55 protein-coding genes (1 of these 55 only partly in view) are annotated in these 55,344 nt (G+C 66.3%); 33 read left to right on the top strand and 22 right to left on the bottom strand.

The genetic code is table 11. The annotated features are described in order from the left end of the window. From ACN5KJ_RS07330 to ACN5KJ_RS07310, 5 genes are all read right to left on the bottom strand, one after another. On the bottom strand, nt 1-757 hold the start of the coding sequence (locus ACN5KJ_RS07330) for an ABC transporter ATP-binding protein (protein WP_418593001.1). Its footprint begins 836 nt before the window's first position; 757 of the gene's 1,593 nt are visible here — the first part of the coding sequence; the start codon lies at nt 755-757; the stop codon falls past the left edge of the window. Beyond that, on the bottom strand, nt 754-2,022 hold the full coding sequence (locus ACN5KJ_RS07325; protein WP_418593000.1) for an ABC transporter permease: 1,269 nt from the start codon (nt 2,020-2,022) through the stop codon (nt 754-756). The genes ACN5KJ_RS07330 and ACN5KJ_RS07325 overlap by 4 nt, the downstream gene beginning before the upstream one ends. 1 nt (nt 2,023) lies before the next feature. Then, nucleotides 2,024-3,106, bottom strand: a complete 1,083-nt coding sequence (locus ACN5KJ_RS07320) for a microcin C ABC transporter permease YejB (RefSeq protein ID WP_418592998.1) — start codon at nt 3,104-3,106, stop codon at nt 2,024-2,026. A gap of 1 nt (nt 3,107) precedes the next feature. After that, the gene (locus ACN5KJ_RS07315) at nt 3,108-5,054 is read right to left on the bottom strand and encodes an extracellular solute-binding protein (RefSeq protein WP_418592996.1); all 1,947 of its coding nucleotides are present in this window, start codon (nt 5,052-5,054) and stop codon (nt 3,108-3,110) included. 207 nt (nt 5,055-5,261) lie between these two features. After that, entirely contained in the window at nt 5,262-5,774 is a 513-nt protein-coding gene (locus ACN5KJ_RS07310) for a c-type cytochrome (RefSeq protein WP_418592995.1), read from the bottom strand. A gap of 123 nt (nt 5,775-5,897) precedes the next feature. Between ACN5KJ_RS07310 and ACN5KJ_RS07305 the strand changes: the two genes are divergently transcribed. Further along, the gene (locus ACN5KJ_RS07305; RefSeq protein WP_418592994.1) at nt 5,898-6,731 is read left to right on the top strand and encodes a prephenate dehydratase; all 834 of its coding nucleotides are present in this window, start codon (nt 5,898-5,900) and stop codon (nt 6,729-6,731) included. A gap of 168 nt (nt 6,732-6,899) precedes the next feature. Here the strand turns inward: ACN5KJ_RS07305 and ACN5KJ_RS07300 are convergent, their stop codons facing one another. Further along, entirely contained in the window at nt 6,900-7,355 is a 456-nt protein-coding gene (locus ACN5KJ_RS07300; RefSeq protein WP_418592993.1) for a methylated-DNA--[protein]-cysteine S-methyltransferase, read from the bottom strand. Between the two features lie 306 nt (nt 7,356-7,661). Between ACN5KJ_RS07300 and ACN5KJ_RS07295 the strand changes: the two genes are divergently transcribed. Continuing rightward, nucleotides 7,662-8,150 (top strand): hypothetical protein, encoded by a 489-nt coding sequence (locus ACN5KJ_RS07295; protein ID WP_418592991.1) that lies wholly within the window; start codon nt 7,662-7,664, stop codon nt 8,148-8,150. A 116-nt stretch (nt 8,151-8,266) separates the two neighbouring features. On the opposite strand, the gene ACN5KJ_RS07290 is transcribed toward ACN5KJ_RS07295, so the two are convergent. The 3 genes from ACN5KJ_RS07290 to ACN5KJ_RS07280 are packed head-to-tail and all read right to left on the bottom strand — an operon-like array spanning nt 8,267 to nt 11,201. Beyond that, nucleotides 8,267-8,851 (bottom strand): TadE/TadG family type IV pilus assembly protein, encoded by a 585-nt coding sequence (locus ACN5KJ_RS07290; RefSeq protein WP_418592989.1) that lies wholly within the window; start codon nt 8,849-8,851, stop codon nt 8,267-8,269. An 11-nt stretch (nt 8,852-8,862) separates the two neighbouring features. Then, nucleotides 8,863-9,396, bottom strand: a complete 534-nt coding sequence (locus ACN5KJ_RS07285) for a TadE family protein (RefSeq protein WP_347165557.1) — start codon at nt 9,394-9,396, stop codon at nt 8,863-8,865. After that, on the bottom strand, nt 9,393-11,201 hold the full coding sequence (locus tag ACN5KJ_RS07280) for a pilus assembly protein TadG-related protein (RefSeq protein ID WP_418592987.1): 1,809 nt from the start codon (nt 11,199-11,201) through the stop codon (nt 9,393-9,395). The genes ACN5KJ_RS07285 and ACN5KJ_RS07280 overlap by 4 nt, the downstream gene beginning before the upstream one ends. 340 nt (nt 11,202-11,541) lie before the next feature. Here ACN5KJ_RS07280 and ACN5KJ_RS07275 point away from each other — a divergent pair, with 340 nt between their 5' ends. From ACN5KJ_RS07275 to ribD, 12 genes are all read left to right on the top strand, one after another. Beyond that, nucleotides 11,542-12,978 (top strand): Glu/Leu/Phe/Val family dehydrogenase, encoded by a 1,437-nt coding sequence (locus ACN5KJ_RS07275; RefSeq protein ID WP_418592985.1) that lies wholly within the window; start codon nt 11,542-11,544, stop codon nt 12,976-12,978. Nucleotides 12,979-13,456: 478 nt separating this feature from the next. Continuing rightward, the gene (locus ACN5KJ_RS07270) at nt 13,457-14,029 is read left to right on the top strand and encodes a Tad domain-containing protein (protein ID WP_418592983.1); all 573 of its coding nucleotides are present in this window, start codon (nt 13,457-13,459) and stop codon (nt 14,027-14,029) included. A 1-nt stretch (nt 14,030) separates the two neighbouring features. Further along, nucleotides 14,031-15,986, top strand: a complete 1,956-nt coding sequence (locus ACN5KJ_RS07265; protein WP_418592981.1) for a pilus assembly protein TadG-related protein — start codon at nt 14,031-14,033, stop codon at nt 15,984-15,986. Next, nucleotides 15,983-16,516 (top strand): TadE/TadG family type IV pilus assembly protein, encoded by a 534-nt coding sequence (locus ACN5KJ_RS07260; RefSeq protein ID WP_418592979.1) that lies wholly within the window; start codon nt 15,983-15,985, stop codon nt 16,514-16,516. Before ACN5KJ_RS07265 ends, ACN5KJ_RS07260 begins: the two co-directional genes overlap by 4 nt. 6 nt (nt 16,517-16,522) lie before the next feature. After that, complete coding sequence (locus ACN5KJ_RS07255; RefSeq protein WP_418592978.1) at nt 16,523-17,077, top strand: TadE/TadG family type IV pilus assembly protein; 555 nt, start codon at nt 16,523-16,525, stop codon at nt 17,075-17,077. A 199-nt stretch (nt 17,078-17,276) separates the two neighbouring features. After that, nucleotides 17,277-17,546 (top strand): hypothetical protein, encoded by a 270-nt coding sequence (locus ACN5KJ_RS07250; RefSeq protein ID WP_418592976.1) that lies wholly within the window; start codon nt 17,277-17,279, stop codon nt 17,544-17,546. A gap of 52 nt (nt 17,547-17,598) precedes the next feature. Then, nucleotides 17,599-19,569, top strand: a complete 1,971-nt coding sequence (gene dnaG / locus ACN5KJ_RS07245; protein ID WP_418592974.1) for a DNA primase — start codon at nt 17,599-17,601, stop codon at nt 19,567-19,569. A gap of 119 nt (nt 19,570-19,688) precedes the next feature. Beyond that, nucleotides 19,689-21,689 (top strand): RNA polymerase sigma factor RpoD, encoded by a 2,001-nt coding sequence (rpoD, locus tag ACN5KJ_RS07240; RefSeq protein WP_418592973.1) that lies wholly within the window; start codon nt 19,689-19,691, stop codon nt 21,687-21,689. A 109-nt stretch (nt 21,690-21,798) separates the two neighbouring features. After that, a complete protein-coding gene (locus ACN5KJ_RS07235; protein ID WP_418592971.1) occupies nt 21,799-22,206 on the top strand; it encodes a secondary thiamine-phosphate synthase enzyme YjbQ in 408 nt (135 codons plus the stop codon). A gap of 122 nt (nt 22,207-22,328) precedes the next feature. Beyond that, a complete protein-coding gene (locus ACN5KJ_RS07230) occupies nt 22,329-23,084 on the top strand; it encodes a DUF1353 domain-containing protein (RefSeq protein WP_418592969.1) in 756 nt (251 codons plus the stop codon). 165 nt (nt 23,085-23,249) lie between these two features. After that, complete coding sequence (gene nrdR / locus ACN5KJ_RS07225) at nt 23,250-23,717, top strand: transcriptional regulator NrdR (protein WP_023851813.1); 468 nt, start codon at nt 23,250-23,252, stop codon at nt 23,715-23,717. 20 nt (nt 23,718-23,737) lie between these two features. Continuing rightward, nucleotides 23,738-24,817 (top strand): bifunctional diaminohydroxyphosphoribosylaminopyrimidine deaminase/5-amino-6-(5-phosphoribosylamino)uracil reductase RibD, encoded by a 1,080-nt coding sequence (gene ribD / locus ACN5KJ_RS07220; RefSeq protein ID WP_418593561.1) that lies wholly within the window; start codon nt 23,738-23,740, stop codon nt 24,815-24,817. Between the two features lie 126 nt (nt 24,818-24,943). Here the strand turns inward: ribD and ACN5KJ_RS07215 are convergent, their stop codons facing one another. From ACN5KJ_RS07215 to ACN5KJ_RS07205, 3 genes are all read right to left on the bottom strand, one after another. Continuing rightward, the gene (locus ACN5KJ_RS07215; RefSeq protein WP_418592967.1) at nt 24,944-26,977 is read right to left on the bottom strand and encodes a capsular polysaccharide biosynthesis protein; all 2,034 of its coding nucleotides are present in this window, start codon (nt 26,975-26,977) and stop codon (nt 24,944-24,946) included. 5 nt (nt 26,978-26,982) lie between these two features. Continuing rightward, complete coding sequence (locus tag ACN5KJ_RS07210) at nt 26,983-28,137, bottom strand: polysaccharide biosynthesis/export family protein (protein WP_418592965.1); 1,155 nt, start codon at nt 28,135-28,137, stop codon at nt 26,983-26,985. 96 nt (nt 28,138-28,233) lie between these two features. Continuing rightward, nucleotides 28,234-29,526 (bottom strand): capsule biosynthesis protein, encoded by a 1,293-nt coding sequence (locus tag ACN5KJ_RS07205; protein WP_418592964.1) that lies wholly within the window; start codon nt 29,524-29,526, stop codon nt 28,234-28,236. Nucleotides 29,527-29,617: 91 nt separating this feature from the next. Between ACN5KJ_RS07205 and ACN5KJ_RS07200 the strand changes: the two genes are divergently transcribed. Beyond that, the gene (locus ACN5KJ_RS07200) at nt 29,618-30,205 is read left to right on the top strand and encodes a riboflavin synthase (RefSeq protein ID WP_418592962.1); all 588 of its coding nucleotides are present in this window, start codon (nt 29,618-29,620) and stop codon (nt 30,203-30,205) included. A gap of 64 nt (nt 30,206-30,269) precedes the next feature. Here the strand turns inward: ACN5KJ_RS07200 and ACN5KJ_RS07195 are convergent, their stop codons facing one another. The 4 genes from ACN5KJ_RS07195 to ACN5KJ_RS07180 all read right to left on the bottom strand — a co-directional run bounded on the left by ACN5KJ_RS07195 (nt 30,270) and on the right by ACN5KJ_RS07180 (nt 33,417). Then, nucleotides 30,270-31,439: an MFS transporter gene (locus tag ACN5KJ_RS07195; RefSeq protein WP_418592960.1), complete on the bottom strand. Its 1,170-nt coding sequence runs from the start codon at nt 31,437-31,439 to the stop codon at nt 30,270-30,272. Nucleotides 31,440-31,553: 114 nt separating this feature from the next. Next, nucleotides 31,554-32,582 (bottom strand): YeeE/YedE family protein, encoded by a 1,029-nt coding sequence (locus tag ACN5KJ_RS07190; RefSeq protein WP_418593559.1) that lies wholly within the window; start codon nt 32,580-32,582, stop codon nt 31,554-31,556. Nucleotides 32,583-32,684: 102 nt separating this feature from the next. Beyond that, nucleotides 32,685-33,056, bottom strand: coding sequence for an ArsR/SmtB family transcription factor (locus ACN5KJ_RS07185; RefSeq protein ID WP_023851821.1), 372 nt, complete (start codon nt 33,054-33,056; stop codon nt 32,685-32,687). Next, nucleotides 33,037-33,417, bottom strand: coding sequence for a thioredoxin family protein (locus ACN5KJ_RS07180; protein ID WP_347165542.1), 381 nt, complete (start codon nt 33,415-33,417; stop codon nt 33,037-33,039). The genes ACN5KJ_RS07185 and ACN5KJ_RS07180 overlap by 20 nt, the downstream gene beginning before the upstream one ends. Nucleotides 33,418-33,492: 75 nt before the next feature. Here ACN5KJ_RS07180 and ACN5KJ_RS07175 point away from each other — a divergent pair, with 75 nt between their 5' ends. From ACN5KJ_RS07175 to ACN5KJ_RS07105, 15 genes are all read left to right on the top strand, one after another. Next, nucleotides 33,493-34,230, top strand: coding sequence for a cytochrome c biogenesis CcdA family protein (locus ACN5KJ_RS07175; protein ID WP_206564623.1), 738 nt, complete (start codon nt 33,493-33,495; stop codon nt 34,228-34,230). A gap of 13 nt (nt 34,231-34,243) precedes the next feature. Next, nucleotides 34,244-34,822 (top strand): thioredoxin family protein, encoded by a 579-nt coding sequence (locus ACN5KJ_RS07170; RefSeq protein WP_347165541.1) that lies wholly within the window; start codon nt 34,244-34,246, stop codon nt 34,820-34,822. A gap of 134 nt (nt 34,823-34,956) precedes the next feature. Further along, nucleotides 34,957-35,433 carry a sulfur oxidation c-type cytochrome SoxX gene (soxX, locus tag ACN5KJ_RS07165; RefSeq protein WP_206564621.1) on the top strand — a complete coding sequence of 159 codons (477 nt, stop codon included), beginning with the start codon at nt 34,957-34,959 and terminating at the stop codon, nt 35,431-35,433. 24 nt (nt 35,434-35,457) lie between these two features. Next, complete coding sequence (gene soxY / locus ACN5KJ_RS07160; protein ID WP_418592956.1) at nt 35,458-35,892, top strand: thiosulfate oxidation carrier protein SoxY; 435 nt, start codon at nt 35,458-35,460, stop codon at nt 35,890-35,892. 18 nt (nt 35,893-35,910) lie between these two features. Continuing rightward, nucleotides 35,911-36,237 (top strand): thiosulfate oxidation carrier complex protein SoxZ, encoded by a 327-nt coding sequence (gene soxZ, locus ACN5KJ_RS07155; protein ID WP_206564619.1) that lies wholly within the window; start codon nt 35,911-35,913, stop codon nt 36,235-36,237. A 60-nt stretch (nt 36,238-36,297) separates the two neighbouring features. Then, the gene (gene soxA / locus ACN5KJ_RS07150) at nt 36,298-37,143 is read left to right on the top strand and encodes a sulfur oxidation c-type cytochrome SoxA (protein ID WP_418592955.1); all 846 of its coding nucleotides are present in this window, start codon (nt 36,298-36,300) and stop codon (nt 37,141-37,143) included. 97 nt (nt 37,144-37,240) lie between these two features. Next, nucleotides 37,241-38,938, top strand: coding sequence for a thiosulfohydrolase SoxB (soxB, locus tag ACN5KJ_RS07145; RefSeq protein WP_206564617.1), 1,698 nt, complete (start codon nt 37,241-37,243; stop codon nt 38,936-38,938). Nucleotides 38,939-39,010: 72 nt separating this feature from the next. Then, nucleotides 39,011-40,288 (top strand): sulfite dehydrogenase, encoded by a 1,278-nt coding sequence (gene soxC / locus ACN5KJ_RS07140; RefSeq protein ID WP_418592953.1) that lies wholly within the window; start codon nt 39,011-39,013, stop codon nt 40,286-40,288. Continuing rightward, nucleotides 40,272-41,564 carry a c-type cytochrome gene (locus ACN5KJ_RS07135; protein ID WP_418592952.1) on the top strand — a complete coding sequence of 431 codons (1,293 nt, stop codon included), beginning with the start codon at nt 40,272-40,274 and terminating at the stop codon, nt 41,562-41,564. The genes soxC and ACN5KJ_RS07135 overlap by 17 nt, the downstream gene beginning before the upstream one ends. 37 nt (nt 41,565-41,601) lie before the next feature. Next, nucleotides 41,602-42,291, top strand: a complete 690-nt coding sequence (locus ACN5KJ_RS07130; protein ID WP_418593557.1) for a c-type cytochrome — start codon at nt 41,602-41,604, stop codon at nt 42,289-42,291. A gap of 343 nt (nt 42,292-42,634) precedes the next feature. Further along, nucleotides 42,635-43,894, top strand: a complete 1,260-nt coding sequence (locus ACN5KJ_RS07125; protein WP_418592951.1) for an FCSD flavin-binding domain-containing protein — start codon at nt 42,635-42,637, stop codon at nt 43,892-43,894. A 183-nt stretch (nt 43,895-44,077) separates the two neighbouring features. Next, the gene (locus tag ACN5KJ_RS07120) at nt 44,078-45,019 is read left to right on the top strand and encodes a cation diffusion facilitator family transporter (protein WP_347165533.1); all 942 of its coding nucleotides are present in this window, start codon (nt 44,078-44,080) and stop codon (nt 45,017-45,019) included. Between the two features lie 576 nt (nt 45,020-45,595). Continuing rightward, nucleotides 45,596-46,222, top strand: coding sequence for an ATP-dependent Clp protease proteolytic subunit (locus ACN5KJ_RS07115; RefSeq protein ID WP_418592949.1), 627 nt, complete (start codon nt 45,596-45,598; stop codon nt 46,220-46,222). A gap of 197 nt (nt 46,223-46,419) precedes the next feature. After that, nucleotides 46,420-47,682 carry an ATP-dependent Clp protease ATP-binding subunit ClpX gene (clpX, locus tag ACN5KJ_RS07110; RefSeq protein ID WP_418592948.1) on the top strand — a complete coding sequence of 421 codons (1,263 nt, stop codon included), beginning with the start codon at nt 46,420-46,422 and terminating at the stop codon, nt 47,680-47,682. Nucleotides 47,683-47,853: 171 nt separating this feature from the next. Continuing rightward, nucleotides 47,854-48,210 carry a RidA family protein gene (locus ACN5KJ_RS07105; RefSeq protein ID WP_347165530.1) on the top strand — a complete coding sequence of 119 codons (357 nt, stop codon included), beginning with the start codon at nt 47,854-47,856 and terminating at the stop codon, nt 48,208-48,210. A gap of 40 nt (nt 48,211-48,250) precedes the next feature. Here ACN5KJ_RS07105 and ACN5KJ_RS07100 read toward each other — a convergent pair whose 3' ends face one another. Beyond that, on the bottom strand, nt 48,251-50,026 hold the full coding sequence (locus ACN5KJ_RS07100) for an FkbM family methyltransferase (protein WP_418592946.1): 1,776 nt from the start codon (nt 50,024-50,026) through the stop codon (nt 48,251-48,253). Between the two features lie 181 nt (nt 50,027-50,207). Here ACN5KJ_RS07100 and ACN5KJ_RS07095 point away from each other — a divergent pair, with 181 nt between their 5' ends. The 3 genes from ACN5KJ_RS07095 to ACN5KJ_RS07085 are packed head-to-tail and all read left to right on the top strand — an operon-like array spanning nt 50,208 to nt 51,387. Beyond that, nucleotides 50,208-50,591 (top strand): NADH:ubiquinone oxidoreductase subunit NDUFA12, encoded by a 384-nt coding sequence (locus tag ACN5KJ_RS07095; RefSeq protein ID WP_347165528.1) that lies wholly within the window; start codon nt 50,208-50,210, stop codon nt 50,589-50,591. Further along, the gene (gene mlaD / locus ACN5KJ_RS07090) at nt 50,588-51,037 is read left to right on the top strand and encodes an outer membrane lipid asymmetry maintenance protein MlaD (protein ID WP_418592943.1); all 450 of its coding nucleotides are present in this window, start codon (nt 50,588-50,590) and stop codon (nt 51,035-51,037) included. Before ACN5KJ_RS07095 ends, mlaD begins: the two co-directional genes overlap by 4 nt. Next, on the top strand, nt 51,034-51,387 hold the full coding sequence (locus ACN5KJ_RS07085) for a DUF2155 domain-containing protein (protein WP_206564607.1): 354 nt from the start codon (nt 51,034-51,036) through the stop codon (nt 51,385-51,387). Before mlaD ends, ACN5KJ_RS07085 begins: the two co-directional genes overlap by 4 nt. Here ACN5KJ_RS07085 and aat read toward each other — a convergent pair. The 5 genes from aat to ACN5KJ_RS07060 form a co-directional block, all read right to left on the bottom strand. Continuing rightward, nucleotides 51,351-52,019, bottom strand: a complete 669-nt coding sequence (gene aat / locus ACN5KJ_RS07080; RefSeq protein ID WP_418592941.1) for a leucyl/phenylalanyl-tRNA--protein transferase — start codon at nt 52,017-52,019, stop codon at nt 51,351-51,353. The genes ACN5KJ_RS07085 and aat overlap by 37 nt on opposite strands. A 186-nt stretch (nt 52,020-52,205) precedes the next feature. Then, complete coding sequence (locus tag ACN5KJ_RS07075) at nt 52,206-52,385, bottom strand: hypothetical protein (protein ID WP_347165525.1); 180 nt, start codon at nt 52,383-52,385, stop codon at nt 52,206-52,208. 129 nt (nt 52,386-52,514) lie between these two features. After that, on the bottom strand, nt 52,515-53,867 hold the full coding sequence (gene accC, locus ACN5KJ_RS07070; protein WP_347165524.1) for an acetyl-CoA carboxylase biotin carboxylase subunit: 1,353 nt from the start codon (nt 53,865-53,867) through the stop codon (nt 52,515-52,517). An 18-nt stretch (nt 53,868-53,885) separates the two neighbouring features. Continuing rightward, complete coding sequence (accB, locus tag ACN5KJ_RS07065; RefSeq protein WP_418592939.1) at nt 53,886-54,371, bottom strand: acetyl-CoA carboxylase biotin carboxyl carrier protein; 486 nt, start codon at nt 54,369-54,371, stop codon at nt 53,886-53,888. Between the two features lie 127 nt (nt 54,372-54,498). Further along, nucleotides 54,499-54,984, bottom strand: a complete 486-nt coding sequence (locus tag ACN5KJ_RS07060) for a hypothetical protein (protein ID WP_418592937.1) — start codon at nt 54,982-54,984, stop codon at nt 54,499-54,501. Nucleotides 54,985-55,344: the final 360 nt, after the last annotated feature.

Raw genomic sequence — 55,344 nt, 5'->3', positions numbered from 1 at the left:
GCTTGATGGTGTAGGGGTGCTGCGGGTTGTCGAAGATCTCTTTCGTCGGGCCCTGCTCGACGATCTCGCCATCCTTCATCACGCAGACCCGGTCGGCGATCCGCCGGACGATGCCAAGGTCGTGGGTGATGAACAGCAGGGAAAGGTTCTCGGACTGTTTCAGTTCCGCCAGCAGTTCGAGGATCTGCGCCTGGATCGTCACGTCCAAGGCCGTCGTGGGTTCGTCCGCGATCAGCAGGTCCGGGCCATTGGCCAGCGCCATGGCGATCATCACCCGCTGCCGCTGCCCGCCCGACAACTGGTGCGGATAGGCCGACAGGCGGCTTTCCGGGTCGCGGATGCCGACGCGGGTCAGCAGTTCGACGATCCGCTTGCGCGCTTCGTCGCCCTTCAGCCCCCGGTGCAGTTCGAGGCTTTCGGCGATCTGCTTTTCCAGCGTGTGCAGCGGGTTCAGCGAGGTCATCGGTTCCTGGAAGATGAAGCTGATGTCGTTGCCGCGCACGGCGCGCAGGCGCGCGTCATCGGCGCCGATCATCTCTTGCCCCTCGTAGAGCACCGAGCCCTCGACATGCGCCGACTCGCCCAGCAGCGATACCGTCGACAGCGCCGTGACCGACTTGCCAGAACCGCTTTCGCCGACAAGCGCCACGGTCTCGCCCCGGCCCACGTCAAAGCTGACGCCCTTGACCGCCTGCGTGGTTGCGCCGTCCTGCGTGAAGCTGACACGCAGGTTGTTCACCTGAAGGACGGCGCTCATGAGAAGGTCTTTCTGGGGTCGAAGGCATCCCGAACACCTTCGAAGATGAAGACGAGCAGGGACAGCATCACGGCGAAGACCGTGAAAGAGGTGAAGGCCAGCCAGGGCGCCTGCAGGTTCTGTTTCGCCTGAAGCGTCAGTTCCCCCAGCGAGGGCGCGTCGGAGGGCAGGCCGTAGCCGAGGTAGTCCAGCGTCGCCAGCCCGCCGATGGTGCCGGTGATGATGAAGGGCAGGAAGGTCAGCGTGGCCACCATGGCGTTGGGCAGCATGTGGCGGAACATGATTGTCCAGTTCGACACGCCAAGCGCTTTTGCCGCGCGGACGTATTCAAGGTTGCGTGCGCGCAGGAATTCCGCGCGGACCACGCCGACAAGGCCGGTCCAGCCGAAGACCACGGCCAATATGACCAGAAGCCAGAAACTTCGCCCGAAGATCGCGAACATGATGATGATGATGTAAAGGCCGGGCGTCGCGCTCCAGATCTCGATGAAGCGCTGGAAGATCAGGTCCAGCCAGCCGCCGAAATAGCCCTGCAGCGCGCCCGCGATGATGCCCAGTACCGAGGCGGCGGTGGTCACGATCAGCGTGTAGAGGATCGACAGGCGGAAGCCGTAGATGATCCGCGCCATCACGTCGCGCTTGGTGTCGTCGGTGCCCAGCAGGTTGTCGCCGCGCTGTGCCGCGGGCAGCAGGCCGTAGTGAAAGCCGCCCTCATGCGCGCCGAAGGATACCACGTTGGGCGGCAGCGGCGCCGCGCCGGGGCGTTCGACCGGCGTCTTGTAGCTGTAGGGGATCAGCGGCCAGAGCATCCAGCCCTTCTGGAAATCGTCGCTGACGACGGTGCCCTGATCGGCCTGCACGATCAGCCCCTCGGGGTCGTCGAAACAGTCCTCTAGTCCGCCGGTGACGATCAGGCACTGCACCTCTGGGTCGCGGTACTGCGCCTCGGTGCGGAAGTCGCCGCCGAAGGTCGTCTCGGGGTAGAAGTTGAAGATCGGCATGTAGGTTTCGCCGCGATAGCTGACGACGATGGGTTTGTCGTTGGCAATGAACTCGGCGAAGAGCGACAGCCCGAAGAGGAACGAGAAGATCCACAGCGACCACAGCGCGCGGCGGTTCTTCTTGAAGTTCCGCCAGCGCCGCTGGTTCAGCGGCGACAGGCCAAAGCGCCCGCGCGGCGGCTTGGGCGCCACGGTGGTGCCGGGCAGGGGCTCCGCCGCTGTGGGGTGGTCCTCGGGGGTCGGCAGGTTGGGATCGGTGCTCATGTCATCCCTCCCGCTTTTCGAAGTCGATCCGGGGGTCGACCAGCACGTACATCAGGTCCGAGATGATCCCCATCAGCAGGCCGATCAGGCCGAAGGCGAAGAGCGTGCCGAAGATCACCGGATAATCCCGCGCCACCGCCGCCTCGAACCCGAGCCGGCCCAGCCCGTCGAGCGAGAAGATCGTCTCGATGATGATCGAGCCGCCGAAGAAGACGCCGATGAAGACGCCCGGCAGGCCCGCGATCACGATCAGCATGGCGTTGCGGAAGACGTGGCCATACAGCACGCCGCGCTCCGACAGGCCCTTGGCGCGGGCGGTCATCACGTATTGCTTCTTGATCTCGTCGAGGAAGCTGTTCTTGGTCAGCAGCGTCAGCGTGGCAAAGGCCGCGATGGTCGAGGCCAGGACCGGCAGCGCGATGTGCCAGAAGTAGTCGGCGATCTTGGCGAAGAAGCCCAGTTGATGCCAGTTGTCCGAGGTCAGCCCCCGAAGCGGGAAGATCTGCCAGTAGCTGCCGCCCGCGAAGAGCACCAGCAGCAGGATGGCAAAGAGGAAGCCGGGGATCGAATAGGCGGCGATGATCAGTCCCGAGGTCCACGAGTCGAAGGCCGAACCGTCCTTGACCGCCTTGCGGATGCCCAGCGGGATCGAGACCATGTAGGCGATCAGCGTCGACCACAGCCCAAGCGAGATCGAGACCGGCATCTTCTCCAGCACCAGATCGACCACCGAGATCGAGCGGAAGTAGCTCTCGCCGAAGTCGAAGCGCATGTATTTCCACATCATGTTCAGAAAGCGTTCGAGCGGCGGCTTGTCGAAGCCGAATTCTTTCTCGAGCTCTTCGATGAACTCCGGCGGCAGGCCGCGCGCCCCGGCATAGCCGGAGTCGCTGTCGCCGGGCAGCTCGGCCCCGCCGCCACCGCCGGTGAACCCGCCGGTGACATCGCCCTGGCCTTCGACCTGGGCGATGATCTGTTCGATGGGGCCGCCGGGCACGAATTGCACCAGCGTGAAGTTGACGATCATGATCCCCAGCAGCGTGGGGATGATCAGCAGCAGTCTGCGAAGGATGTAGGCGCCCATGTCAGTCGATCTGACCCGCGTCCCGCAGTGCCTGTTCCTTCTCGGGGTTGACCCACCAGAACGACAGGTAGCCAAGGTCGTAGGGCGGCAGGGTCTCGGGGTATTCGTACATGTCGTAATAGGCCACCCAGTAGTCCGCGATATAGCCGGTGGGGATCACGAAGAACTCGTGCCGCATGGCCCGGTCCAGCGCCTTGAGGGCCACATCCGTCTCGTCCTGGCTTTGCGCCTCGAAAGAGGCGGCGATGATCGCATCCACCAGCGGGCTGGCAAGACCGGCGGGGTTGAAGAGGCTGAAGGCAGCCTCTTTCGAGCCGTACATCTGGCTGAGACCGCCGCCCGTCGACAGGAAGGTCGAGTAGCGGGTGGAATAGAGCATGTCGTAATCGCGGTCGCGGCGGCGGTTGGTGTATTGCGCCGGATCGACCTTTTCGACCGAGGCCGCGACACCGATCTGCTGGAGGTTCTGCACGAAGGTCTCATGCATGCCCTCGACAGAGGATTCGATGTTCGACGGGATCAGGAAGGTCAGCGTCAGTCTTTGCCCGGCCGCGTTGCGGCGGATGCCGTCCGCGCCCACGTCCCAGCCTGCATCGCTGAGCAACCGCGAGGCCTTGCGCAGGTTGCCCCGGTCCCCCAGCCGCGCGGCGTCCGAGCTGTGGCTCTGGCGGGCCGGCTCCGAAAAGATTTCGTCGGGGACAACCTCACCGAGGCCCTGCAGGAAGGCCAGTTCCTCGCCCTCGGGGACACCCTCGGCGGTGATATGCGTGCCTTCCACGAAGGAAGACCGCTGCGTGTACAGTCCGAACAGCAGCGACTCGTTTGTCCATTCGAAGTTGAAGGCCAGCGCGATCGCCTCGCGCACACGCTTGTCCTGCAGCTTTTCCTTGCCCAGGTTGAAGACGAAGCCGGTCGGGTTCGGCGGGCTGCCGTCCGGGATTTCCTCTTTGACGACAACGCCCTGGTCGATCTTCGGAAAGCTGTAGGCGGTGGCCCATTGCTTCGGGTCGCCTTCTACGGTGAAATAGTATTCACCCGCCTTGAAGGCCTCGAAGGCGGCGGTCTGGTCCGAGAAATACTCGATCCGGATCTGGTCGTAGTTGTAGCGGCCCCTGTTGAAGGGCAGGTCCTTGCCCCAGTAGTCGTCGCGCCGCACATAGGTGATGCGCCGGTTGATCTCGTAGCTGTCCAGCTTGTAGGGGCCGGAGCCCACCGCAACCTCAAGCCGGGGCGCGTCCAGCCGCCGGTTCTCGCGGTCTTCCTCGAACCAGACCTTGCTGAACACCGGCGCCGCGCCGACAGTCTCGATCCGCGACCGCTTGGACATCTCGGGATTGAAGGTGAACTTGACGGTGTAATCGTCCAGCGCCTCGGCGCCGGTGACCATCTCTGACACCGCGGCGGCGTAAGAGGGCAGGCCCTCGGTGATGAACAGCTTGTGGCTGTAGACCACGTCATGCGCGGTCACCGGCTCGCCGGTCCAGAAGGTCGCGTCCTCGCGCAGGTGAAAGATCACCCAGTCGCGGCTTTCGGGATACTCCAGCGAGGTGCAGAGGATGCAGTAATACTCGCCCACCGCGTCCTCGGTTGACTCGATCAGGCTGTCGTATTGCACCGTGGTCAGCGCGCCGGCGCGCCCCTTGACCGTATAGGGGTTGAGGCTGTCGAAGGTGCCCGTGCCCGCCACGACCAGCGCGCCGCCCTTCGGCGCATCCGGGTTCACGAAGTCGAAATGCTGGTAATCCGCCGGATATTTCAGCTCGCCGAAGTAGGAATAGCCATGCGCCTGGGTGACCTCTTCGTCCTGCGCGAAGGCCGCGCCCGCCAGCAGGGCCGCCCCGATCAGCAGCGCCCCGCCCATCCAGGGGCGCAGGTCGGGCCGCTGCCGGGCCAGGGTCTGCGCGCGTGCGGTCGGGCGGGCCGGGGGGCTGCTCTGTCGGATGGTCATCGGCGTCTCCCTTTTGGGCGAACGGCGCGTGGCGCCACGTCCATGTCACGTATTTTTGGTTGATTTTAAGCTAAGTGCAGCCCTTGACCACATTCAAGGTGAGATTGCGAGCACGGCCCTATGAAATGAGCGTGATCGCGCCCCGCATAAAGCAAAAAGGGCCGCCCCCGAATGGGAGCGGCCCCTGTTTCCTGACCTGCGCCGGTCTCAGCCGCCGATGCTCTGGATATAGGCGATGACGTTGGCGCGATCCTCGACCTTGGGCAGGCCGTTGAAGCTCATGGTGGTGCCAGAGGCGGTGCCGCGCGGATCGGCGAGGAAGGCGTTCAGGTTCTCCGGCGACCAGCTGTCGCCGACCTGCTGAAGCGCGCCCGAATAGCCGAAGCCGTCGACCGAGCCGATGGCGCGGTTCACGACGCCGTCGAGATGCGGGCCGGTGGCATTGGTGCCGTCCAGCTTGTGGCAGGCCTTGCACTTGCCGAAGACGCGTTCGCCCGCGCCGGCATCGGCGGCGGCGAAGATCTCTTCGAAGGGAACTTCTTCCTCGGGCTCTGCACCGCCCTCGGCCACCTCGATGACATAGGCAGAGGCATGCTCTTCGCCGTGACCGTCCGAGCCCACGTGATACAGCTCTTCGGCCGCCCACTTGCTCATGAGGTAGATCAGGAAGGTGCCGCAGACGCCGCCTACGATCTTGGTGGTGGTCATGGTGTCAAACATGAAGGGGCCCTGTTCGCTGTATAGCTACTGTCGGGCGGGTATCTACGGCTTTCCTTCGCCTGTCGCAAGGTATAGAAGCCGCGACCAATCGCCCGACCGGGCCGGAACGACAGGAAAGACGCCATGGCCGAGAGGATCGCCTTCCAGGGAGAGCTGGGCTCCTATTCGCATCAGGCCTGCGTGGAATCCCGCCCCGGCTCGGATGTGCTGCCCTGCCGCTCCTTCGAGGACGGGATCCGCGCGGTGCGCGAGGGCCGGGCCGACCTTGCCATGCTGCCGGTGGAAAACACCACCTACGGGCGCGTCGCGGATATTCACCGCCTGCTGCCGGAAAGCGGCTTGCGGATCGTGGGCGAGGCCTTCGTGCGCGTGCATATCAGCCTGATGGCGCTGCCCGGGGTGCAGATCGAGGAACTGCGCAAGGTGCGCGCCCACCCGGTGCTGATTCCGCAGGCCCGGGCCTTCCTCGACCAATACGGCATCCGGGGCGAGGCCGCCGCCGACAGCGCCGGGGCCGCCGCGGAACTCGCCGCCTCGGGCGCCCGCGATCAGGGCGTGCTGGCGTCCGACCTCGCGGCAGAGATCCACGGGCTGCACCTGCTGGCCCGCCACATCGAGGACCACGCCCACAACACCACGCGCTTCCTGCTGATGGCGCCAGAGCCGAACTTCGCAAAGCGCGGCGACCACGGCATGATGACGACCTTCGTCTTTCAGGTGCGCAACATTCCGGCGGCGCTCTACAAGGCGATGGGCGGTTTCGCCACCAATGGCGTCAACATGACCAAGCTCGAAAGCTACATGGTCGGCGGGTCCTTCACCGCCACGCAGTTCTACGCCGACATCGAGGGCCACCCCGAGGACCCCGCCGTGGCCCGCGCGCTGGAAGAACTCGACTACTTCACCGACATGCTGGACATCCTCGGCGTCTACCCGCGCGACCCGCGCCGGGACTGATCCCGCCCCCCAAGGCGCCCGGCGGCGCCTGATGGCACGGCCCGACCGCATCGGGCCTGCCTGCGCCAGCGGGCGGCGCGACCGGCCAGGGTCAGACCCCTCCCGCTCTTCTCTGGTCCACCAAATACCCTCGGGGGGCCGAAGGCGGGGGCAGAGCCCCCTCCGCGCCTAGATCAGAAGCCCGGCGGCGCCTTCGTGCCGCAACAGCCAGACTTTCGTCTCCACCCCCATACCGCCCGAGAATCCGCCCAGCCCGGTTGCGCCAAGGACGCGGTGACAGGGAATCAGAAGCGGGATCGGGTTTCCGCCGCAGCCGCGTCCCACCGCCTGCGCCGGTTTGCCGAGCCGCGCGGCAATCTCGCCGTAGGTCCGCGTCTCGCCATGGGGAATCGCCGCGATCTCGGCGCAGACGCGGCGCTGAAACGGCCCCGCCACCACCCGCAGCGGCAGGTCGAAGCGGGTCCGCGCGCCCTCGAAGTACGCGGTGATCTGTGCCTCGGCCTCGGCCAGCAGGGGGCTTTCCGCGCGCGCGTCGCCCCCCTGCCATGTCGCCCGCGTGATGGCGCCATCTTCCTCGACGATCTCGAAGGGCCCGGTGGGCGTGTCGATGGTGCGGGCGGGCATGAGATCCTCCTGTGGACGCTGGGGCCGGGCGCCCCGATCCTCCGGTCGTCGCCCCGGCCCACCCTACTGTGCCACAGCGGGCGGGGCCTTGTCGCGGGCGCGGTCAGGACTTGCTGCGCGGGCGGGGGGCAGGGGCCAGAGAGACGGGCCGGGCGAAAGCGGGGGTGACCGATGGCAGGGCGGGCGGCGGTCAGTGTCCGGCCTTTCGGCAGGCTCCGCAACCGGTGTCATGCGGGAAATCTTTTGCAACCGCCCGCGGCCTCGGGCTATGCACCGGCGAGTATTCCGACCAGAGGGCCCCCACGCATGGATACCGAAGAACTGACCCGCCTGACGACCTCGCCCTCGCGGCGCGTGATCGGGGTGGGGGCGCTGGCCGGGCTGAGCGGGCTGTTTCTGTACATGGCCTTCGCCATGCCGCCCGCGGACCTCCTCTGGCAGGCTTTCCTTGTCGGCTGTGGCGTGGCCAGCCTGGCGCTGGGGCATCTGATGTGGAAAAGCACGGCCCATGCGCTGATCCTGACGGAGAAGGGGCTGATCGACAGCGACGGCACCGAGGTCGCGCTGATCGCGGATATCGACAAGGTCGATCGCGGCACCTTTGCCCTGAAGCCGTCGAACGGCTTCGTGATCCTGCTCAAGACGCCGGGGCGGCGGGTCTGGCGCCCGGGGCTGTGGTGGCGGCTGGGGCGCCGCGTGGCAATCGGCGGCGTCACCGCCGCCTCGCAGACCAAGCCGCTGGCCGATATCCTGACGATGAAGGTGCTGGAGCGCGACGGCAAGGCGCCGCGCTGAACCGCCGGTCCCGGTCGCGGGGCCGCGAAGCCCCCGCCGCGCTTGCGGGACGGGGCCTGTCGCCCTGCCGGCGGGCGTCGGAGTGACCGCGCCGGGGGCGTTCCGAACCCCTTGCCTCAGGCGCTTTCCTCCGCGCCGCTTGCCCAGACCAGCTGGGGCGCATAGCGCGGCGCGGTGAAGGAATAGGTCTTGATCGTGAAGTCCCCAAGGCCGACCTGGAAGACGGGCACATATGCGTCCCATGTTTCCACGAGGATCAGCTGGGCCGCATCGCTGACGACCGGCAGGCGCTCGGCGTAACCGGTCAGGTCTGCCGTGCCCAATGCCGAACCGCCGCCGCGTGCCTCGGACCATTGAACCCGCCAGCTGTCGCTGTCCGCGCGGTATTGCACCACGCTCACCCGCATCGAGGTATCCGGCTCCGCGGCCTTGTTCAGCAGCTTGAGCAGGTTGAACGCGCTGTCGATGTAGCTGTCGTCGACCGGGTCGGTCTGGCGCGAGAGCATGTCGCCGATGGTGTAATTGGCCTTCTGGTTGACGCTTTGCTGGCGGAAGACGTCGAAGTAGACCCAGCCGACGCCAAACAGCCAGAGCAGGGCGGGCAGGACGATCATCGCCTCGACGGTCACGTAACCGCGGGTGTCCTTGCCGAAGGCACGCAGCCGCGCGCGGGGAAGCAGGGGAAGCAGGCGCTTGAACATGGGGGCTCTCCTCAGCTCGGTTCTGTGACGAAGGCCGCGGTCGACACGATGCCGGTATAGCCGTCGTCATCCTTGGCCACCTGGGCGTTGAAGCCGGAAATCGGCGTGACCGGGCGGAACTTGTAGCAGGCCCGCACCATCATCACCGCGCCGCCGCCGCCATGGATGAAATTGCGCTGCGGGGTGAAGGGTTCGGACTTGTCGACGCAGTCCGCGCGTGCGGGCGGGTCGGTCCAGGCCGCCATGTTCAGCGGGATCATCTCCAGTTGCAGGGAGGTCATGCAGCCGGGCAGGACGGAGGCGCGTTCGCAGATGTCTTCCCTGAGGGCGTCATGGGTGTCGGCGCCGGTGCCGATGCGCAGATCGCGCACCGCCATGTCCAGCGACCGTTCCAGCACCGTGTGACGGATGGTGACGGTGCCAAGCTCGATCGACGAGACGATCAGCATGACAAAAACCGGTATCCAGATGGCGAAGGGGATCAGCATGGTGCCCTCTTCGCTCTGGCAGAAACGGCGCAGCGGGGTGGGGGCGAAACGCATCATAGGGTCAGCCTCAGTTGGGTCAGGATGGTCGCGATTGAATTGAAGGTCTCTTCAAGCTCGTCCCCGCTGACGTCGAAGTAATGAGAGGGCGAAGACGCGCAGTCGCTCATGGCCCGCAGGCCGCGCGAGGGCGCTTCGACACCGATGGAATAGATCACCACGCCGTTGCTGCGGGCCGCGCCGCAGACGGTCGAGAGGCGGTTGTCGGCCTGGGTCGCGTTCACTCTGGTTTCCCATGCGTAATAGGCGTTCTGGTAGGTGCTGTAGCTGACCCGGCCGTCCTGATACAGGCGCCAGTACCAGTTGTTCGCGCGTGCGGTGGTCTTGATCCGGCCGTTCAGTTCGGCGTTGGACAGGCGGCGCGGGATCGGCTCGCGGCAGACACCGCCGTTGTAATCGTCGGCGTCGTCGCCGCAGATGCCGTCGTCCCAGCTGGCGTTGCCCGGCGCGGGTGGGGCAAGGCTTGCCAGCGGTCGGCCAAGGGCCGTCGCAAGGCCCGGATCGGTCACCACTTCGCCCAGGACGCTGACAGCGCCGCCGGTGACATGGCTGTAGGGGCCGCTGCGATAGGGGTTCTGGTAGCTGCTCAGATGTGGCCAGAAGAAGGTGCTGCTGTTCAGCCGGATCGAGTAGCGATCATCGCCGGGATCCGGCGTGCCACGGTCGTCGATCCAGACGTCGGACAGGCCGGACTTGTTGTGCTCCTTCAGGTCGTATTGCTGGGTGTTCTCGCCGTCCGTCATGACGATCACGAATTTCATCGTCTGGTTGTCGTCATGGGCAGCGGGGCGGATCGCCGCCACGTCCGATACCAGCCCGTCGCGGTTCATGTCCTCCATCACCGGGCGCATCGTCGGGTCAAGCAGGGCAAGGCCCCATTTCATCCCGAGGTCGATGGCGGTGTTGCCCCGGGCCTGGAAGGCATCGATACGCGCCTTCAGAACATCCGGGTCGCTGCTGTGCGCAACGATCGCCGCCGTCTCGCCCGTGTAGCACCACGGAGAGGACAGCTCCGGCGCGCCCTGGCCGTTGCCATAGAGGTCGAAGTGCGAAATCTGCCCAAGCGTCGCATCCGGGTCGATCTCTGTGGTGTCGAAATCCGCCGCGTTGAACCAGGCGCAATGGGAATAGTCGTGCCGCCCTTCCAGGCGGAAATACTGCGAGAAACTGTCGCCAAGGTTCACGGTCGCGTTGTAGGGCACGATCGAGATGGTGACGTTCGACTCGGCGCCGCCTTCGCCCAGCACCATGTCCACAAAGCTTTTCGCGGCTGTCTTGAGCTGTTCGATCTTCTGCCCCGACATGGAGCCGGAGATGTCCAGCACAAGCGAGATTTCCATGAGCGCGCCGGCGTTTTCGGCCCGGGCACGGCCCGCCGCCGCCAGCGTGTCGACACCGATCAGGGACATGAAGTTCGAGGAAATCGTGGTTTCGCCGCTGGCGGTCACGCGCTTCGAGTTGATGCCCTGCTGCACCTCGACAGAGGACAGGGTGTCGGCCATGTTCATCGCGCGGAAATAGTCGCCGACAACGAAGGTCGGGTCCATTTCGTTGTCGATGTTCGCCGCCGCGAGCACCGCCCGGTCCAGTGTGTTCTGTACCTTGTTCCGTTTCAGCTCGGCATGCATCATGTCAACGCCGATGCCGCCGAAGACCAGCATGACCAGAGAGCCCGCGATGGCGACATAGGACATGTTGCCGGACGGGTCGGCGGCGAAATGCCGGATGCGGTTCCCTGCAGTCGCAGCGATACCGCCAAGCGCGCTGCTCCGCAGGGCGGATGAAATAAATTGTTTTCTGGCCATATCAGGCACCTTTCTCACAAGCGGTCCCCCGAGTTCGAAACAGGGCGGGGGCTTGCCTTTCAGAGCCCGATAGATGGCCCTCCAACGTGGCCTAATTTGGGCGCTTTGATCTGTAATGTCTTAAAATTGCTCATGAATTTTTGAACGATCCGGGGTGTTGGGCGGGGATTGTCCCGTCTGGCCGGACAATTCTTGACACTTTCGCATAGGTTGTGCGGCGAATTCGGGCGAAAACCGGGTTGGGGCGTGGCGCGGTTTCACGTTAGGCTGACCGGGACGTCGCCAAACTGACGCAGCAGTTGTCCATAAGCATGGCGACGTGTTCCAAAGGAGGATCACCATGTCCGTGTTGCCGTCGAACGAACCGACATTCCGCCAGTCCGTCGATCTGATGTACAATCGCGCGGTGGCGCTGATGGATCTGCCGCCGGGGCTGGAGAACAAGATCCGCGTCTGCAACGCCACCTATACGGTGCGCTTCGGCGTGCGGCTGCGCGGCCAGATCCACACCTTCACGGGCTACCGGTCCGTCCATTCCGAACACATGGAGCCGGTCAAGGGCGGCATCCGCTTCGCGCTGGAGGTCAACCAGGACGAGGTCGAGGCGCTGGCGGCGCTGATGACCTACAAGTGCGCGCTGGTCGAAACGCCCTTCGGCGGGTCGAAGGGCGGGCTGTGCGTCGATCCCCGGGCCTGGGACGAGCACGAGATGGAACAGATCACCCGGCGCTTCGCCTACGAGCTGATCAAGCGCGACCTGATCAACCCGTCGCAGAACGTGCCCGCGCCCGACATGGGCACCGGCGAACGCGAGATGGCGTGGATCGCGGACCAGTTCGCGCGGATGAACACCACCGATATCAACGCGCGCGCCTGCGTGACCGGCAAGCCGCTGAACGCCGGGGGCATCGCCGGACGGGTCGAGGCGACGGGGCGCGGCGTGCAATACGCCCTGCGCGAGTTCTTCCGCCACCCCGAGGACATCGCCGCGGCGAACCTGAGCGGCTCGCTCGAGGGCAAGCGGGTGATCGTGCAGGGCCTCGGCAACGTCGGCTACCACGCGGCGAAGTTCCTGTCAGAGCAGGACGGCTGCGTGATCACCGGCATCATCGAGCGCGACGGCGCGCTGTTCTGCCCGACCGGGCTGGACATCGAGGCGGTGCGCGACTGGATCGTGAAGCACGGCGGCGTGACCGGCTATCCGGCGGCCAATTGCATCGCCGAGGGCGCCAAGGTGCTGGAAGAGGATTGCGACATCCTCATCCCCGCCGCGCTGGAAGGGGTCATCAACCTGACCAATGCGCATAACATCAAGGCCAGGCTGATCGTCGAGGCCGCCAACGGCCCCGTCACCGCCGGGGCCGATGACATCCTGCGCCAGAAGGGCGTCGTGATCATCCCCGACATGTATGCCAACGCGGGCGGTGTGACGGTGTCCTACTTCGAGTGGGTCAAGAACCTCAGCCACATCCGCTTTGGCCGGATGCAGCGCCGTCAGGAAGAGGCGCGCCACCAGCTGATCGTGAACGAGCTGGAACGGCTGGACCGGCATCTTGGCGACGCATGGTCGATGACGCCGGACTTCAAGGCGCAATACCTGAAGGGCGCGGACGAGCTGGAGCTGGTGCGCTCGGGCCTCGATGATACCATGCGCATCGCCTACCAGTCGATGCGCGCGGTCTGGCATGGCCGCGAGGACGTGACCGACCTGCGGACCGCCGCCTATATCGTGGCGATCGACCGGGTCGCGGCCAGCTACCGCGCCAAGGGTCTGTAGCGCTTTCAGGAAGGCCGGGCAGGGGGGCTGGTTTGCCCTGCCTGCCCCGCGGGGCCTTCCGGCCTTTCCAGCCGGGCAGCCCCTTGGGTGGCGCTGCCCGGCCTGACGCCGGGCGGGGCTACCCTGTCTCCCCTGCGCCGTCGGGCCTGCGTTCTCTTGCGCGGCGCGGGTCTTGCGCCGCAGGCCGGTTCTCCTCTGATCACACAGCCTTGTCGGGGTCGACAGGCGCCCCCGCCGGTGGGGCCTGATCGCCCGCCCGGCCCGTCCGGACAGGCCGCATCCCCCAGCCGCGCCGGGTGGGGCAAGGGCGCGTCGTCGCCCGACAGCCCGCACAAGACATCGGGAATTTTCGGAAAAGCAGGGGTTTTCGCCCCGGTTTCGCCACGATCCTTCCCGGCCTGCAGACCGAATCCTACCCGAAAAAGGCATTCGACACGCAGAGATGCTGCAGGGGGCGCGGCCAGACAGGAGAGACGCCATGAACAGGCCCTACGCCCGGCCCTTGCCCTTCATCGGGGCAGAAGACGGCACTATCACGATCTTCCCGACCTTCATGACCGTGCTGACGCTGATGCTGGCCGGGGCCTCGGTCGATTTCATGCGGCACGAGGCGTCGCGGGTGCGTCTTCAGGCAACGCTGGATCGCGCCGTTCCGGCGGCGGCGGATCTGGATCACGGGCAGCAGCCCGCCGATGTGGTCGCGGATTGCGTCGCCAAGGCCGGGCTGGCCGACGACCTGACCGTCTTAACCATGGCCTTCGAAACCGGTGACGCGGCGGCGGATCGGATGCGCCTTTGTGCCTCGTCCGACAGCCACTTCTTCTGGGTCGAGGGCGGAGAGTATCGACGCCCTCGACCCGATTTCCCGCCAGATCAAAAACCTGAGGCTCATCCAAGGTCCCGGGCAGCCGTCCTTCTCAACGCGTGCGGCGCGCGCGCCCGCTTCTTCAAATCGCCTTATTTATCCGCGGATTTCCGCTCAATCCTGCCCAATTGCTGCATTAACCCTTTTCCGGTGGGCGGCGGAAGTGTCGCGTTTCGGAGGGCATGACATGGCCAATACATATGAATGCAGAGAGCAGCGGGGGTTCATTCGCGACGAAGCGGGGAACATCACCGTCTTCTCGGTTTTCATGCTGGTTCTGATCCTCGGGATCACCGGGGCTTCGGTGGATCTCATGCGATCCGAGGCGATCAGGGCCACCATGCAGACGACCATGGACCGTGCCGTTCTTGCGGCGGCCGACCTCGATCAGCAGCAGCCCCCCGAAGACGTCGTGACCGATTACATGACCAAGGCGGGCCTCGGCGATGTGGTTGCCAGCATCTCGACGGACAGCGGGTTGAACTTCCGGACGGTCGAGGCCTCGGGCAAAGTCGACATGAGCACCCTGTTCCTTAAGTTGTCGGGCATCGACGTTCTGACGGCCCCCGCCTTCGCGGTTGCGGAAGAGAAGATCGCCAACGTCGAGATTTCTCTGGTGCTCGATATCTCGGGCTCGATGCGCAACAACGGGCGCATGGACAACATGCGCCCCGCAGCGCAGGCCTTTGTCGAAAAGGTGATGTCGGAAGAAAGCAACGGCGTCACGACGTTGAACCTGGTGCCTTTCGCGGGTTCGGTGAACCCGGGCGACATCCTGTTCGACTACTTCCGCGGCGAGCGCCCGAAGATCAACGAGAACAACGGCTGGGGCAACGGCGATCAGGACGCGCCCGGCGGTTCCCTGTGCAACAACAACGCCGAGAACTACGACGAGGGGCAGGCCGATCCGTCGTGCACGGATGGCTCGACCGAGACGGCGACCCCGGGCAGCGACCCGATCCCGGGCGGCAAGTTCTCGCCCTGGGGGCAGGCGATTTCCAACATCGTCTGGTACTTCGATACGGACGATGACGGCATCTACGATGTCGCACATAAGATCGAGGATTTCCCGGACAGCGCCTCGCGCGACGCGGACGACTTCCTTGGCGCCGTGCCCTTCCTGATCTCGCGGGACAGCGACCTGTCCGACAAGGACCAGTTTCTCGGCGCCTCGATCAAGGGTGGCCGGCAGAAGACCCTCTACTTTCAGGTGAAGGGCGACCAGAACGGTCCCGAAGCGGACCTTGGTCCGACCAAGAACAAGGGCCGGATCCCCGGCAACACCTACAGCTACGGCCAGGTCGATTTCACGCACTGGAACGGCGTCTACGAAGAGCCGAGCCCCGGTACCGAGGATGCCGCCGATCCCGACTACCAGTCGGAGGATCCCGATGTCCCGCAGGGGCAGCAGAAGAAGCAGCAGAACGTCAACATGCCGTCCTCCTGCATCGAAATCTATGCCGACGAGTTCGACACGACCCAGATGCCCTTGTCCGACGACTACATCCCGCATTTCAACTTCTGGCCCTACGATCAGGACGTCATGGATTGGGGCTGGTGCCCCGGAGAGGATACCGCGGTGCAGTATTATTCCTCGGACCGCCAGCACCTCGTCGATTTCATCGGACAGATGCGCATGCATGATGGCACCGGGCTTCAGTACGGCATGAAATACGCCCTCGCGCTGCTCGATCCCGAGAACCGCGACGAGCTGAGCCACCTAATCGCGAACGGGCTTGTCGATCCCAGCTTCGAAGGGCGCCCGATCGACTGGCACGACCAGGAGACGGAAAAATACGTGGTGCTGATGACGGACGGCGAAACCACCGAGCAGTATCGCCCGAACGACCCCAAGGCCTCGATCAACGGTGAGGTGGCCCTGCAGACGCAGGGGAGCGGAAGCTACTACCTGATGTCCCCCAAGTCGACCAATGTCTCCAACCTTCAGAAGCAATGCGCGCTGGCGAAGGAACGGGGTGTCACCGTGTTCACCATTGCCTTCGAAACCAACGATGCGGGGGCGGAAGACATGCGCCGCTGTGCGTCCTCCGACAGCCATTTCTTCCGGGTAAACGGTTCCGAGATTTCAGACGCATTCGACACTGTCGCTCGCCAGATCAATAACCTGAGGTTGATCCAATGATGTCCCGACTGTCCCCGTACCTCACGCGGTTCCGCCGCGAGGAAGACGGCAACGCCACCGTGGAATTCGCCTTCTACTTCACGGTCTTCTTCCTGATCCTCGCCGCCGGAATCGAGATCGCCATCCTGAACCTGCGCCACACCATGCTGGAGCGCGGCGTTGACCTTGCGACGCGGGAAATCCGGCTCTCGACCGGGCATGTGCCCGCCTACAGCGAGGTGAAGGCGGTGATCTGCGCCCAGTCGGTGATGGGAGACTGCGAAGCCAACTTGCGGCTGGAGATGCGTCAGGTCGATCCCCGCAACTTCGACGTCCTGCCGCATGACGCCGACTGTCAGAACGCCGAAGAGACGCCGCGCCCGGTGCGCACGTTCGAGGCCGGGCAGGACAACGAGCTGATGCTCATCCGCGCCTGCCTGAAGTTCAAGCCGATCCTGCCGACCACGGCCCTCGGAAAGGCGCTCACCAAGGACGACGACGGATATTCGCAGTTGATCGTGAATTCCGCCTTCGTCCAGGAACCGAGGTAACGTGCCATGCTGCGAGTGATTTCATCCCGTCTGGGCCGGTTTGCCCGCCGCGAGGACGGCACCATCGCCGTCGAAACCGTCCTGTGGGTTCCGCTTCTGCTGACCGTGCTGGCCTCGACCTTCTCGCTGCACGACGCGTTCCGCTACAAGAGCCTGAACGTCAAGGCGGCCTACACGATCTCGGACGCCCTGTCGCGCGAGACCGATCCGATCGATTACGCCTATCTGGATGGCATGGTCGACGTGATGGAGTTCCTGACCCGCTCCGACGGCCCCTATTCGCTGCGGGTGACACTGGTGCGCTACAACGATACCGATGGCACCTATGTCTCGGAATGGTCCAGGACACGCGGCGCCTTCGACGCGCTCGGCAACCGGGATCTGGAGGACCTCTACGAGAAGCTTCCGAACATGCTGCACAACGAGCGCGTGATCGTCGTCGAGACCGAGACCGAATACAACCCGCCCTTCGCCGTACCAGGGCTGAACGAGGCGCGGCTGTTCTACAACTTCGGCTTCACCCGCCCGCGCTTTGCACCGAAGATCGTGTGGCAGGACTGAGCCGCCTTCCGATCGCGCCGCCGCGTGGCGCCTCGGGGCCGTGATCCCGCAGGACAGGGCCGCTTGACCGGCCCTGTTTCGCGTTCGGGGCCGGGGGCGGACGGATGGCGCTGTGCATGAATTCGCCGATGCGATTGCGGGTGTTGCAGCGCGGCAGGCCGGGCACTAGATCACCGGGGTCTGTTGCCGGAGTACCGATATGTCCCGATTCCTTGCCGCCGCGCTGCTGCTGGCCGCCACACCCGCGCTTGCCGAAGACTACGACTGCGACCGTGCCGCCGCGGTGGTCATGCAGGCTGTCGAGGGGCGTGTGGCCGGTGCTTCCGAAGCAGAGGCCAGCAAGGCCCTTGTCGCGGAACTGGGCGAGGGCGTGGGCGACCAGCTGGCCGCGTGGGTCTATGCGCTGCCGCCGGAACAGCTGACACCGGCGGTCGGCGAGGCCTGGAAGACGCAGTGCGAGGCGCTCTGACCCGGTCCGGCCCCGGCTGGACACTGGCCCCCATCGGACCATACTAGGAGACATGAGCCTCCCACCCGGATTTCTTGATGAATTGCGCAACCGCACAAGCCTGTCCCACGTGGCCGGGCGCAAGCTGTTGTGGGACAAGCGCAAGTCCAATCCCGGCAAGGGTGACCTCTGGGCGCCCTGTCCCTTTCACCACGAGAAAACCGCGTCTTTTCATGTGGATGACCGCAAGGGCTATTACTATTGCTTCGGCTGCCACGCCAAGGGCGACGCCATCTCTTTCGTGCGCGAGACAGAGAACGTCGGCTTCATGGAGGCGGTCGAGATCCTCGCCCAGGAGGCGGGGATGGAGATGCCCGCCCGCGATCCCAAGGCGCAGGAAAAGGCCGACGAACGGACCCAGCTGGCCGAGGTGATGGAGCAGGCGGTGCAGTTCTACCGCCTGCAACTGAAGACCCGCGCCGCCGAAGAGGCCCGCGCCTACCTTGCCCGCCGGGGGCTGGACGCCGCCGCGCTGGACCGCTTCGAGATCGGTTTTGCCCCGCCGGGCTGGGAAAGCCTGCGCGAGCACATGGTCGGCAAGGGCGTGTCGCCGGATCTGCTTCTGGCTGCCGGGCTGGTCAAGAAATCCGACAAGGGCCGCGCGCCCTACGATGTCTTCCGCAACCGCATCATGTTCCCGATCCGCGACGGGCGGCGCCGCGCCATCGCCTTCGGCGGGCGGGCGATGGACCCGGACGATCATGCCAAGTACCTGAACTCGCCGGAAACCCTGCTGTTCGACAAGTCCCGAAACCTCTACAACATGGCACCCGCGCGCGAGGCCTGTGGACGCGGCGGGCGGCTGATCGTGGCCGAGGGCTACATGGACGTGATCGCGCTGTCCGAAGCGGGCTTCGCCTCTTCGGTGGCGCCGCTGGGCACCGCCGTGACCGAGCCGCAGCTGCACCTGATGTGGCGCATGTCCGACGAGCCGGTGATTGCGCTGGACGGCGACAAGGCGGGCCTGCGCGCCGCCTACCGGGTCATCGACCTTGCCCTGCCGCTGATGGAGGCGGGCCAGAGCCTGCGCTTCGCCGTCATGCCAGAGGGCAAGGACCCGGACGACCTGCTGCGCTCCGAGGGGCCCGAGGCGGTGGCCAAGGTGCTGGACGAGGCCATGCCCATGGTCGCGCTGCTCTGGCGGCAAGAGACCGAGGGCAAGGTCTTCGACAGCCCCGAACGCAAGGCGGCGCTGGACAAGTCGCTGCGCGCCCGCATCGCGCAGATCAAGGATCCGGGCCTGCGGCGCCACTACGGCGAGGAAATCAAGGAGCTGCGCTGGCAGCTGTTCCGCGCGCGGCGGCCGCAGCAACAGCAGGGCGGCGGGCAGGGCCGTCCCTTCCAGAAACGGGCCTGGGGCGCGCCGCCGCCACCGCAACCGCCCAGCCCGACCGCCAAGGCGTCGTTCCTCGCCACCGGCGACGAGGCTGCCGAACAGCGGTTGCGCGAGGCGGTGATCCTGGCCGCCGTGCTTTCCGCGCCGGGCATCGCACTGGAGTTCGAGCATCAGCTCGAGGACATGCCCTGCAGCGATCCCGACCATGCTGTCCTGCGCGACGCAATCCTGCGCGCCGCCGCCGATCCCGACCGCATGAATGACGCCGCGATGGAGGCAATCGGGCCCGAGGGGCTTGAAACCCTGCTGGGGGCACGCCATGTGGCTGTGATCCCCTGCATTCGTGCACCCGGCAATCCCGAGACCGCGCGTATGACCGTGGCCGAGGAACTGGCAAAGCTGGAAGCGCGGCGCGGCTGGCAGGCGGAGCTGAAAGAAGCCGAGGAGGATCTGGAGGATCTCGCCGACGAGGCGCTTACCTGGCGCCTGCGCGAAGCCTCTATCGCCCGCGCCCGGGCGGGCAAGCTGAACGACGAGGGCAGCGGAGAATACGAGGTTGCCCCCAACGGGGCGCATCTGGATAGGGATGAGCTGAAGCGGCGTGATTCGCTTTTCGCGTCCATCAAGTTCGAGAAAGGGCGCAAATAGCGTCTTCACGGTGACGAACAGGTAAAGAAAAACGGGTTAGACGGGTGTGCGAATCACTCAATCGCGGTATTGAGTCGAATCAATTCGAATCGCCCGCTATCCCGAATCAGGAGAGCCGCATGGCAGCCAAGGACAACGAAGACGCCAAGCCCGATAATGTTCAGGACGACGACGTCAGCCTCGACATGAGCCAGGCGGCAGTCAAGAAGATGATCGCAGAGGCGCGGGAACGCGGCTACATCACCTACGATCAGCTGAACCAGGTGCTTCCGCCGGATCAGGTCTCGTCCGACCAGATCGAGGACGTGATGTCGATGCTCTCGGAAATGGGCATCCAGGTCACCGAAGAGGAAGAGGCCGAGGACGACGACAACAAGGGCACCACCGACCTCGTCGAGACGAAGAAGGCGGGTGAGGTCGCGCTGGGTTCCGGCCAGACCGAAAAGCTGGACCGCACCGACGACCCGGTGCGCATGTACCTGCGCGAGATGGGCTCTGTCGAACTGCTCAGCCGCGAGGGCGAGATCGCCATTGCCAAGCGCATCGAGGCCGGTCGCAACACCATGATCCTCGGGCTCTGCGAAAGCCCGCTGACCTTCCAGGCCATCACGATCTGGCGCGACGAACTTCTGTCCGAGGACATTCTTCTTCGCGACGTGATCGACCTGGAGACCACCTTCGGCAACCAGATGGGCGAGGACGGCGAGCTTGACGAGCCGGTGGTCGCCACCGGCACTGTCGCACCCGCCGCCAAGCCCGCCGAGGGCAACGAACAGGGCCAGCAGGAACTGGACGCCGACGGCAACCCGATCCGCAACGACGACGACGATGACGACGACGAGCAGGCCAACATGTCGCTTGCCGCGATGGAAGCCGCGCTGAAGCCGCGCGTGCTGGAAACGCTCGACCGCATCGCCCGCGACTACGAAGGCCTGGCCGAGATGCAGGATTCGCGCATCAGCGCGACCCTGAACGAGGACGGCTCTTTCGACGCGACCGACGAGGCGATGTACCAGAAGCTGCGGTCCGAGATCGTCGAGCTGGTGAACGGCCTGCACCTGCACAACAACCGCATCGAGGCGCTGATCGACCAGCTTTACGGCATCAACAAGCGCATCATGTCCATCGACTCCGCCATGGTGAAGCTGGCCGACCAGGCCCGCATCAACCGCAAGGAATTCGTCGACGAGTACCGCAACCACGAGCTTGACCCCAACTGGCTGGAGCGTATGGCCGAAAAGCCGGGCCGGGGCTGGCAGATGTTCATCGAACGCTCCTCGGACAAGGTCGAGGAGCTGCGCGCCGACATGGCGCAGGTGGGCCAGTACGTCGGGCTCGACATCTCGGAATTCCGCCGCATCGTCGGGCAGGTCCAGAAGGGCGAGAAGGAGGCCCGGCAGGCCAAGAAGGAAATGGTCGAGGCCAACCTGCGCCTCGTGATCTCCATCGCCAAGAAATACACCAACCGCGGGCTGCAGTTCCTCGACCTCATTCAGGAAGGCAACATCGGCCTGATGAAGGCCGTCGACAAGTTCGAATACCGCCGCGGCTACAAGTTCTCGACCTATGCGACCTGGTGGATCCGTCAGGCCATCACCCGCTCGATCGCCGATCAGGCGCGCACCATCCGTATCCCGGTGCACATGATCGAGACGATCAACAAGCTGGTCCGCACCGGCCGCCAGATGCTGCACGAGATCGGCCGCGAGCCGACCCCGGAAGAGCTGGCGGAAAAGCTGCAGATGCCGCTGGAAAAGGTCCGCAAGGTGATGAAGATCGCCAAGGAGCCGATCTCTCTCGAAACGCCCATCGGCGACGAGGAAGACAGCCAGCTGGGCGATTTCATCGAGGACAAGAACGCGATCCTGCCGCTGGATTCCGCCATTCAGGAAAACCTGAAGGAAACCACGACCCGCGTGCTGTCGTCGCTGACCCCGCGCGAGGAACGGGTTCTGCGGATGCGCTTCGGCATCGGCATGAACACCGACCACACGCTGGAAGAGGTCGGTCAGCAGTTCAGCGTCACGCGCGAACGGATCCGCCAGATCGAGGCGAAGGCCCTGCGCAAGCTGAAGCACCCCTCGCGGTCGCGCAAGCTGCGCAGCTTCCTCGATCAGTAAGACCGGCTACCCCGAACCCGAAAGACCCCCGGCAGCGCAGGCTTCCGGGGGTTTTTCTTTGCGTTGGCCTACTTGCGATGCCACCACTGCCCCGACAGGAGGACGATTCTTGAAACAGACCCGGTTTACCATCGCGACAGGCGGCGCGGGCCTCTACGAGTTCACGCCCCAGGTCGCGCAATGGGTCGAAGGTTCGGGGCTGCTGACGCTCTTCATCCGCCACACCTCGGCCAGCCTGCTGATCCAGGAGAACGCCGACCCCGAGGTGCAGGCCGACCTGCGCGCCTTCTTCGAGCGTCTGGTGCCGCCCTCGGACGATCCGGACATGGCCTACCTGACCCATACCTACGAGGGGCCCGACGACATGCCGGCCCATATCAAGGCGGCGCTGCTGCCGGTGTCCCTGTCGATCCCGGTGATCGACGGGCGGCTGGGGCTGGGCAGGTGGCAGGGGATCTACCTGTTCGAACACCGCCGGGCCGCGCACCGCCGCGAGGTTCTGGCCCACCTCGCTTGACGCCACCCGGCAAAGCGCCCAGTGTCGCCCGCGTCGCCGGGTTGGGTATTCCGCCATAGGGTGGGGCGCCCCGGCCTGTTATCCTCGACCGCATGTCGTCTGCTGCTACAAACGCCAAACCCATGACCAAGACACGGATCATATCAGGACGGGCGCTCGGTGCCTGCGCGCTGATGGCGGCGGCCGGTGTGGCGGGGGCCGTGATCGGCCTGCCGGAATACATCGCGCGCACCGCGATCCAGGTTGCCGAAAGCTGCCTTGACGCGCCCGAGGACGAAACCCGCTGCCGCTTTGTCGGCGGGCCGCTTCAGATGGCCGGCGCGCCGGTGTTCCTGGAAAACTTCCACCACGCCTTTCTGCCCACCAGTGCCAAGATCGACTTTCTCGACGCGAAGGGCGAGACCTGGACCGCGCCGCCGCAGACGCTGACCGACGGCGCGACCATTCCACCGATCTTCGCGCCCCTTGTCGGGGATCGCCAAAGCCGCGAATACCTGATGGCCGCAGCCCTGCATGATGCCTATTGCGGCGTCGGCAACGAGGGGCTCGAGACATGGCAGACCCGCCCCTGGGAAGAGGTCCACCGCATGTTCTACGAGGCGCTGATCGTCAATGGCACGCCGCCGCAGAAGGCCAAGCTGATGTTCGCGGCGGTCTATCTGGGCGGGCCGCGCTGGGACGATCCCGAGCGTTCGCTGGAGGGCGTGGACGAGGCCGCCCTGATCGAAGAGATGAAATGGTGCCTTGACTGGATCGCGGAAAACAACCCCTCGGCGGACGAGATCGAGGCATGGATGCGCAAGCGCGAAGGGGCGCTGAAGGCCAGCATCGTCGCCGGGCCGGACTATGCCGACACTGCCGACCCGCGCGGACAGTAGATCGCGCCGCGCCTTTGCCTGTCCCGGAATTTCGGCCTCAGCATCTTGCGGCGGCATTTCCCCCCTACCCAAGGTCTGGCAGCGGCCCTATAGTGGCTGTGGATAAGTGGGCAAACCTCACGACCAGAGGCAGAGACTAGCAGACAAAAACGAGGGGGACGGCCCATGCGCTGCCCGTTTTGCGGTAATATCGACACCCAGGTGAAGGACTCGCGGCCCGCCGAGGATCACGTTTCGATCCGTCGGCGCCGGTTCTGCCCGGCCTGTGGCGGGCGCTTCACCACCTATGAACGTGTGCAATTGCGCGATCTCGTGGTGATCAAGACCAATGGCCGGCGCGAGGATTTCGACCGCGACAAGATGGAACGCTCCATCCGCATCGCACTGCAAAAGCGCCCCATCGATCCCGAGCGCATCGACCAGATGATTTCCGGCATCGTCCGGCGGCTGGAGTCGATGGGTGAAACGGACATTCCCTCGAAGATGATCGGCGAGATCGTGATGGAGACGCTGGCCCGCATCGACACCGTCGCCTACGTCCGATTTGCCAGTGTTTACAAGAACTTCCAGGCCGCCGACGATTTCGACAAGTTCGTGTCAGAGCTGCGGCCCGAGGGCCAGGCAGAGAAGTGACCGTCGCGGACACCCGCCATATGGCGCATGCGCTGGCGCTCGGGCGCCGGGGCATGGGGCAGTGCTGGCCCAATCCCGCCGTCGGCTGCGTGATCGTCAAGGCGGGCCGCGTGGTGGGGCGCGGCTGGACGGCGCCGGGCGGGCGGCCCCATGCCGAACCGCAGGCCCTGGCCCAGGCCGGAGAGGCCGCGCGCGGCGCCACCGCCTATGTCTCTTTGGAACCCTGTTCGCATCACGGCCAGACCCCGCCCTGCACGCAGGCGCTGATAACCGCCGGCGCGGCGCGGGTTGTCGCGGCGGTGCCGGACACCGATCCGCGCGTCTCGGGGAAGGGCTTCGCGGCGCTGCGCGCGGCGGGCATCGCGGTGACGACCGGCGTCCTGACCGAAGAGGCGCTGCGCGATCACGCCGGATTTTTCCTGCGCGTCGCGCAGGGCCGCCCCTGGGTGACGCTGAAGCTGGCCCTGACACTGGACGGGCGCATTGCCACCGCCTCGGGCGAAAGCCGCTGGATCACCGGACCCTCGGCGCGCCGGGCGGTCCACGGGCTGCGGGCCAGCCACGATGCGGTGATGGTGGGCGCCGGAACGGCACGGGCCGACGATCCGCAGCTGACGGTGCGCGGCTTTGGCGAGCGCCGCCAGCCGGTGCGTGTCGTGGTTTCGCGCCGGATCGACCTGCCGCTGATGTCGCAGCTGGCGCAGACCGCGCGCGCGGTGCCGGTCTGGCTGTGCCACGGCCCCGACACCCGCGCTGGACTGGCGCAGACCTGGACCGGGCTGGGCGCGCGGCTGATCTCTTGCCCGGTCGAGGCCGGGCGCGTCGATCCCGTGGCGCTGTTGCAGGCGCTGGGTCGCGAGGGGCTGACCCGGGTCTTCTGCGAGGGCGGTGGGCAGCTGGCCGCATCGCTGCTCTCGGCCGATCTGGTGGACGAGCTGCACGTCTTCACCGCGGGCCTCGTGCTGGGTGCGGAAGGCCATCCCGGGGTCGGCGCCATGGGCATCCCGTCGCTGGCCGTGGCGCCCCGATTGCAGCTTGTGGATGTCGTAACGGAAGGCAGCGATATCCACCACGTCTGGCGGCGGGACGAGGCTGCCTAGTTTCCCTTTGGTCAACGTGGGTTAGGCGCGCCTGTTCAGGTGTTCTCAAAGGCCTTTCCGGCCTGTGGATAAACCTGAAAACAACTTATTCGTCAGGCGGATGGACGGATTGCCTTGCGGAGCACCTCAGCCGCGCCACAGATGGCTGTAGCTGGCAAAGAGCCCCTGCAGCTTCGACAGGCTTCGATTGGGGATCCCGGCTGAGGGCAAAGAGCCGTCCTGAAGGCGGTCGATGACCACCTCGATGGCGCAGGCTTGCCCGGTGACCGGATCGAAATAGCGCGGGTAGTCGATCAGCACGGCATGCGCCAGCGCGGCAAGATCCGGGCGCGGCCCACCCAGCCGTCGGGCCGGAACCGGGCCCAGGTCGCGGCTCAGGCCCCAGCCCGCGTAGAAGGGCGCGCCGAAGGTTGTCACCCGACAGCCGCGCAACAGTGCCTCGAACCCGGTCAGCGAGGTCATCGTCCAGACCTCCTGCACCTCGGGCAGAAGGGCGCCGATATTGACATTTTCCAACAGGACATCGGCCCATTCCCCGGGGTTTGGCACCGCGCCCTTGCGCAAACCCGCTTCGACGTCGGGGTGGGGTTTCCACAGGATGACCGCGTCGGGGTTGGCCTCACGGGTGCGGCGCAAAAGGTCGGCGTTGCGGTGCAGATCGGGGCTGCCGCGCAGGATCGAGGCGTCGTCCTCGACCTGCCCGGGCACAAGAATGCGGTGTCCGACGGGCAGGGTGGGGAGATCGCCGGAAAGGTTGTATTTGGACAAGGCAGAGGTCAGAAGGCGCTGTATAACCCTGTGGATACGTTCGATTTGGTCCGGTCGGATGGCGTTGCTGCGTCGCCGGATATGGCTTTCCAGGTCCGAGGGGCGGCTGGGATCGTAGTAAATGCCCCGCTCGTCCAGCACCAGTGAAAGCGGCGGCGTCAGCCGGGCGCCCAGGCCCCGGGACCGCAGGAAGCCGTCCTCGACCCGCAGGGTGTCGTCCGCCGCTTTCGAGGCCCAGGCCATGTGGCGGCGGCCGGTCGTGGCGGCAAGGGCGCGCGCCTTCTCCACATCATCTTCGAAGCGTATCCGGCTGGACTGGCCGAAGATCTTTTGCATATGCGGTCTTTTCCACAGGCGCATCCCGGAGGCGACCCAGCCGCGCCGGTCCTCGCGCCAGGCCCGGCTTTGTGCCTCCAGCGCGCCCAGCACGTCCTCCAGCGCGCAGAGGCGATCCCGATGCGGATCGAACCAGCGCGGATAGAGGATCATGGCGGCGGCAAAGAGCTGCGCCTTGGTCAGGCGCCGCCTGCGGCGGGGCAGGGTCTCTTCGTCGGCGGTCAGGTCCCAGCCCGCATAGAAGGGCGTGCCGAAGACGCGCGGCCTGTGCCCGGCAAGGATCGCCTCGAAGCCCATCTGCGAGGACACCGTGTAGACGCGCGTCGCACCGTCCAGCAGTAGCCAGGGCGACAGCGGCCCGTCGTAAAGCTGCACGCTGTCGCCGCAATCGTCGGGGCCGAAATGGCCGGGGCGAAAGCCCGCCCCGGTTTCCGGGTGGGTTTTCAGAAGGATGCGCGCGCCGGGGTTTTCCTCGCGCGCGACGAAGAGCATTTCCAGAAAGCGCGCGCGGTCGGCGCCGCTGGCGGTGACAGAGGCATCGCCGCGTGTCTGATCGACGACCAGCACGTAGCCGGGGGGCGGGGGCTCTGCATCCGTGACGGTGGCGCTGTACTTGCTCAGATGCGCCTCTTGCATGCGCGCCATGGCGCCGCGCGCTCGGTCCAGAAGCGCGGTGTCGTCAAGGGGATGGGTGTTCAGGAGGTCTTCGAGATCGGAGGGCGCGCGCCCGTCGAAATGCACACCCGTCCGGTCGATCAGCAGGCCCATCGGCGGTTCGCCGGCCCGCCCGGGGTGCAGCGAGCGCAGGAAGGCATCCTCGACCCGGACCAGCCCGGCCCCGGTGCGGGCGGCCATGGCCTCGCCGCGATGGGCATAGGGCGACTGGCCCCAGACGCCGACGAAATCCTCCGCCGAAGGCCGCCCAAGCGCCAGCCGCCAGCCGTCCAGGGCCAGGATGCGGCGCAGGCGCCGGTCCCGGAAACCCGCGTTGTAGACGAAAAGACGCCGGGAGATCTCTCTCCCGGCGCTGGCCTGTCCCTCGTTATCGTTGTTCAAGGCCGTCAGCTGCCCCCGGCGCCGCCGAATGTTTCGGCTGCCGAGGTGATGGTGGTCACGGCGCCCAGCGTGCCGGTCAGTGCGGCAATCGTCTTGTTCCACTGGGTAAAGGGCGCCTCTGTCACGTAAAGCGTGTCCTGATCGCGGATGACGAAGTCGCGCGCCATGAACATGCCGTTGGGCTGCGTCAGGTCCAGCACGTAGACCATGCGCTGCGCGCCGATCAGGTCGTCGCGGCCCAGCACCTGATTGGCGATCTCGGCGGGCTCGTTGCGGAAGACGAAGACGCCGGTCGGGTCGGCGGCGGTGGCGGTCAGGCCACCGACCTGCGCAATGGCCTCGATCGCGGAAATCGACTCGGACTCGAAGGGCACGCGGGCCTGGGCGCCGGTCGCCCCCAGCGCGGTGAAGGCGCGGGTGTCCTGTTCCACCAGGATGCGGTCGCCGCCGCGCAGCGCGATGTCGAACTGCGGGTTGTCGTAGAGGTCCTGGAACCAGATCTTGCTCTTGGCATTGCCGCGCAGCACGGTGATCTGCGCGATCTCGGGCTCGATGGTCACGCCACCGGCGCGGGCCAGCATGGCCGACAGCGTGCGCGTGGGCCGTTCGATGGCATAGATGCCCTGACCGCCGACGGCACCGACAAGGCTGACGGTCGATCCGTCGCCCGCCACCCGGCGCACCTGCACCTGCGGGTCGGGCGTCTGGTCCTGCAGTTTCTCGGTGATGATCTGGCGAACGCGCTCGGGCGTGTTGCCCGCGGCGCGGATACGGCCCGCGTAGGGCACGAAGATGAAGCCCGAGCCGTCGACCTGCACCTCTTCCAGCGCGGTGGCATTGCCGCCCGAGGGCACCAGCAGGCCGTCGTCGACGTTTTCCCAGATCGTCAGACCCAGCGTGTCGCCGGGGCGGATGGTGTCGGACCCGACGACGCCGGCGTTCAGAAAGTCCTCGGTAAAGCCAAGCGCGGGGGTCAGGGCGGTGACGCGGGTCACACGGTCGTTGATGGCGATGATGAAGGCGTCACCCTCGCGCTGGACGGAACCGGCGTAGATTTCGCGCTTGTTGGGGCCAACGCGGGGCAGGCCGCAAGATGCCAGAATCGACACCGCGGCCAGCAGGGCGACGGACCGCGCCCACCGGGAGGGGGAGTGTTTCACTGCTCGGTCTCCTCGACCTGTATTGTTCTGCCTCGATATTTTTCCCCGACCCTGACAGAGGGCGGGTTCAAAAGCCAGTCTTGCGGGGCTGCGGTCCTAGCGCACAACGCGCAACTGTTGCCGTGGCGCCGCGGTCCCGCGCGAAAGTGCATCGTAGGGATCGTCGGGCACAAGCATCATGTCGACCACCTGCCGCAACAGCTGGCGCCGCCCGCGGGCAGAGTAGAACCCGCCGGGAAGTTGAGAGGTTTCAAGCAGATAGCGGCGATAGTCCTTGTAGGCCTTATTGTCGGGACGCGTGGGCTGAGCGAAAAACTCGGGCAGCGGCTGGGTCGAGACGAACTCTGGCTTGGCATAGACTGCGTTGCCGAAGACTTTCAGCGGAATGCCGCGCCAAAGCACCTGCTGCGCGGCGGTGGAGTTCACCGTCACCGCGCTGCGGGCGTCGTTCAGCAGCTGCGCCAGCTTGCCGCCGCGCACGTAATGCACGCGGTCGGCCACGCCCAGCCTGCGCGCGGCGGCCCGGATCGCGCCGCGCACATTGGCGCGGTCGTCCTCCAGCGGGTGGGCCTTGAAGACAAGGTGGTGGTGGCCCGGCGCGCCCTCGGCAAAGCCCTCGATCACCATGGTCAGGAACTCGGGCATGGTGCCGAAGGGGGAATGTTTCTGGAACGAGGAGTCGTGTTCCAGCTGCATCAGCGCAAGGTGATAGGGGAAGCCGCCCAGCCGGATGCGCTGGGTCGCCAGCACCCGTCCCGCCCATGTCCAGGGCATCAGCAGCAGTCGTTTCAGGTACAGGGCGAATTCCTGCACCACGGTCAGCGAGCGGTGCGGCCGGAAGTTGCGGTAATCGCCGTTCCGGAACATCACGAACCAGTGGTAGAGCGCGCCGTAAAAGATGTGTTGCCGCATGTCGCCCCAGTGGCCCGGGGGCAGGGGGGCCTCCATGTCCGACAGTTCCAGCGCGCGGCGCATGTCGGCGACGCTCATGTCCATCAGGCGCGAATGGCCGTTCGAGCCGCCGCGCTCGTAGGTGACCCAGTAGGGCCGCATGTAACCCTCTTCGAAGACATGCACCGTCAGGCCCCGGGCGCGCGCCTCTTCCACCGCCTGCGCGTGGATCGGGCGGACATCGCCGTAAAGCACGATGTCGGTGACCTGCTTTTCGGCCAGGAGGTCGGTGAACCATGCGCGCCACTCGGCCTGCGTGCCGCGATAGGGCAGGTAGCTTTTCGGGTGGAACCAGAAGGCGCGGTCACCGGCGTTGAAACCGACGCGCCAGATCTGCGCGCCGGTGCGGCGCAGCATCGCGCCCAGCCGGTTGAAGAACGGCCCGTGCGGTCCCTGCAGGAACAGGAAAACGCGTTTCTCTCCGGTTGCGTAACTCATGGTGTCGAATTAATGCCTTGTGCTGCGCATCAATCCTAGCGGTCGATATCGGCGAAACTATGGCCGGACCGCCAATCGAGGGGCAAGGCCTATGTTCACCGGAATCGTAACCGACATGGGAGAGATCCGCACGCTGGACAAGCGCGGCGATCTCCGGGCAAGGATCGCGACGGGCTATGATACCGCGACGATCGACATGGGCGCCTCGATTGCCTGTGACGGCGTCTGCCTGACGGTCGTGGATCTGGGGCCGGACTGGTTCGACATGGATGTCAGCGCCGAAACCCTGTCCAAGACCAACCTCGAAAGCTGGGTTCCGGGGCGCCGGGTCAACCTTGAACGGGCGCTGAAGGTCGGCGACGAGCTGGGCGGGCACATCGTCTCGGGGCATGTGGACGGCGTCGCGGTGGTCACGGCCATGGCCGAGGAAGGCGACAGCACCCGCGTGACGCTGGAGGCCCCCAAGGAGCTGGCCCGCTTCATCGCGCCCAAGGGGTCGGTTGCCCTGAACGGCACATCGCTGACGGTGAACGAGGTCGACGGCTGTTCCTTCGGGATCAACTTCATCCCGCACACCAAGGCGGTGACGACATGGGGGCAGGTCGCGGTGGGCGACCGCGTGAACCTGGAAATCGACACGCTGGCGCGCTACGTCGCGCGGCTGGCAGAGATGTCCTGAGAGCGGGCGGCGGGGGCGGCGGTGGCAGCCCCTGTCCCATCCACTTCGGCGCGGCCTTGGCGGATCAGTCCGCCCGCGGCGCCCTTGCCCTGAGGGCCGCAAGGCCCAGGTGCAGCGCCAGACCGGCGGCGTAGCAGATGCCCAGAAACAGCAGCCCCGCACCCTGACCTCCGGCGGACAGGACCGCCAGCAGGATCGGCGTGCCGGCGAGGTTGCCCAGGTTGCCCATCTGCGCCACCGCCCCGTTCGACAGCGCGCGCTCTCGTGGGTCGTCCACCAGCTGCGGGATGGCGGCGAAGCTGCCCGCCTGTGCCAGCGAGAGCACGGCGAAGAGCGCGATCCACAACAGCGCTGATCCGGGCGCCATGGCCAGCAGGGCGACCACGCAGGCGGACAGGCCGAAACCGGCCATGACCACCTGCACCCCGGGCACATACCGCAGCAGCTGCGCGACCAGCGTCAGCGACAGAACGATCCCGGCCAGCGGAAGCACCGTCGCCAGCCATGGCGCGCCCGGCGCCAGCCGCGGCAGCAGCGTCAGCGCAGAGACGAAGGTCAGCGTGTAGCACAGCCACCCCAGCGCCGGGGCGGCCATGGTCGGCGAGCGGTAGACCTCTGCATGGCGGCGCAGGATCAGGCCGAGGCTGAAGGGCTCGGGCGGCGGCGCGATCATGCGGCGCGGGATCATCGCGGCCACCCCCGCCGCCACGGCCAGCATCCATGCGGCCTGCAAGAGGATCGGGGCGGCGGGGCCATGGGTCTGGGCCAGCGGCGTGCCGAACCATGCAAAAAGCGCGAAGCCTGTGCCGAAGAAGGTGGACCACAGCGCCATGGCCACCGGGCGCTGCCGGTCGTCGGTGATCTCGGCGATCAGCGTCGGCGCCGCGACGACGATGGCAAGGTGAGAGGCGCCCTCGATCAGGCGCGAGGCCATGAACAGCGGCATGGCGGGCAGCAGCGCCTGCACAAGGCTCATGCCCGCGCCCAGCAGAAGCCCCGCCAGCAGCATCCTGCGGAAACCCAGCCGCGCCACGATCATGCCCGCCACCAGCCCCAGCGCGACGCCAAGGAAGGAGATCAGCGAGACCGCAAGGCCCAGCCCCGCGCCAGTCTCGGGGTAGGCCTGTTCCAGCGCGGTGAACCCGGCGGCCAGCTTGGCGAATTGCGCCGCCGCGCCGAGGCCTGCGGCATAGAGAAGAGCCACAAGGCCCCAGGGTCCGGTTCTGACTGACATGCTGCCTCGCGCCGCGGTTGCGCGGACCATGTGCCGCCCGGGCGCCGGGTGCAAGGGTGCGATCCCTGTTCCGGCGCGGTCCTGTCCGTCCGTGTCAGGGCCGCCGCCCGCCGGCTACTCGGCGGGCTGGAAGCCCATGATCAGCTGCCGCAGCCCGATGGCCGCGCCCGCGAAGATCGCCAGGAAGGTGACCGGGGCGGACAGCGCCAGCACCGAGAAGGCCGACAGGCCCTGACCGATGGAACATCCCAGCGCCGTCACCGCGCCCGCGCCCATCAGCGCCGCGCCGAAGATCTGGCGGCGCAGCTCGCGCGGGTCCTCGCAGGCCTCCCAGCGGAAGTGCCCCTTGATCAGCGACCCAAGGCAGGCCCCGGTCCAGACCCCGGCAATCGAGCCGACGGCAAAGCTGAGCGGTCGCGCCGAGCCGGTCATGAACCACAGGATCGTCTCGCCCATCGGTGCCGAGAAGCTGTGCGAGACAACGGGCAGGGCCTCGAAAGAGCTTGCGGCGACCCAGGAGGTTCCGGCCCAGCCCGCCACGATGCCAAGCCCCACGACCGCGCCCCAGAGGATCGCCGAGGGCTTCTGCCACAGCGGGCGCGAGGCCAGCGAAAACAGCAGCAGCAGGCCGCCCAGCGTCATGCCGATCGGCACCGTGGGCAGCCCGGTCAGCAGGCCAAGCCGATGCGCGATGCCCGGCGGCGGATCAGAGGTGACATCGGCCTGTTCGAACAGCATGTCGCGCAGCGGTGCCAGCGGCCCGGCCAGCACCACGAAGGCCGAGACCCCCATGACCAGCACGATGACAAAGCTGCGCAGGTCGCCGCCGCCCAGCCGGGCCAGCGCGCCGTAGCCGCAATTGCCCGCCAGCGCCATGCCGTAGCCGAACATCAACCCGCCCGCGACCGAAGCAAGGGGCATCCAGCGGATCGACAGGTAATAGGTCTTCGCCCCGTCCAGCAGCCCCGCGCCCATCAGGCCGAAGCTGCCGATGATCGCCAGCCCGACGGCCACGCCCCACATGCGCAGCCGCACCGTCGAGCCGCCGTAGAGCGCGTCCTCGATGGCGCCCAGCGTGCAGAAGCGGCCCAGCCGCGCGGCCAGCCCCAGCAGAATGCCGCTGGCCAGACCGATGGCTGCCATGTCGTGAAAATCGGTCCATGGACCCAGCACGCCGTGCCCTCCTCCTGACAGACGCCGCAACCGGATTATGTCGACGCATTCCGCTTTCAGCAAGCGTCGCGATCAATCGTCCTTGCAGAACAACTCGTAGACGCATTCCAGCATCTTGCGCGGCTTGTCGTCGGCGAGGCGGTAGTAGATCGCCTTGCCCTCGCGCCGGGGCACGACCAGCCCTTCCAGCCGCAGGCGCGACAGCTGCTGGCTGACGGCGGCCTGCCGGGCGGACAGCAGCTCTTCGAGTTCCGTCACCGATTTTTCGCCCGAGACGAGGTGGCACAGGATCATCAGCCGGCCTTCGTGGCTGATGGCCTTCAGGAAGGCCGAGGCGCGGGTCGCCTTGTCTACGATCACGTCGAGTTCCGCATCGCTCAGGTCCTTGTCGAGAACCGGAAGCGAGGTCTTCGCAGCGGCCTCGTCAATGCGTTGCTGGGTCATAATCGGTCTTGTCCTGAAGCAGTTTCGAGTAGACGGGCCAGAAGAAATCCTGACCGACATAGCCTTCCATCCGCGCGATCTCTGTGCCGTCGTCGTCGACGAGGATGAAGGTGGGCGTGAACAGCACCGGGCGGGCATAGGTCACGCCCTCGGGCGGGCCCCTGTGCAGGTCGGCCCGGACCAGCGGCGCAAAGCGGCCCTCGGCGGTCTTGGGGTAGGCGGGGGCGATCTCGTCGTCCCAGGCGGCGCAATAGGCGCATCCGGCTTGCTCGACCATCACCAGGCGCAGGTCACCAGCCAAGGCGGGCAGGGCCAGCCAGGCAGCCGCGAGGGCACCGCAGACGGACGGGATCAACTTCATCGCAACACCGATTGACGTTCTGTCCTCGAACTACTTAATCTGAATATGTGAATTCTACAAGGAAAGGCGCCCCCCTTGCTCGATATTTCCTTCGCAGGTGCGGCCATTGCCGGACTTCTCAGCTTTTTTACGCCCTGCATCCTGCCGATGGTGCCCTTTTACCTGTGCTACATGGCCGGGATCTCGATGTCGGAACTGCGCGCGGACGAGGGCATCGCGCCGGGCGCGCAGCGGCGGCTGATTCTCTCGGCGCTGTTCTTTGCCGCGGGGGTGACGACGATCTTCGTGCTGCTGGGCATGGGCGCGACGGCGGTCGGGCAGGCCTTCGCCACCTGGATGGACGAGCTGCAATGGGTCGCGGCGGCGATCCTGACGGTCTTCGGCCTGCATTTCCTTGGCGTCATCCGCATCGGGTTCCTCTACCGGGAGGCCAAGCTGGAGAGCAAGGCAGAGCCGACGACCGCCCTGGGCGCCTATCTGATGGGCCTTGCCTTCGGCTTTGGCTGGACGCCCTGCGTCGGCCCGGCGCTGGCCTCTATCCTGATGATCGCCAGCGGCATGGGCGACATCTGGCGCGGCGGGCTTCTGTTGTTGGTCTACGGCATCGGCATGACCGCGCCCTTCGTTGTCGCGGCGCTGTTCTCCGGCCCCTTCCTGCGCTGGACGGCGCGCCACCGCGACAAGCTGCAATATGTCGAGAAGGTGATGGGCGCCATGCTCATCGTGTTTGCCATCCTGATCGTGACGGATACGGTGAACGTGATCGGGCAATGGATGCTTGAGACCTTCCCGGCTTGGTCATCCCTGAGTTAAGAGGAGGAAAGGCATGAGACACTGGATCGGCGCGGCGCTGGCCGCCGTGATCGCCCTGCCGCTGGCGGCGGCAGAGATGGGCGACGACGGGCTGTTCAAAAGCCCGTGGATGCGCGACACCTTCAAGGACCTGCGCGAGGATCTCGACGAGGCGAATGCCGAGGGCAAGCGGCTTGTCCTGCTGTTCGAACAGCGCGGCTGCATCTACTGTCGGCAGATGCACGAGGAGGTCTTCACCGACCCGATGGTCTCTGACTACATCGACGAAAACTACTTCGTCGTGCAGCTGAACCTGCATGGGGATATCGAGGTGACCGACTTCGACGGGGAATCGCTGTCCGAGAAGGACATGGCGCGCAAGTGGAACATCCTTTTCACGCCGACGATGATGTTCCTGCCCGAAGAGGTGGATGCCGAGGCGACGGCGCCGCAGGCGGCCGTGGCGGTGATGCCGGGCGCCTTCGGCAAGGGCACGACCATCGACATGCTCACCTGGGTCCAGGAAAAGCGCTATGAGCTTGACGGGGACGAGGATTTCCAGCGCTATCATGCGCGACGGATCCAGGAGCGGGACAACGGGAAGACCGATTGAGACCGATCCGAAGGTCTCAATAATTCACATCCGTGAATTTGTTGTTGCGTGACCGGGGGGCGGTGTTCTACGGTATGCAGCAGCCGATGCGAGCCAAGGCCCCCGTCGAGGGTCCGCAAGCCTAGGGAGGGAACATGAAGCTTACAGCACTGACAGCGGCGCTGGCACTGACCGCCGGAGCGGTCTGGGCGCAGGACGTCGCGCCGACCGACGTATCCTACAGCGAATACGGAGAGGTGGCGACGCCCCTGACCGCGGAAGCGGGCGATGCGGAACGCGGGATGCAGGTCTTCTCGCAGCGGTCGCAGGGCAACTGCGTGGCCTGCCACGTGGTCGAGCAGTACCCGGACATCGCCTTTCAGGGCGAGGTCGGCCCGCCGCTTTCGGGCGTCGGCGGTTACCGCTCTGCCGAGGAACTGCGCGGCATCGTGGCCAATGCCAAGATGACCTTCCCCGACACGGTCATGCCGGCCTTCTACAAGACCACGGGCTTCATCCGCCCGGGCGATGCCTACACCGGCAAGGCCGCATCCGGTGACCTTCCGCCGATCCTGTCGGCACAACAGATCGAAGACGTTGTCGCTTTCCTGCTGACGCTGCAGGAAGGCTGACACCCACCGCATAGGAGAACCCAAATGGACTTCACGAGACGTGAGACCCTGGCCATGGGGAGCGCCGCCGTCGTCACGGCGCTGCTGCCCCTGCGGGCCTTCGCACAGGCCGACCCGGACGCCGAGGCGGTGGGAACGCCGGACGAGTTTCTCGCCGGTGCCAGCGCGGGCGAGGGCGACCTGACCCTGACCGCGCCCGAGATCGCCGAGAACGGCAATACCGTGCCGATCGCCTTCGACGCGCCCGGCGCGGTCGAGGTGCGGATCTTCGCGCTTGGCAACCCGACGCCCGGCGTCGGCACCTTCCGCTTCGGCCCGCTGGCCGGGTCGCGCGCGGCGTCGACCCGCATCCGTCTGGCCGGAACACAGGACGTGCAGGCCATCGCCAAGATGGAAGACGGCAGCTACGTCACGGCCACGAAAACGGTCAAGGTCACCATCGGCGGCTGCGGCGGCTGAGTAGAGGAGTACGACAATATGGCATCCGGAGTTAAACCCCGCGTCAAGGTTCCCTCGTCGGCCTCTGCCGGTGATGTGATCACGATCAAGACGCTGATCTCTCACCCGATGGAATCGGGCCAGCGCAAGGACGGCGACGGAAACCTGATCCCGCGCTCGATCATCAACCGCTTCACCTGTGACTTCAACGGGCAGAACGTGGTCGACGTGGTCATGGCGCCGTCGATCTCGACCAACCCCTACTTCGAGTTCGAAGCCACGGTTCCCGAGGCCGGCGAGTTCAAGTTCACCTGGTACGACGACGATGGCGACGTCTACGAGGAAGTGAAGCCGATCTCCGTCTAGGAACAGCCGTCTGCCCCGCCATCCGCGCGGGGCAGATCAGCCATAAGGGAGGGATAACCTATGAAAATCAAGGCATTGACGGCAGTGGCCGCCTTGCTTGCCGCGCCCGTGGCCCTGGCCGGTGGCGCCGACGACGACGTGCTGACGATCGACGGGCAGGAGATGGTCTCGAAGACCGCCGCGGCCGAACACATGGCCGAGACCGGGATCGACGAGGTCGTGTCCGGCTGGCACTTCCGCACCGACGAGACCCAGGCGCTGGAAATGGACACCTTCGACAACCCGGCGATGATCTTCGTCGACCAGGCCATCGACATGTGGGGCACGGTCGAGGGCGAGGCCGGTGAAAGCTGCGCCTCGTGCCACGGCGATGTCGACACCTTCAAGGGCCTGTCGACGCAGATGCCGAAGGTCGACGCAGACGGCAATCTCGTGGTCATGGAAGATCTCGTGAACACCTGCCGCACCGACCGTATGCAGGCCGAAGCCTGGAAATGGTCCGGCGGCGAGATGCAGGCCATGGTGTCGCTGATCGGCCACCAGTCGCTTGGCATGCCGATGAACGTGGCCATCGACGGCCCCGCAGCCCCCTTCTGGGAGCAGGGCAAAGAGATGTATTACACGCGGTACGGCCAGCTGGAACTGTCCTGCGCCAATTGCCACGAAGAGAACTACGGCAACTACATCCGCGCCGATCACCTGTCGCAGGGCCAGACCAACGGTTTCCCGACCTACCGTCTGAAGCAGGCCAAGCTGATCTCGAAGCACAACCGCTTCCGGGGCTGCATCCGCGACACCCGGGCGGAAACCTTCGCCGAAGGATCCGACGAGTTCCGCGCGCTGGAACTGTATGTCGCCTCGCGCGGCAATGGCCTCAGCGTCGAGACCCCGGCGGTCCGCCAGTAATCCCAATGCCCCGCGCCGGTTCGCTGGCGCGGGGTTTCCCGACAGAAACCCATGCACACATGCGCATGTGTGTCCTGAGATAGAAAGCCTCCCTCCCATGATCTCGAGACGCGATTTCCTGCAGGTGTCCATGGCGGCCTCGGCGCTGTACGGCGCTTCCGGTTTTGGCCGCTGGTCCCGTCTGGCCGCCCAGCAGGCGCTGACGCAGGACCAGCTTCTGCAATTCGACACCTACGGCAATGTCAGCCTGATCCACGTCACCGACATCCACGCCCAGCTTGTGCCGATCCGCTTCCGCGAGCCGTCGGTCAATATCGGCGTCGGCCCGAACCGGGGTGAGGTGCCGCATGTCACCGGCGCCGACTTCCGCCGCCTCTACGGCATCGAGGACGGCTCGCCCTCGCACTACGCCCTGTCCTCGGGCGATTTCGCGGCGCTGGCGCAGGCCTATGGCCGCGTCGGCGGGCTGGACCGCGTGTCCACGGTGGTCAACGCCATCCGCGCCGACCGCCCCGACGCGCTGCTGCTGGACGGCGGCGACACATGGCATGGCTCTTACACCTGCTACCACAGCGAGGGGCAGGACATGGTGAATGCCATGAACGGGCTGAAGCCCGACGCCATGACCTTCCACTGGGAATTCACGCTGGGCTCTGACCGCGTTCAGGAACTGGTGCAGGGCCTGCCCTTCGCCGCCCTTGGCCAGAACATCTTCGATGCCGAGTGGGACGAGCCCGCCGAGCTGTTCAAGCCCTACAAGTTCTTCGAGCGCGGCGGCGTGAAGATCGCCGTGATCGGGCAGGCCTTTCCCTACATGCCCATCGCCAACCCGCGCTGGATGTTCCCGGAATACAGCTTTGGCATCCGCGACGAGAACATGCAGGCCATGGTCGACGAGGTCCGCGCGGCGGGCGCCGAACTGGTCGTCTGCCTGTCGCACAACGGCTTCGACGTGGACAAGAAGATGGCCTCGGTCGTGACCGGCATCGACGTGATCCTCTCGGGCCACACCCATGACGCGCTGCCGGAACCGGTGCAGGTGGGGCAGACCTTCATCGTGGCCTCCGGCTCGAACGGCAAGTTCGTCAGCCGCGTTGATCTGGACGTGCGCGACGGGGCGATGATGGGCATCCGCCACAAGCTGATCCCGATCTTCTCGGATGTCATCGCCCCCGATCCGGTGATGACCAAGCTGATCGAGGAACAGCGCGCCCCCCATATGGACGCGCTGACCGAGGTCATCGGCACCACCGAAGAGCTGCTGTATCGCCGTGGCAACTTCAACGGCACATGGGACGACCTGATCTGCAACGCGCTGATCTCGGAACGCGAGGCCGACATCGCGCTCAGCCCCGGCGTGCGCTGGGGGCCAAGCCTGATCCCGGGCGATCCGATCACCCGCGAGGACATCTGGGGCGTCACCTCGATGTCCTACGGCGAGGCCTATCGCAGCGAGATGACCGGCGAGTTCCTCAAGGTCGTTCTGGAAGACGTGGCCGACAACATCTTCAACCCCGATCCCTATTACCAGCAGGGCGGCGACATGGTGCGCGTCGGTGGCATGGGCTACCGCATCGACGTGACCAAGCCGCAGGGCGAGCGCATCAGCGACATGACGCTGCTGAAGACCGGCGAGGCCATCGACCCGGCGAAATCCTATGTCGTCGCGGGCTGGGCCTCGGTCAACGAGGGCACCGAGGGCCCGATGATCTGGGACGTGGTCGAGGATCACATCCGCAAGCAGGGCACCGTGACCCTGGACCCGAACAACTCCGTCGAGGTGGTGGGCGCGTAAGCGCCCCCGCCGCACATTTTTTTTCACCATCCCATTCACATAGATGAATGGCATGATGCGAAAGGACGCCAGATGAACAAGGACAAGACAGGCCCCTCGCGCCGCCAGTTCCTGACCAGCGCCGCCGCGATGGGGGCGGGGGCCGTGGCCGCCACGGGCGCCCGCGCCGCCGGGCCGGACCCGCTGATCACCGAGGTCCAGCCCTGGGCCCAGGGCTTTGGCGACGGGGTGGACGCCACGCGCTACGGGCTGCCGATCCGCTTCGAGGAGGACGTGGTCCGCCGCAACGTGGAATGGCTGACCGCCGACACGATTTCCTCGATCAACTTCACGCCGATCCACGCGCTGGACGGCACCATCACCCCGCAGGGCTGCGCCTTCGAACGGCACCACTCGGGTGCCATCGAACTGGCCAAGCAGGACTATCGCCTGATGATCAACGGGCTGGTCGATCAGCCGCTGGTCTTCACCTACGCCGACCTCGAACGCTTCCCGCGCGAGCAGCACGTCTACTTCCTCGAATGCGCGGCGAACACCGGCATGGAGTGGGCGGGCGCGCAGCTGAACGGCGCGCAATTCACCCACGGCATGATCCACAACATGGAATACACCGGCGTGCCGCTGCGCACCCTGCTGGCCGAGGCCGGTCTGGATGCCGCCGGGGACTTCAAGGACAAATGGGTCTACGTCGAGGGCGCGGATGCCTCTTCGAACGGGCGCTCGATCCCGATGGAAAAGGCCATGGACGACGTGCTGGTGGCATTCAAGGCCAACGGCGAGGCCCTGCGGAAAGAGCACGGCTATCCCGTGCGCCTCGTCGTGCCGGGCTGGGAAGGCAACATGTGGGTCAAGTGGCTGCGCCGGGTCGAGGTCATGGACGGCCCCGTCGAAAGCCGCGAGGAAACCTCGAAATACACCGATGTTCTGGCCGACGGCACCGCGCGCAAGTGGACATGGGTGATGGATGCCAAATCCGTGATCACCTCGCCCAGCCCGCAGGCGCCGATCACCCATGGCCACGGCCCGCTGGTTATCACCGGCATGGCCTGGTCCGGGCATGGCAAGATCACCCGTGTCGATGTCTCGAAGGACGGTGGCAAGACCTGGGAAACCGCGCGCCTTGCGGCCCCCGGCGAGGACAAGGCACTGACGCGCTTCTACCTTGATACCACGTGGAACGGCGAAGAGATGCTGCTGCAATCCCGCGCCATGGACGAAACCGGCTACGTGCAGCCCACCAAGGCGCAGCTGCGCGAGGTGCGCGGGCTGAACTCGATCTATCACAACAATTGCATCCAGACCTGGCACGTCAAAGCCAGCGGGGAGGCCGAAAATGTCGAAGTCTCTTAATCTCATGCTGGGCGTGGGGGCGGGCGTTGGCCTGACCCTTCTGGGCGCCTACAACTTTGCCGACCGCACGGTGGCCGGGATGCCATCGACCCCGCGCAGCATGACCGCGCTGCCGGCCCCGATCCCCGAACCCTCGGCCCCGGTGCAGAAGGCCGAGGCCCCGGCAGAGGCGCCGGTTGTCCAGGCCGCCGCAGAGGCGCCCGCCGCAGCCCCCGAGGGCGGGCTTGTCGCCGCCGCGCAGGCGGACGAGGCCGCGGGCACCCGCTTTGGCATCGGCCGCGCGGCCCTGCCCGAAGAGATCGCGGCCTGGGATCTGGACGTCAGCCCCGACGGCACCGGCCTGCCCGAGGGATCGGGCGACGCGCTGACCGGCGAGCCGCTGTTCGAAGAGGCCTGCGCGGTCTGCCACGGCTCTTTTGCCGAGGGGGTCGACAACTGGCCCAAGCTGGCGGGCGGTGACGGCACGCTGGCCGACGAGGATCCGCTGAAGACCGTGGGTTCCTTCTGGCCCTATACCTCGACGGTCTGGGACTACGTTCACCGCTCGATGCCCTTCGGCAATGCGCAGAGCCTGTCGGTCGACGACACCTATGCCATCGTGGCCTACATCCTCTATTCCAACGACCTGATCGAGGACGATTTCGTTCTGGATCAGGACACGCTGCCCGCCTTCGAACTGCCGAACGCCCAGGGCTTCGTCGTCGATGACCGGGCCGAGACGGAATACGGGCAGTGGCGGGCGGAACCCTGCATGACCGACTGCAAGGACAGCGTCGAGATCACCATGCGCGCCACCGTGCTGGACGTGACCCCGGAAGAGTCCGAAGAGGCGCCCGCCAGCACGACCCAGTCGCCCGATGCGGCCCCCGCCGCCCCGGAGGAAGAGCAGGCCGCCGCGGAGCCTGCAGCCGATGCGGCAGAGCCCGCACAGGAGGCTGACCCGGCACCCGCGCAGGCCGCCGCGCTGGACATGGATCTGGTCGAGACCGGCGAGCGGGTCTTCCGCAAGTGTCAGGCCTGCCACAAGACGGACGGCGGCAAGGCCGCGGGCCCGCATCTGGACGGCGTCTTCGGGCGCGAGATCGGCGCGGTCGAGGGCTTCAAGTACTCGGGCACCATGGCCGAGATGGGCGGCGTCTGGGACGCCGAGGCACTGCAGGCCTTCCTTGCCAAACCGCGCGACTACGTGAAGGGTACGAAGATGGCCTTCGCCGGGCTGCGCAAGCAAGAGGAGCTGGACGCCGTGACCGAATACCTCAAGTCGATCTCGCAGTAGGATGCCGTAGGTGCTGCTGCGGCAGACAGCCACGGCCATGGCGCTGGCCCTCTTCGCGGGGCCGGCGTTTGCGCAGGACGATGCGGCAGAGCTGATCGGCGATGCCGGGCGCGGCGCGCAGATCTACCGCAGCTGCGTGACCTGCCACCAGATCGGCCCCGGCGCCGAGAACCGCACCGGCCCGCATCTGAACGGCATCTTCGGGCGCCGCGCGGGCAGCGTCGAGGGGTTCGACTATTCCGATGCCATGGACCGCGCCCATGGCGACGGCCTGACATGGGATTACGCGCGTCTCGACGCCTATATCGAGAACCCCCGCGCGCTGGTCTCTGGCACGCGGATGAGCTTTCGCGGCATCAAGGACAGGCAGGACCGGCACGACGTGCTGGCCTATCTGCGCCAGTTCACTGCCAGTCCGCAGGACATCCCCGAAAGCGCGCCCACAGCGATCCTGCGCGAGCTCGACCTGCCGCCAGAGGTGCTGGCCATCGTGGGTGACGCGGAATACGGCGCATATCTCGCCTCGGAATGCCTGACCTGCCACAAGCGCGACGGATCGGACGAGGGCATCCCCTCGATCGTGGCATGGAACACCGAGGATTTCGTCGTGGCCATGCATGCCTACAAGCAGAAACTGCGTCCGCATCCGGTGATGCAGATGATGGCGGGGCGCCTCAGCGATGAGGAAATCGCGGCCCTCGCCGCCTATTTCGAGGATCTTGAGTAAACGAAGGGTAAGGTTTTCCACCGTTGGCCATCCGGGAATCACAAGCGACAGTAGGCAGGTGCCGGGCGGCACATTGGTCGCCTGTTTTCTTAGTTGATCACGGGGTTTGGCCCCGACCATACCATACCGGACCCTTTTCTCATGAGCTTTGCAGCCCGCATTCTGCTTCTGGGCGCGCTCTTGACGCTGGCGGCGGTCTTCGGGGCGCTGCCAGTCTGAGACGCCCGTTGAAATTGCACGACAAGCAAGGCCTCCGTTCCGCAGGGAACGGGGGCCTTGTGCCATTGGTCTGGGAAAGAGGAGCCCGGACCATGCGACCCGTCCAACCAGGAGGAGAACGGACATGGCCTTGAACAGAAGACACTTCATCGGATCGGGGATCGCGCTTGCGGGTCTCTCGGCGCCCATGGTCCAGGCGCAGGGCAGGCCCCGGGTCGTGGTGGTCGGCGGCGGCGCGGGCGGGGCGACGGCGGCGCGCTATATCGCCAAGGATTCCAACGGCGAGATCGACGTGACCCTGATCGAACCCTCGCGGACCTATTACACCTGCTTCTTTTCCAACCTCTATATCGGCGGCTTCCGCGATCTTCAGTCCACCGCCCATGACTACGGCAGGCTGGCCAGCGACTACGGCATCAACGTGGTGCACGACTGGGCGACGGGGGTGGACCGCGACGCCAGGACGGTTGCGCTGGCGGGCGGAGGATCGGTGCCCTACGACCGGCTGATCCTGTCGCCGGGGATCGATTTCGTCGCGGGCTCGGTCGCGGGCTGGGATCTTTCGGCGCAGGGCGTCATGCCCCACGCCTACAAGGCGGGCACGCAGGCCACCCTGCTGAAAGCTCAGATCGAGGCGATGCCCGAGGGCGGAACCTTCGTCATGGTGGCGCCGCCGAACCCCTACCGCTGCCCGCCGGGCCCCTACGAGCGGATCTCGATGGTCGCCCATGTGCTGAAAGAGCGCAATCCGACCGCCAAGATCATCATCGCCGACCCGAAAGAGAAGTTCTCGAAGCAGGGGCTTTTCGAGGAGGGTTGGCAGAAGCACTACACCGGCATGATCGAACGCATCGGCCCGGATTTCGGCGGCGGCAACACCAGCGTGAACCCGCAGACCATGGAGGTCGACATCGACGGCGAGGTGATCAAGGCCGACGTCGTGAACGTCATTCCGGCGCAGAAGGCGGGGCTGATCTGCGAGGCGGCGGGCCTGACCGAAGGCAATTGGGCGCCGGTCGACGGGCACTCGATGGTGTCGCGCATGGATGAAAACATCTACATCCTCGGGGATGCGACCAATCAGGGCGACATGCCCAAGTCCGGCTTCAGCGCCAATTCACAGGCCAAGGTGGCGGCCATGGCGGTGCGCGGCGCGCTGACCGGCAGCCGCGTCTTCCCGGCCAAGTACAGCAACACCTGCTGGTCGCTGATCGCCACCGACGACGGCGTCAAGGTCGGCGCGGCCTACGAGCCGACCGAGGAGAAGATCGCCTCGGTCTCCAGCTTCGTCAGCCAGACCGGAGAGGACGCGGCCATGCGCAAGGCAACCTTCGAGGAAAGCATCGGCTGGTACGAGGGGATCACCTCGGACATGTTCGGGTGACCGGATCCTGACGCGGGTTTCCGGCCCGTAAGCGGAGAACCGGCCGGTTCGCAGGGCGTATCCGGCCGGTTTGCAAACCCCTGCGGCGGTGGGCGGCCCGCCTGTCGGCGCGCCCATCGCCGGGTGCCCGCGCCGGGCCGAGGGGGGCTTGACCTTCGCCGCCTGCGGGCGCTTTCTGCGCCCATGCCCCACGATCACGCGCATGGCTCGCACGGCCACCATCATCACCACCACATCGACCCCGAACAGCTTGCCGGTGACAAGCGGCTGGCGGCGGCGGTGGGGGTCAACGTCCTCTTGACCGTCGCGCAGATCATCGGCGGGATCGTCTCGGGCAGTCTGGCGATGATCGCCGATGCGCTGCACAACTTCTCGGATGCCGCAAGCCTTGTGATCGCGGTCTGGGCACGGCGCATCGCGCGCCGGCCCGCCGACGAGGCCATGACCTTCGGCTATGGCCGGGCCGAGGTGGTGGCGGCGTTGATCAACCTGACGACGCTGATCCTGATCGGGCTCTACCTGGTCTACGAGGCGGTGCTGCGCTTCTTCGATCCGCAGGAGGTGACGGGCTGGCTGATCGTCGTGATCGCCAGTGTCGCCCTTGTGGTGGACCTTGTGACCGCATGGCTGACCTATCGCATGGCGCAGGACAGCGTGAACATCCGCGCGGCCTTCCTGCACAACCTCGCCGACGCGCTGGGGTCGGTCGCGGTGATCCTTGCGGGCACGCTGATCCTGCTGTTCGGCTGGACATGGGTCGACCCGCTGGTGACGCTGGGCATCGCCGGATACATCCTGTGGATGGCCTGGGCCGAGATCGGCGGCGTGATCCGCATCCTTATGCTGGGCACGCCGCCCGCCATGGCCCCCGAGGCGGTGCTGGAAAGCGCCGAGGCCGTCGAGGGCGTCGAGGCGCTGCACAGCGCCCACCTGTGGCAGATCGACGAGGGCCGCTCTGCGCTGACGGCGCATCTGGTGGTGGTCGAGGGCGCCTGGTCGCGGGCCGATGCGATCAAGGCCTCGGTGAAGGCGCGGCTGGTCGAGGCGCACGGGCTGCGGGAGGTGACGCTGGAGCTGGAATGCGCGGCCCATCGCTGCGCGGAACCGCGGCGGATCGGCGGCTAGGGCGCGGGGCCTGACACCGGGGAGAGCCCTGCTTTCGGGGCGGGCGTGTCGTTGTTCCCGGTTCAGGCCGGAGGCTTTCTGGCGGGCGTGGAGGGGGCTCTGCCCCCGCGCTGCGCGCCCCCCGAGGTATTTCGAAGACCAGAGAAGAGCGGGGGCGCAATTCTAGGAAGCCCTTGAAATTGCTGTGCCAGAGGAGTGCCCCGGGAAGAGGCGCGGTCTCTTGGGTGCCGTGGCGGTGCAGAACGGCCCGGGTAATATCGTCTTTCGTTCCGGCGCGGTGGTGCAGCCATGGCGACAGGCCCGAGACTGCCGAGGGCCAGGCCCCGGGTCGCGGCGGCGGACTGCGGCAGGGGCGCGCCCGGCGCCGGGCGGGAGATCCCGCAGCCTTGAAAGGCCCGCTTCGCATGTCGCGGTAAACGGAAGATCCCTTGGCAGGAACAGCCGGATCGATGGGGCAGGCCGGGCTTCGGGCCGGTGCCGTCGGACCGGGGCCCCTTGCAGCCCCCCAACACCGCTACTAAGACTCAGGTAACTTTCCGGCGTTACGACACAGTTCAGCAATCCGAGGCAGGCAGAATGAAAGATCCGATCGACACCTACATGAACCTCGTCCCCATGGTGGTCGAGCAGACCAGCCGCGGCGAACGCGCCTACGACATCTTCTCGCGCCTGCTGAAGGAGCGGATCATCTTCCTGAACGGGCCGGTCCACGACGGCATGTCCAGCCTTGTGGTGGCGCAGCTGCTGCACCTTGAGGCCGAGAACCCGTCCAAGGAAATCTCGATGTATATCAACAGCCCCGGCGGTGTCGTCACCTCCGGCCTGTCGATCTACGACACCATGCAGTACATCAAGCCCAAGGTTTCGACCCTGGTGATCGGGCAGGCGGCCTCGATGGGGTCGCTGCTGCTGACCGCCGGGGCGGCGGGCATGCGCTACTCGCTGCCCAACAGCCGGATCATGGTGCACCAGCCCTCGGGCGGCTACCAGGGGCAGGCGACGGACATCATGATCCACGCCGAAGAGACGCTGAAGCTGAAGCGGCGACTGAATGAAATCTACGTGAAGCACACCGGTCAGGACTACGAGACCGTCGAGGCCGCGCTGGAGCGTGACAACTTCATGGATGCCGAGCGGGCCAAGGAATGGGGGCTGATCGACGAGATCGTCACCAACCGCGTGCCCGACGAAGAGGCGAAGTAAGACTGTCCCGCCCCGGGCCGGGCGCCCGGGGCGGGGCGAACTTTCGGATTGTCGTGCCCTTGGGGCTGGCCTAGACTTGTCGAATCCGGACGACAGGCCATGGTCCGGGGTTCGGGCTGGCCCGGGGCCGGGCGCGGCAGGGGTCGCGCGACTGATGCGGATGAGGAGACCGGGACTGAGCCCGGGAAAGGTGCAGGATGGCAACGAATTCAGGCGGCGACAGCAAGAACACGCTCTATTGCAGCTTTTGCGGCAAGAGCCAGCACGAGGTGCGCAAACTGATCGCGGGACCGACGGTCTTCATCTGCGACGAATGCGTCGAGCTCTGCATGGACATCATCCGCGAAGAGACCAAGGGCGCGGGGCTGAAATCCTCCGAGGGCGTGCCGACCCCGCGCGAGATCTGCGAAGTGCTTGACGATTACGTGATCGGCCAGATGAAGGCCAAGCGCGTTCTCTCGGTCGCGGTCCACAACCACTACAAGCGCCTGAACCACGCGCAGAAGTCCTCGGACATCGAGCTGGCGAAATCCAACATCCTGCTGATCGGTCCCACCGGCTGCGGCAAGACGCTGCTGGCGCAGACGCTGGCGCGCATTCTGGACGTGCCCTTTACCATGGCGGATGCGACCACGCTGACCGAGGCGGGCTACGTGGGCGAGGATGTCGAGAACATCATCCTGAAGCTGCTTCAGGCGTCCGAATACAACGTCGAACGCGCGCAGCGCGGCATCGTCTACATCGACGAGGTCGACAAGATCACCCGCAAGTCGGAAAACCCCTCGATCACCCGCGACGTCTCGGGCGAGGGTGTGCAGCAGGCGCTGCTGAAGCTGATGGAAGGCACCGTGGCCTCGGTGCCGCCGCAGGGCGGGCGCAAGCATCCACAGCAGGAATTCCTGCAGGTGGACACGACCAACATCCTGTTCATCTGCGGCGGCGCCTTTGCCGGCCTGGACCGGATCATCAAGCAGCGCGGCAAGGGCTCTGCCATGGGCTTCGGCGCCGATGTGCGCGACGACAGCGAGCAGGGCGTGGGCGAGACCTTCCGTTCTCTCGAGCCCGAGGATCTGCTGAAGTTCGGCCTGATCCCGGAATTCGTCGGCCGTCTGCCCGTGGTGGCGACGCTGGAGGATCTGGATGAGGACGCGCTGATCACCATCCTGACGCAGCCCAAGAACGCTCTGGTCAAGCAGTACCAGCGCCTGTTCGAGATGGAGGACACGCAACTGTCCTTCACCGACGACGCGCTGTCCTCGATCGCCAAGAAGGCCATCCAGCGCAAGACCGGCGCGCGCGGCCTGCGATCGATCCTCGAAGGCATCCTTCTGGACACCATGTTCGAACTGCCGGGCATGGACGAGGTGACAGAGGTGGTGGTGAACGACGAGGCGGTGACCTCGGACGCCAAGCCGCTGATGATCTACGCGGAAAACAAGAAAGAGGGTGCCTCGGCCTGAGGCCCCTTCGACAGGACGGATGAAAAGGGCGGGGCGCGCGGGCCTCGCCCTTTTTCGTGGGCCGTCTCCGGTGGTAGGGCGCACCCTGCCATGGCGCCCCGATCACCCTTGCGCGCGCTGGCGTTTGGCGCCATTGCCGCGCCATATCCCAACAGGCGAAAGGCCGCACCCATGACCATCAAACGTATCCACACCGGCAGTCCCTTCGAGGAAAAGGTCGGTTATTGCCGCGCCGTCGTCGCGGGCGGCTTCGTCCATGTCGCGGGCACCGTGGGGCAGGGCGACGACGTGGTTGCGCAGTGCCGCGCCGCGCTGGAGGTCATCGGCAAGGCGCTGGCCGAGGCCGGGTCGGGTTTCGACAAGGCCGTCCGGGTCACATACTATCTGCCCGACGCGGCAGAGTTCGAGCCCTGCTGGCCGGTCCTGAAAGAGGTTTTCGGGGACAACCCGCCCGCCGCGACCATGGTGGAATGCAACCTCATCGACCCCAAGTACCGGATCGAGATCGAGCTGACCACGCTGGCCTGACCGGCGATTCCGGCGGCGGGGGTGCGCCCTTCGGGCGGCGCTAGGCCTCTGCCGCCTCTCGGAAATAGCGCTCGCCAAGCGCCGCCTGCGCCTCGTGTTCGGGGATCGCGGACCAGGGGGCGCCTTCGCCGATGAAGCCCGCCGCGCGCAGGCTGACCTGCATGGCGGGCAGGTCGGGCTCGCCCACGGACAGCCGCGGGCGCGGGCTTTCGGCGTTCTGCCAGACGGCGCGCAGGTGGTCGATCACCACGGGCGTGCGGCCCGTGAAACACGCGATATGGCGTGCGATCTGCGCGGTCGAGCCGGAGCGGCGGCGGCACAGGATCGCGACGCGCTGATCGGCCCGCCCGCAGAAGGCGTAAAGATGCAGCGCAGAGCCTTCCGAGGCGACGATCTGCCGGGCCGCCTTGTAGCGGGCGATCTGCTGCGGAATGGTGTGACGCTCGGGGTGGAAGATGTCGTAGCCCTGCGCCCTCATCAGATCTTCGACGCGCTCTTCGCCCAGGAGGGCGCCACGGGACGGCCCCAGAAGCGCGCGGGAGATATACAGCTTTTCGCCCCCCTCGGCCGCGATCTCGGCGCCGAAGCGGCGGTGCATGAAATTGCGGAAGATCTGCGTGCCGTCGGTGATCGCGCCAAGGCCAAAGCCCTGCCCGGGCACGATAAGCTCCGCCACCTCGGTCGGCTTGTGGGCCACGCGGATGGGGACATCGCCCAGACCCATGGCCGCGAAGAAATCGGCGCGGAAGCCGGTCAGGTCGGGGTCTTCGCGCGGGCGGCGGGGCACGAAGAGGATGCCATCCACGCCGCCCGGCACGGTGTCGTAACCCCAGAGCCGCCCGGGGCTTTCCACCACGAAATGCGCGAAGTTGCGCCACATGACGCCGCCCCAGAGCCAGCGGCCTTCCAGCCGTTCCACCCCGGGCGGGCGTTCGAAGGGCAGGTTGATGCGGCGCATGTTGCGCCACAGCGCCCCTTCGGGCACGTCGGCGCCGGTGCTGGTGATCACGCCTGATGGCGCGCTCAGCTGGTTGATGCGGGCGCCGGTGACGACGGCGCCCTTCACGGCCCGCAGTGTGCAGGACCAGCCGCCCGCGGGGTCGGGGCGCAGCGCGCGGGCGTCCTGTTTCGGCGCGGTCCTGACACAGGTCCAGACGAAGCGGGTCGAGGCCTTGGCCAGCTTGCCGAAGCCGGCGTCGCGCAGCGCCTCCTTGCAGCGGCGCATGCCCTCCTTGCCGTAAAGGTCGGGGTGGAATTCCAGCACCACGGCGCGCAGTCCCGACAGGTCGGCATGGGCCAGGAAGTCCAGCTCTCCGCCCTCGATATCCATGATCAGCACGGTCGGACGGAAGTCGCGCACCACGTCCGCCCATGCGGCGGTCTGCACTGGGACCGCTTCGGTCCGGCGGGTCTCGCGGTCGATCAGGGAATTGCCGAGGTAGGAGGAGCCGAGGAAGAAATCCATCGTCTCGGGGCGGTCGGGGGCGCTGATCACGACCTGATTGCGCACATCGATCCGGTCTTCGAGACCGTTCAGCGCGTGCAGCGCGCGGATATGGGGGATGAGGTTGGGGTTGGCCTCGAAGCTCAGCACCGCCTCGGGGCCCGCGTTCATCGCGGTGACGGCAGAGACGATGCCAAGGCCCGCGCCCATTTCCACGACACGGTCGCCGGGGCGGCAAACCGCCAGCGCGCCGGCAATCTCTTCGCCCTCATAGCGCGCCTCTTCGATCCGCCGGATGCGGGTGTCGGTGAGGAAGGGCGAATGCGGCACCTGCACGCCCTTGATGGCTATGGCTCTGAACGCGTCTGTCATCTCTGCCCGGATCGTTGCTGGGTCGTCGGCTTTTTCGGCAAAGGATAGGCAAGCCCTGGCCCCGCGACCAGAAATTTTGAGCGAAGCCGCGCGCACCGGGGCAGGGATGCGTCACGGCGGCCACTGGACCCGCCCGCGCAAATTCGCCATAGAGAGGGGGCAAGAAACGGGAGCCCTGCCCATGAGTCTGCTGAAGACGCTGCTGCGCGCCGTGACCTGGTGGAACGGGTCGACGCTGAACACCGCGCTTTACACCGCCCGCAAGGGGGTGAAGGTGGGTGAGGACGAGCAGGGCAATGCCTTCTACCGGACCGCCGACGGCAAGAAACGCTGGGTGATCTACAACGGAGAGATGGAGGCAAGCCGCGTCAGCCCCGACTGGCACGGCTGGTTGCATCACACCTTCGACGAACTGCCCAGCGAACGCCCGCTGCCGCACAAGCCCTGGGAAAAGCCGCATATCGAGAACCTGACCGGCACGGCGCTGGCCTATGCGCCGCCGGGATCGATCCGCCGCGAACAGCCCGCAGAGCGCCGCGACTACGAGGCCTGGAGCCCGGAATGACCCATTCCACCACCGAGGTCGCCGTGGGCGGCGCGGTCCTTGCGGCCGCCCTTGCCTTTGCCGTCTACACCGTTCAGGCGACCGGCTTTTCGCTGGGCGCCTCTGGCTATGACCTGCGCGCCTCGTTCCGGTCCATCGAAGGGGTCAACGTCGGCACCGACGTGCGGCTGGCGGGCGTCAAGGTGGGCGCCGTCACCGGCATCGTGCTGAACCCGGAAACCTATCGCGCCGATACCGTGGTCACGCTGAACGAGGGCATCCAGGTGCCCGACGACAGCGCCATTGTCATCGCGTCAGAGGGCCTGCTGGGCGGCAACTTCGTCGAGATCTCGCCGGGCGGCTCGCCTTTCTATTACGGGGCCGGGGACGAGATCCTCGACACGCAGGGCTCTGTCAGCCTGCTGACGCTGCTCTTGCGCTACGTGGGCAGCGGAGACGAGGAATGAGGCTGATTGCGTTTCTGATGCTGCTGGCCGGGGCTGCTTCGGCACAGGAAGCGGTGGATCAGGGCACCGGGGCGGTGCTGCGCGGGCTGGACAAGCTGAACGCCGCGACGACCGACATGACCATCGCCAACGGCCAGCGCGCGGCCTTCGGCGTGATGGAGGTCGAACTGGGCGATTGCCGCTATCCCAGCGGGAACCCTTCGGGCGATGCCTATGCCTTCCTGACGATCCGCGAGGCAGGCGTGGCGGAACCGGTCTTTCGCGGCTGGATGGTCGCGTCCTCGCCCGCACTGAACCCCATGGACCACCCGCGCTACGACGTCTGGGTGTTGCGCTGCTCCACCTCCTGAGCGTCGCGGCGGTGATGTCGCGCGACCTCGGCGCCGCTGGCGGGCAGGGGGCGTGACAGGATGTCGGCCGGGCATGACAGGGCCAGCGACAGGGCGTCACGATAGGCCTCTCGGGTGATCTCGACCGCGCCGAGCGAGGCGAGATGCGTCGTCAGGAACTGCGTGTCGAACAGGGTGAAGCCGCAGCGCGCCAGGTGGCAGGTCAGCCAGGCCAGCGCGACCTTCGAGGCATCGGTGCGGCGCGAGAACATCGACTCTCCGCAGAATGCCGCGCCCAGCGTGACGCCGTAGACACCGCCCACAAGCGCGCCCTCTGCGTGGACTTCCAGCGAATGGGCGTGGCCCATGGCGTGCAGCCTTGCGTAGAGATCGCGAATGCCGCCGCTGATCCAGGTTTCGGGCCGGTCGGCGCAGCCGTCGATGACCCCGAGGAAATCTGTGTTCAGCGTGACCGTGAACCTGTCCCGCCGCAGACGGTTGGCCAGACTGCGCGAGACGTGGAAACCGTCCAGCGGCAGCACGCCGCGCCGACGCGGATCAACCCAGAAGATTTCCGGATCGTCCCGGGTTTCCGCCATCGGGAAAATGCCGGTTCGATAGGCCTGAAGAAGAAGCTCGGGGGTGACGGTCATTGGTCCGCGCTGCGCTGCTTTCCAGACAGATAGCCGAGCGCGCGAAGCCCTGCAAACCGCGAAGGCCTCCCGGCGTTGCGCCATGCGCGCCGACAGGGAAAATGCGCGGCGCAAAAAGAAAAGGACGGCAGACCCGAAAGCCCGCCGTCCTTGACGTTTGTATCAACCGGCGCCGGGAAGCGGCGCTTAGTTGGTGCCGTCTGCCGACGCGACTGCGATGATCAGCGCCATGCCGCCGAGAACGGCGAGGGCCGGAACGGTCGACGTCTGCGTCGAAACGAAGGGGTCGTTGGCTTCCTGAGCGGTTGCCGCCAGCGGGGCTGCTGCCAGGGTTGCGACGACTGCGAGCTTTGCAAGGGTCTTCATTGGGTCACTCCTCTTGGAACTGTTGGACCTGTCTACAGGCCGAATAGAGCATGAGGGTCTCTCTCTGCCAATCAGTACATGGCTCAAAGAGTTCCCTTCGGCAAGACATGGCCGACGAAGACAGGGAGCTTATTTCGCCAACCCGCCGGATTCCAGCCATTTTTCAAGCCAGTGGATGTTGTACTCGCCTGTGTGGATGTCTCTTTCCTGCAACAGCGCATGAAATAGCGGGATCGTGGTATCGATCCCGTCAACGATCAATTCCCCAAGCGCCCGGTTCAGCCGGGCCAGCGCTTCGGGCCGGTCGCGTCCGTGCACGATCAGCTTGGCGATCAGGCTGTCGTAGTAGGGCGGGATGCGGTAGCCGTCGTACAGCGCGGAATCCATCCGCACGCCAAGGCCGCCCGGCGCGTGAAAGTGGCTGATCCGCCCGGGAGAGGGCCGGAATTCGGGCAGCTTCTCGGCGTTGATGCGGACCTCGATGGCGTGGCCGTTGATCGTCAGGTCGTCCTGCGTGAAAGACAGCTTTTCGCCAGCAGCCACGCGGATCTGTTCGCGCACGAGATCGACGCCGAAGATCGCCTCTGTCACCGGGTGTTCGACCTGAAGGCGGGTGTTCATCTCGATGAAGTAGAACTCGCCGTCCTCGTAGAGGAATTCGATCGTACCGGCACCGCTGTAGCCCATCTTGGCGATGGCGTCGGCGCAGATCTTGCCGATGCGGGCGCGTTCCTCGGGGGTGATGGTGGGGCCGGGGGCCTCTTCCAGAACCTTCTGGTGACGCCGTTGCAGCGAACAGTCGCGCTCGCCCAGATGGACGCCGCCGCCCTGTCCGTCGCCAAAGACCTGGATCTCGATGTGGCGCGGCTTTTGCAGGTACTTCTCGATATAGACTTCGTCGTTGCCGAAGGCGGCCTTGGCCTCGGAGCGGGCGGTCATGAAGGCGCGCTCCATCTCGGACTCGGAGCGGGCAACCTTCATGCCGCGTCCGCCGCCGCCGGCGGTGGCCTTGATGATCACCGGATAGCCGAAGTCGGCGCCGATGGTCTTGGCGTCCTCGACCGTGGGCACGCCGCCGGCAGAGCCGGGAACGACCGGGATGCCCAGTTCCTTCGCGGTTTCCTTGGCGGTGATCTTGTCGCCCATGATGCGGATATGCTGCGCGGAAGGGCCGATGAAGGTCAGGCCGTGGTCCTCGACGATCTGCACGAAGCGGGCGTTTTCGCTGAGGAACCCGTAGCCCGGGTGGATCGCCTGCGCGCCTGTGACCTCGCAGGCCGAGATGATGGCGGGCAGCGACAGGTAGCTGTCGGTCGAGGGCGCGGGGCCGATGCAGATGGTTTCATCGGCCATGCGGACGTGCATGGCGTCGCTGTCGGCGGTGGAATGCACCGCGACCGAGGGGATGCCCATCTCGCGGCAGGCGCGGATCACGCGCAGCGCGATTTCACCTCGGTTGGCAATCAGGATCTTGTCGAACATGGTTTTTCCCCCTGGGGTTTATTCCAGGATGACCAGGGGCGCGCCGTATTCGACCGGGGCGCCGTCCTCGACGAGGATGCGCTTGACGGTCCCGGACCGCGGCGCGGGAATGTGGTTCATGGTCTTCATCGCCTCGACGATCAGCAGGGTGTCGCCCTCGGCGACCTGCTTGCCCACGGTGATGAAGGCGGGCGCGCCGGGTTCGGCCTGCATGTAGACGGTGCCGACCATGGGCGAGGTCACGGCGCCGGGGTGGTCGGCGGGATCCTCGGGCAGGTCTGCCGCCGCGGGGGCGGGGGCGGGCGCTGCGGCGGGTGCTGCGGTGACCTGCGCGGGCGCCGGGGCCGGGGCCGCGACCGGCGCGGCGCGGCTGACGCGGACGTTCAGGCTGTCGTCCTCGCTGTACTCGCGCATGACCTCCAGTTCGGTCAGATCGTTTTCCCGCAGGAGCTGGGCCAGCGCCTTGATAAAGGCCACGTCAGCGTCATGGGTCTTGGTGCTCATCTCGTCCTCGCCATTCGAAGCGGCCTGCCTTGGGCCACGATCGCGCTTATAGGGGAAGCGGGTAGCGGTGAAAAGCGATGGCACGCGTATCGGGCCGAGGCCGCCGGGATCGGCGGGGGCGCGGCGCTCAGGCGTCGACCGCTATGCGCCTTTCCCGGATCACGCTGGCGGCGGCCTCATAGCCCTCTGGGGCGGGGGCGCGGCGGCGTGGTGCATCCTCGGTTCCGGTGGTGTCCGGCCTCGTGGCGGGCGGTGCCGTGGCAGTTTCCGCTGTGCCAAAGGGGTGGCCCGGTGCCTTGTCCCTATTGGCCACCGGCGGGGCTGGGTCCTCGTCGGTGTCCTTCGTGGCGATGGCCTGTTCGTCCAGCATCTGCGTTATCTTGATCTGCATGATCGAAGGCGGGGCGATATGGGTCGCCGGATCCGGCCCGCCGTTCAGCGTGCGCCAGAACTGCGCCGGAGGCCCTGCGGACCGCTGGGTCTCGGGGTCCCGCATGCCGACGACGGGCAGGACCTTGGTCCGTTCTGTCGAATCAGCCCCTGCACCCGAAGAAAGGGCAGGATCGCCGGAACCCTGCGGCGCGCTCAGGCTCGAGATACCCGAAACCTGCATGATGAAGTCTCCATCCGGCACGCCCCCACGGCAGCATGATACCACCGAATTGCGGCGCTGGCAGCGGTTTGGGAACAATTGGCGACAGTTTCCCGGGTCTTGATGAGGGGCCGAGGCGAGGGACCTTAGTCCTTGCGCGCTATCGAGAAACAGCCGCCCGCGCCCGGGTCGGTACGGGGCACCCGCCTGAGGGTGCCCCATTGCTGTCGGTGCACATGCGCCGATCAGCCCCTGTTGCGTGCTCCGTCCATCATCGTCAGCCCTTGTTCATGCGGTTTTCGATGAGGTCCTCGACGACAGAGGGGTCGGCGAGTGTGGAGGTGTCGCCGAGGCTGCCATAGTCGTTCTCGGCGATCTTGC

This window comes from Ponticoccus sp. (in: a-proteobacteria) (genome assembly GCF_048381735.1).
Note: the sequence above shows the minus strand (reverse complement) of the source record. Positions and strands in the feature narration are given on the sequence as shown.

Bases quoted from the DNA above. Each gene is read 5' to 3' on its own strand.
- ACN5KJ_RS07325 (WP_418593000.1), bottom strand. From the start codon at position 2,022: ATGAGCACCGATCCCAACCTGCCGACCCCCGAGGACCACCCCACAGCG.
- ACN5KJ_RS07320 (WP_418592998.1), bottom strand. From the start codon at position 3,106: ATGGGCGCCTACATCCTTCGCAGACTGCTGCTGATCATCCCCACGCTG.
- ACN5KJ_RS07315 (WP_418592996.1), bottom strand. From the start codon at position 5,054: ATGACCATCCGACAGAGCAGCCCCCCGGCCCGCCCGACCGCACGCGCG.
- ACN5KJ_RS07310 (WP_418592995.1), bottom strand. From the start codon at position 5,774: ATGTTTGACACCATGACCACCACCAAGATCGTAGGCGGCGTCTGCGGC.
- ACN5KJ_RS07305 (WP_418592994.1), top strand. From the start codon at position 5,898: ATGGCCGAGAGGATCGCCTTCCAGGGAGAGCTGGGCTCCTATTCGCAT.
- ACN5KJ_RS07300 (WP_418592993.1), bottom strand. From the start codon at position 7,355: ATGCCCGCCCGCACCATCGACACGCCCACCGGGCCCTTCGAGATCGTC.
- ACN5KJ_RS07295 (WP_418592991.1), top strand. From the start codon at position 7,662: ATGGATACCGAAGAACTGACCCGCCTGACGACCTCGCCCTCGCGGCGC.
- ACN5KJ_RS07290 (WP_418592989.1), bottom strand. From the start codon at position 8,851: ATGTTCAAGCGCCTGCTTCCCCTGCTTCCCCGCGCGCGGCTGCGTGCC.
- ACN5KJ_RS07285 (WP_347165557.1), bottom strand. From the start codon at position 9,396: ATGATGCGTTTCGCCCCCACCCCGCTGCGCCGTTTCTGCCAGAGCGAA.
- ACN5KJ_RS07280 (WP_418592987.1), bottom strand. From the start codon at position 11,201: ATGGCCAGAAAACAATTTATTTCATCCGCCCTGCGGAGCAGCGCGCTT.
- ACN5KJ_RS07275 (WP_418592985.1), top strand. From the start codon at position 11,542: ATGTCCGTGTTGCCGTCGAACGAACCGACATTCCGCCAGTCCGTCGAT.
- ACN5KJ_RS07270 (WP_418592983.1), top strand. From the start codon at position 13,457: ATGAACAGGCCCTACGCCCGGCCCTTGCCCTTCATCGGGGCAGAAGAC.
- ACN5KJ_RS07265 (WP_418592981.1), top strand. From the start codon at position 14,031: ATGGCCAATACATATGAATGCAGAGAGCAGCGGGGGTTCATTCGCGAC.
- ACN5KJ_RS07260 (WP_418592979.1), top strand. From the start codon at position 15,983: ATGATGTCCCGACTGTCCCCGTACCTCACGCGGTTCCGCCGCGAGGAA.
- ACN5KJ_RS07255 (WP_418592978.1), top strand. From the start codon at position 16,523: ATGCTGCGAGTGATTTCATCCCGTCTGGGCCGGTTTGCCCGCCGCGAG.
- ACN5KJ_RS07250 (WP_418592976.1), top strand. From the start codon at position 17,277: ATGTCCCGATTCCTTGCCGCCGCGCTGCTGCTGGCCGCCACACCCGCG.
- dnaG (WP_418592974.1), top strand. From the start codon at position 17,599: ATGAGCCTCCCACCCGGATTTCTTGATGAATTGCGCAACCGCACAAGC.
- rpoD (WP_418592973.1), top strand. From the start codon at position 19,689: ATGGCAGCCAAGGACAACGAAGACGCCAAGCCCGATAATGTTCAGGAC.
- ACN5KJ_RS07230 (WP_418592969.1), top strand. From the start codon at position 22,329: ATGACCAAGACACGGATCATATCAGGACGGGCGCTCGGTGCCTGCGCG.
- nrdR (WP_023851813.1), top strand. From the start codon at position 23,250: ATGCGCTGCCCGTTTTGCGGTAATATCGACACCCAGGTGAAGGACTCG.
- ribD (WP_418593561.1), top strand. From the start codon at position 23,738: ATGGCGCATGCGCTGGCGCTCGGGCGCCGGGGCATGGGGCAGTGCTGG.
- ACN5KJ_RS07205 (WP_418592964.1), bottom strand. From the start codon at position 29,526: ATGAGTTACGCAACCGGAGAGAAACGCGTTTTCCTGTTCCTGCAGGGA.
- ACN5KJ_RS07200 (WP_418592962.1), top strand. From the start codon at position 29,618: ATGTTCACCGGAATCGTAACCGACATGGGAGAGATCCGCACGCTGGAC.
- ACN5KJ_RS07195 (WP_418592960.1), bottom strand. From the start codon at position 31,439: ATGTCAGTCAGAACCGGACCCTGGGGCCTTGTGGCTCTTCTCTATGCC.
- ACN5KJ_RS07190 (WP_418593559.1), bottom strand. From the start codon at position 32,582: ATGGCAGCCATCGGTCTGGCCAGCGGCATTCTGCTGGGGCTGGCCGCG.
- ACN5KJ_RS07185 (WP_023851821.1), bottom strand. From the start codon at position 33,056: ATGACCCAGCAACGCATTGACGAGGCCGCTGCGAAGACCTCGCTTCCG.
- ACN5KJ_RS07180 (WP_347165542.1), bottom strand. From the start codon at position 33,417: ATGAAGTTGATCCCGTCCGTCTGCGGTGCCCTCGCGGCTGCCTGGCTG.
- ACN5KJ_RS07170 (WP_347165541.1), top strand. From the start codon at position 34,244: ATGAGACACTGGATCGGCGCGGCGCTGGCCGCCGTGATCGCCCTGCCG.
- soxX (WP_206564621.1), top strand. From the start codon at position 34,957: ATGAAGCTTACAGCACTGACAGCGGCGCTGGCACTGACCGCCGGAGCG.
- soxY (WP_418592956.1), top strand. From the start codon at position 35,458: ATGGACTTCACGAGACGTGAGACCCTGGCCATGGGGAGCGCCGCCGTC.
- soxZ (WP_206564619.1), top strand. From the start codon at position 35,911: ATGGCATCCGGAGTTAAACCCCGCGTCAAGGTTCCCTCGTCGGCCTCT.
- soxA (WP_418592955.1), top strand. From the start codon at position 36,298: ATGAAAATCAAGGCATTGACGGCAGTGGCCGCCTTGCTTGCCGCGCCC.
- soxB (WP_206564617.1), top strand. From the start codon at position 37,241: ATGATCTCGAGACGCGATTTCCTGCAGGTGTCCATGGCGGCCTCGGCG.
- soxC (WP_418592953.1), top strand. From the start codon at position 39,011: ATGAACAAGGACAAGACAGGCCCCTCGCGCCGCCAGTTCCTGACCAGC.
- ACN5KJ_RS07135 (WP_418592952.1), top strand. From the start codon at position 40,272: ATGTCGAAGTCTCTTAATCTCATGCTGGGCGTGGGGGCGGGCGTTGGC.
- ACN5KJ_RS07130 (WP_418593557.1), top strand. From the start codon at position 41,602: ATGGCGCTGGCCCTCTTCGCGGGGCCGGCGTTTGCGCAGGACGATGCG.
- ACN5KJ_RS07125 (WP_418592951.1), top strand. From the start codon at position 42,635: ATGGCCTTGAACAGAAGACACTTCATCGGATCGGGGATCGCGCTTGCG.
- ACN5KJ_RS07120 (WP_347165533.1), top strand. From the start codon at position 44,078: ATGCCCCACGATCACGCGCATGGCTCGCACGGCCACCATCATCACCAC.
- ACN5KJ_RS07115 (WP_418592949.1), top strand. From the start codon at position 45,596: ATGAAAGATCCGATCGACACCTACATGAACCTCGTCCCCATGGTGGTC.
- clpX (WP_418592948.1), top strand. From the start codon at position 46,420: ATGGCAACGAATTCAGGCGGCGACAGCAAGAACACGCTCTATTGCAGC.
- ACN5KJ_RS07105 (WP_347165530.1), top strand. From the start codon at position 47,854: ATGACCATCAAACGTATCCACACCGGCAGTCCCTTCGAGGAAAAGGTC.
- ACN5KJ_RS07100 (WP_418592946.1), bottom strand. From the start codon at position 50,026: ATGACAGACGCGTTCAGAGCCATAGCCATCAAGGGCGTGCAGGTGCCG.
- ACN5KJ_RS07095 (WP_347165528.1), top strand. From the start codon at position 50,208: ATGAGTCTGCTGAAGACGCTGCTGCGCGCCGTGACCTGGTGGAACGGG.
- mlaD (WP_418592943.1), top strand. From the start codon at position 50,588: ATGACCCATTCCACCACCGAGGTCGCCGTGGGCGGCGCGGTCCTTGCG.
- ACN5KJ_RS07085 (WP_206564607.1), top strand. From the start codon at position 51,034: ATGAGGCTGATTGCGTTTCTGATGCTGCTGGCCGGGGCTGCTTCGGCA.
- aat (WP_418592941.1), bottom strand. From the start codon at position 52,019: ATGACCGTCACCCCCGAGCTTCTTCTTCAGGCCTATCGAACCGGCATT.
- ACN5KJ_RS07075 (WP_347165525.1), bottom strand. From the start codon at position 52,385: ATGAAGACCCTTGCAAAGCTCGCAGTCGTCGCAACCCTGGCAGCAGCC.
- accC (WP_347165524.1), bottom strand. From the start codon at position 53,867: ATGTTCGACAAGATCCTGATTGCCAACCGAGGTGAAATCGCGCTGCGC.
- accB (WP_418592939.1), bottom strand. From the start codon at position 54,371: ATGAGCACCAAGACCCATGACGCTGACGTGGCCTTTATCAAGGCGCTG.
- ACN5KJ_RS07060 (WP_418592937.1), bottom strand. From the start codon at position 54,984: ATGCAGGTTTCGGGTATCTCGAGCCTGAGCGCGCCGCAGGGTTCCGGC.